The organism is Corynebacterium sp. HMSC055A01, assembly GCF_001809405.1.
Lineage (GTDB): Bacteria > Actinomycetota > Actinomycetes > Mycobacteriales > Mycobacteriaceae > Corynebacterium > Corynebacterium hesseae.
On the sequence record NZ_KV797553.1, the window covers coordinates 83,052 to 139,813 of the forward strand.

A 56,762-nucleotide genomic window follows, 5' to 3' on the forward strand; every position below is an offset into this window, starting at 1 on the left:
TCGCGAGTTCGAGTCTCGTCATCCGCTCCACGTCGAGTGCCCCTCCACTATGGAGGGGCACTTTTCGTTTTTCTTGTTTGCCGGGGTGTATGGCTAGGGGCGGTCCAGGGAACTTTTCCGTCGCGTGCAACGACTACTTGGTAACCTCGCACAATCCGTGCGGGGTAAGGATTGGCTCGAGGATCCCTCCCGGCGATAGGATGAGGGAACCTTCAACCAAAAGTTTCATCAGACCATCAAGGAGTTGTTCTGGACATGCAGCTGCGTCAGGTCACCACAGGGATTGCTGCCGGGGCAGCCTGCCTCGCGGTCGGGCTGTCCGCGCCACTAGCGGCGGCGCATGACTCAGTCATAGGCGGCAACGTTGTGAGTGATGTGCCGCTGGAGGAATTTCCCCGCGAAATCACGCTGGAATTCTCTGGCATCCCAAAGGACAACTTCAACACCTTCGCCGTGAGTGATAAGACAAGCGGCGACGTGCTCTTTGACGCAACCCCGACCATTGACGGCCGAAACCTCACCGTCGAAGTCCCCCAGGACGTCGAGCCTGGTGATGGTGACTACCAAGTAGGTTTCCGCATTACGTCCTCCGATGGGCACTCCACACTCGGTTCCGTGCCATTTAGCGTGGCCTCCGGGGCTGGGGGAGATAAGACTGCAGATGCTTCTGCCGATGGTGCCAAGGAAAGCGACGATGCAGAAGGGTCTCAGGATCCCCTGAGTTCCTTGCCTACCGCGGCCAAATGGATCATTGGTGTAGGAGCAGTTCTCGTCGTTGGCGCAGCCCTTTTCGCCTTCGGAGCAAAGACCCGCCGCTCTGGTGGAGAAGACCCAGAAGGCTAAGCATCACACGGCTTTTGATGATGTGAGAGTCAATCCGCATTTTCCTTAACTACTGTTACTGCAGAAAGGCATGTCACATGCTGAATTCCCGTATTTTCCTCCGCGCTTCCGTGGTTGCCGTTGCTGCTGCCAGCCTTGCACTGGCAAGCTGCTCGACGAGCGAGGAAGATTCCACCGCAGCCCCATCGAGCGCTGCAGCCAGCGCTGAGAATGGCGCTGAGAAGGACAAGGAAGCTGCGACCAGTGACTCGGCTTCTTCCTCCGCTGAGTCCGGTGTGACCTTCGAGGATGCTGTCGTGCGTGCCATGGAGAAGGACTCGGATATGACCGCGATCTTCGGCACACTCCACAACCACACGGACAAGGACATCAACGTGGTTGGCTTTACCTCTTCGGTGAAGGCGGAGCACTACGAGATCCATGAGGTCGTCGATGGCGTCATGCAGGAAAAAGAAGGTGGATTTGATCTGCCCGCTGGCGAATCCGTTGAGCTCGCACCGGGTAGCTTCCACTTCATGCTGATGGGAGTTACAGAGCCCGTTATGGCTGGCGAGACCGCCACACTGACGCTGGAGCTTAGCGACGGCTCAACGGTCGACCTGGGCGACATCCCCGTGCGTTCCATCGGCGCAGGCGACGAGAACTATGGCGATATGGGCGGCATGGATCACGGCGACGATATGGACCATGGCGACATGAAGCATGGTGATCACATGGACCACTCAGAGTCCGCAGACATGTCGGGCATGAAGACGGAAGAGCACGCTCACTAGAAAAGCGTTCTCTGGGCCAAGGTAGGCAAGTTATCGGTTCTCACGAGATAGGGAGACATCAACGATGAGCGGGTTCGAGGAACCTGTCAGCCGGCGTGGATTGCTCGCCGGAAGTGCTGTGGCTGCAAGCGCGGTAGCGCTCGCCGGTTGCGCGAAGGGGGAGGAGTCAGGGCAGTCTTCGGCGGAGTCTGCAGACGCTTCCCAAGCAGCGCAGGCCGGTGATGCCGGAAGCACCGGGCCGGAGCGCCGCGAGGAAACCATGGGTGGCGATATCGTCGCTTTCGATGGCAAGCATCAAGCAGGCATCCAAACCCCGGTCCAGGCGCACGTGGAATTGGTCGGTTTCAACCTGAAGAAGGAGACCACCGCACGCGGCGCGGCCGCACTCATGCGTCTGTGGACGGAGGACGCTCGCCGCCTGTGCACCGGCGAGAACCCGCTGGGTAGCCTCGAGCCTGAATTGTCTACCACCCCGGCAAACCTCACCGTCACGTGCGGTTGGGGAGAAGGATTCTTTGACACGGTGGGCGTCGCCAAGCCCAGCTGGCTGCGAGATATCCAGGACTTTGAACACGATGATTTGCGCCCTGAATGGGGACAGACCGATATCGTCCTACAGATCTGCAGTGATGATGCCTTCACCGCGGCCTATGTACTGCGGCATATGACTCGTGCCGGTAAAGACTACGCCGACGTCGCGTGGATTCAACAGGGGTTTAGCCACGCTTATGGTTCCGCACCGAAGGGAACAACCGCGCGCAACCTTTTTGGGCAAAAAGACGGCACGGTCAACCCGCGAAGCGATGAAGATTTCAATGAGCAAGTGTGGATCGAGGACGGCCCCTTTGCCGGCGGCAGCGCCATGGTGGTTCGCCGCATCCACATGAACCTCGATACGTGGGAGCAACTTGATCGTGCTGCACGTGAAAACGCTACAGGTCGAGCGCTCGATACCGGCGCACCTCTAGGTGGCAAGGACGAGTTCGACGAGGTTGACCTGGACGCGCGAAACGAGTTTGGCCTCAAGGCTATTGATGAAAACTCGCATGTCGCCCGGGCACATCCTCCGGTCGACTCACCTCATCAGAAGCTGCTGCGCCGTCCGTATAACTACAACCTTCCGCCTTCCCCGGAGACCACCAAGCGCGGTGAACTCAGCAACGCTGGATTGATCTTCATTTGCTACCAGAAGGATCCTACGGCCCAGTTCGAGCCCATCCAGGCGCGCCTCGACAAAGCGGATCGCCTCAACGAGTGGATTACCCACATCGGCTCGGCCGTGTACTACATGCCTGCCGGAACTGAGGGCGAAACCTTTTGGGGCGAATCGCTCATCCGCAGTTAAGAGGGGTAGACTAAGCCGCTGTAACTTTCTCGTTGAGCGCTGCTCGGCCAGGTATGTCGAGCGGCGCGTGAGCGCAAAGGAGCGCAACAAGTCATGGCGGAAATGATTCCAGCAGTCCCGGTGAACTACGAGCCGATCACGGTCCCGGCCGGTACTGCCGTGGGAGCAGCGATGCGCGAGCATGAGCTGCCCAACAAGGGCCCCGAAGCAGTAGTCGTCGTCCGCGGCGCCGACGGTACTCTCTACGACCTTTCCCACACGCCGGACACTGACGCCGAGTTCACTCCGGTTGCTGCCTGCGAGGAAGACGGCCGCGCCGTTATTCGCCACTCCTGTGGGCACGTCATGGCCCAGGCCGTGCAGGCGGAGTTCCCCGGCACCAAGCTGGGCATTGGCCCGGCCATCGAGAACGGCTTCTACTTCGACTTCCAGACCGCAGAGCCCTTCACTCCGGAGGACCTCAAGGCCATTGAGAAGCGCATGAAGAAGATCATCAAGGGTGGCCAGCGCTTCGAGCGCCACGTCTACCCCTCCCCGGAGGAAGCGGAGCAGGCGCTTGCTGCCGAGCCGTTTAAGCTCGAGCTGGTCCAGGACAAGGGCAACGTGGACCCTGATTCCGATGAGGCTGCCGAGGTTGGTGCCGGCGATCTGACCCACTATGACAACGTCAACCCGCGCACCGGCGAGGTGGAGTGGTTTGATCTGTGCCGTGGCCCGCACGTTCCGACCACCAAGTACATTCCAGCTTTTGCCCTGACGCGTTCCTCTGCTGCTTACTGGCGCGGTGACCAGTCCAAGGCTGGCCTGCAGCGCATTTATGGCACTGCCTTCGAATCCAAGGAAGCACTTGAGTCCTACAAGACCATGGTGGAAGAGGCAGAAAAGCGCGACCACCGCCGCTTGGGTGCCGAGCTGGACCTGTTCTCCTTCCCGGATGAGATCGGTTCCGGTTTCCCGGTATTCCACCCCAATGGCGCTACCGTGCGCATGGAGATGGAAGAGCACTCCCGCCGCCGCCACATCGCTGATGGCTACTCTTTCGTGTCCACCCCGCACCTGACCAAGGGTGACCTGTTCAAGAAGTCTGGACACTTGGACTTCTACGCGGATGGCATGTTCCCGCCGATGCAGCTCGATGGCGAGTGGGATGAGGACGGCAATTGCACCAAGCAGCCGCAGGACTACTACGCCAAGCCGATGAACTGCCCGATGCACAACCTCATCTTCGCTTCTCGTGGCCGCTCTTACCGCGAGCTGCCGCTGCGCCTCTTCGAGTTCGGTACGGTGTACCGCTATGAAAAGTCCGGCGTTGTTCATGGTCTGACTCGCGCCCGTGGCTTCACCCAGGATGACTCCCACATCTACTGCACCCCTGAGCAGCTCGAAGATGAACTGACCAAGGTTCTGGAGTTCATCATTTCTCTGCTCAAGGACTACGGCTTGGACGACTTCTACCTGGAGCTGTCCACCAAGGATCCGAATAAGTACGTTGGCTCTGATGAGATTTGGGAGCGTTCGACGGCTATTCTGCAGTCCGTGGCGGAGAAGTCCGGTCTTGAGCTGGTTCCGGACCCGGCGGGCGCGGCATTCTACGGCCCGAAGATTTCTGTCCAGGCTCGCGATGCCATTGGCCGTACCTGGCAGATGTCTACCGTGCAGCTGGACTTCAACCTGCCGGAGCGCTTCGAGCTGGAGTACACGGCGTCGGATGGCAGCAAGCAACGCCCGATCATGATTCACCGCGCGCTCTTCGGTTCCATTGAGCGCTTCTTCGGCGTGCTGCTGGAGCACTACGCCGGCGCCTTCCCGGCATGGCTGGCCCCGCACCAGGTGGTGGGCATCCCGGTGGCGGATACCTTCGCCCCGCACCTCGAGAAGGTATGCGCCGAGCTGCGCTCCCGCGGCCTGCGCGCTGACGTCGATACTTCCGACGACCGCATGCAGAAGAAGATCCGCAACCACACCACCGGCAAGGTCCCGTTCATGTTGTTGGCGGGCGAGCGCGACGTTGAGGCAGACGCCGTGTCCTTCCGTTTCCTTGACGGCACGCAAGTTAACGGCGTGCCCGTGGAAGCTGCAGTCAACGTCATCGAGGCTTGGGTGCGTGAGCGCAACAACGATCAACCGACCAAGGAAACCATCGCCGAGCGTGTCTAGAGGCATGTGCGTCTAGACAGAGCTGAGAAAGGGAGCACACACAGAGTGGGAGAGTACGTCGATACCGGCCTGGGAACCCCCGACCGCTTAGAGCGCCTCTGGGCGCCGTACCGTATGAGCTACATCAAACGTGAGGGCGGCGCCGGCGACGTGCCGAAGGAAGCCCGTAACCCGTTCGTGGAGATCCCACAGATGTCGGACGAGGACGGGCTCATCGTTGCCCGCGGTGAGCTGGTCTATTGCGTGCTCAACCTTTATCCCTATAACGCCGGCCACATGATGGTGATCCCATACCGCCAGGAATCTGAGCTGGAAAACCTCACCGAGGAGGAGTCCCACGAGCTCTTCCAGTTCGCGCAGGCCGCTATCCGGGTCCTGAAGAAGGTGTCCGGCCCCGATGCCGTCAACGCTGGATTCAATCTGGGGCGGGCCTCGGGCGGATCGGTGGGGCAGCACCTGCACATGCACATCGTTCCGCGGTGGAGCGGAGATTCAAACTTCATGACTATTGTGGATGGCGTTAAAGTGCTGCCGCAGCTCCTCAAAGACACCCGTTCCCTTCTTGCTCAGGGATGGGCGGAGCTCGCCGCCGAAGGAATCATCTCAGGAGAAGCGCATGCTTAGTGTTCACGGGCGCAAACCCGCCGCCGTGGTTGTGGTCCCGGTGGCCAAGCTCTTCCTCAAGATGGGCCTGACCCCGAATATCGTCACCATTGTGGGAACGATCGTCACCATTGCCATATCAGTCATCCTCATCCCACTTGATCACCTCTTTGCCGCCGCGCTGTTGTCGGGTCTCTTCGCGGCCTTCGACATGCTCGACGGCACGATGGCGCGCCTGACCACGGGTGGATCCAACTTCGGTGCTACTCTCGACGCCTCCTGCGACCGCATTACCGACGGTGCCTTGTTCGCGGCGATCGCTTACTGGATGGTGTACGTCGATAACGCTCACCCCATCAACTTCGCCGCCTGCATGGTGGTGCTGGTTAGTTCCCAGGTCATCTCTTATGTCAAGGCGCGCGGCGAGGCTTCTGGTTTCAAGATGGTTGGCGGACTCGTCGAGCGCCCAGAGCGCCTCATCCTAGGACTCGGCGGCGTGGGGTTGGAAGGTTTGGGCGTGCCTTATGCGCTGGAAGTCGCCCTGTGGCTGCTGGCGGTGGGGTCTATCTTCACCATTTACCAACGCATGCGCCAAGCGGGGCGTCAGGACACCAAGGCGCGTTTCAAGAAGGAACTGAAGCACCTATAGCTCAACACCCGCTCCCACCGGAAGGTACCGTGCCCCCGGCCCGCACAGAAAGGCTCCTGAACCGTGGCTCTACTGGATCGTGACCGGCTGACCGCCGCCGCCTACATCGCGTGCTGGAAGGTCGTGCGCTTCCTCCCGCAGCCGCTCGCTGCTTGGCTCTTCGAGCGGGGCGCGGACTGGGCTAGCGACAACGGCAAGGGCATGGAGCAGCTGCGCCAGAACTTGAGCCGGGTTGTTGGGCCCGAAAACGTCACGCGGGAGCTGGTGCGGAACTCGATGCGCTCCTACATGCGCTACTGGCTCGAGGCCTTCCGCTTGCCGGCCATCCACTCGGACCCTGAACTGCAGAAGCGGTTGCTGGCTGGCCTGCGTGGCAAGGAGTACTCGGATGAGTCGGTGGCATCTGGGCGCGGCGTGATTTTTGCGCTGCCGCACTCAGGCAACTGGGACATGGCGGGCGTCTTCTGTGTGGGCCACTATGGCGGCTTTACTACGGTGGCTGAGCGCTTAAAGCCGGAGGCGCTTTTCGATGCCTTCGTGGACTACCGCGAGAGCCTCGGATTCACTGTTCTGCCGCTGACAGGAGGCAGCTCTTCGCCTTATCCGCGCCTCAAGGATGCCTTGGAACGGGGCGGGGTTGTGTGTTTGCTGTCCGAGCGTGATCTCACGCGCACCGGCGTGCCCGTAGACTTCATGGGCGAAGAAGCCAACGTTGCCGCCGGCCCCGCCCAACTCGCCATTGAAACAGGGGCGGCTCTCCACGTCGTGCACTCGTGGTTCGACGGCAAGGGCTGGGGGCTTTCCGTCAGCCCCGAGGTTGAGGTCACGACTCTTCAGGAGACGTGCCAGCGCCTCGCGGACGGCTTCGAAGAAAACATCCGGGCGCACCCCGAAGATTGGCACATGTTGCAACCGCACTGGAATGCGGACGTCGAGCGCCGGCGCGCTGCTCGCCACAAGAAGTAGAAAGGCAGAACACACTCCATGCGCATAGGTATTATCTGCCCCTATTCCTTCGACGAACCCGGCGGAGTTCAGGCCCACATCCTTGACCTAGCCACTGTCTTCATTGAGCAGGGGCACCACGTGGAGGTGCTGGGGCCGGCGTCGACAAGCACGCAGGTGCCCCGCTTTGTGCGCAAGGGTGGCTGGGCCGTGCCAATTACCTATAACGGCTCGGTGGCTCGCCTGTCTATCGGACCGCACGTGCGCCGCAACATCAAGCGCTTCATTCGCGAAGGGAACTTCGACATCCTACACATCCACGAGCCGAATTCCCCGAGCTATTCCATGGCTGCGCTGGCAGCGGCACGTGGCCCTATCGTGGCTACGTACCATGCTTCGGCATCAAGCTCCGTGGCGTTGACTCTGGCCAAACCTTTCCTGCGCCCCTACCTGGAAAAGATCCGGGGAGGCATTGCGGTTTCAGAGATGGCTCGCCGCTGGCAGGTAGAGCAGTTGGGTGGTGACCCCGTGCTCATTCCCAATGGGGTAGATACCTCTGTATATGCGCGCGAGCGTGCTCGTGCCGAGCATAAAGAGAATGATTCAGAGATTGAGATCGTGTTCTTGGGGCGTCTCGATGAGCCGCGAAAGGGCCTGGACATTCTTCTTGAGGCCCTCACCCTGCTCCCAGAGAAGGTGCGGGTGACAGTCATGGGCGGCGGTCATCCGCGGAGCGTTCCGGGAGTCGACTTTGTGGGGCGCGTCAGCGATGCCGAGAAGGCAGCCATTTTGGGGCGCGCCGATATCTACGTGGCTCCCAACACCGGCGGCGAGAGCTTCGGCATCGTCCTGGTTGAGGCAATGGCAGCTGGCTGTGCAGTGGTGGCTTCGGATTTGGAGGCCTTCGCTGCAGTGTGCAATGCCGACTCGGAAGAACCTGCAGGTGCCTTGTTCAGAACCGGCGACGCCACGGACTTGGCGCGCGTGCTGCAGGATGTAGTGAACGATACGAACAAGCGACAGGCCTTGATCAAGGCAGGAGTGGAGCGCGCCCGCGAATACGATTGGGATCATGTGGCCGCTGCCGTCATGCGCGTGTACGAGACTGTGGCGGATGGCACGAAAGTGCGGGTGTCTTAAATGCCGATTGAAGTTGTCATTGCTCTTGCCGTCCTCCTCATCCTGGGGATGTGGGCGCTCTATACGGCGCAGCGACTGAACTCCCTCCATATCCGCACCGACGCAGCCCTGGCTCAGCTTGAGGCCACGCTGGATCGCCGCGCGGCGGTGGTTAGCGCCCTAGCTCCCGAGCTCGAGGGCATTGCGGCGCGCGCAGAGGCGACGGAGCTTGCACAGGGGAGTTTCGATGAACGGGCCACCCGGGAGCGTGAGCTGTCGGCGGCCATCGCGCAGCGCTTTGAAGCGCGCCCAGCCGTGCTTGCCGACGCCGAAGGGCGCATCCACTTAGCTCACCGCTTCTACAACGAGGCGGTCAGCGATACCCGCGCGCTGCGCCTGCGCCCGGCCGTCAAGCTGCTGCGCTTGGGAGGCACGGCGAAGCTGCCGGAGTATTTCGAGCTGAGTCAAATTGAGGTGTGATCCACCTGGGACTGTTGAGCCCGCGCCACGCGGGACTCGAGGGAGTACCAGTACAGAGCAAAAGCGGTCATCGCCAAGATAAGGAGGTTGCGCAACACGAGTGCGTACACCGGGTTGAGGTTTTCGCCCACAAAGAACCAGATGTAGTCATAGCCATAGGGATAGATGACGGTTCCCAGGGCAGCTGTTCCCACGGCGAGTACCGCCATGATGGCGCGCACCCCAGCGATATTAGCGGCCTTGTTTCGGTAGGAAGCAGACTCCACGGGGACGGGGGAGCGGAGAGCCACCGCAAGAATCGGCCCAAGCCACACGATATATTGCGGAGAAAAGACCTTATTCGTCGCCATAAGCAGCAGGATTGCCGCGATGAAGAAAACAAGTGTGGAGCGTGGGCTCCAGCCGCCGCGCAGAAAGTGAGCGAGCGCTACTGCAATGATCCAGAGGAGCGCGGCACCCATCGCGATGGTGCTCACAGTAATCGCCGTATCGACACCAGGCCCGGAGATCTCAAAGCTTTTCGATGTTGCGTATTCCATCGTCCACACCCCAGGCTGGTGATGGGCTTGGTAGACGAACCAGGTGGCGGCTAGAGATTCAATCTGGAGGCCGCGTTGACCTTGATACGTCAGAGGAGAGAGCAACCTATCCACACCGGCTATCGCAGCTACACTGAGGCAGAGGGCGGCGAGGCTTCCGAAAAAAGCGGACAGCCGCTGCCAAGTACCACGAGAGGTTGCGCGTCCGACGAGCCCGGCAGCGAGGACTCCGGGCCACAGCTTGGCTGCGGTGGCCCAGGCCAACAAAGCCGAGGCAAGACGGGGGCGGGTGGCCAGAAGTGCGCCCGCACCGGCGACGAGCAAGGCGGGATAGAGGTCTAGCCGCCACGCGAAAACGTGGCCTGCCGCGGTGCCGAAAAACACCCAAAACCATCCGGCGCTATACGCTGCGGGGTTGTCGCGGTGATGGCGCAGGAGGAGGGCGAGGAAGGTGGCGTCGGCAAGCAGCACCATGGCTGTAAAACCGATGGCATAGCGCTCAAAGTCGTATCCAGTAAGCCACGCGAGCAGGACGCTGGGCCAGGTTCCGACCTGCGGATACTCCGTCATGTCTTGAGGATTATCGCCAAAGACGCCCTCGAGGTAATACCGAACGTCTCCGAGCGGGTCCGTGTCGTTGACGAGCATGTAAACGAGGAGAAGGCGCGCCAGGACCCAGCCTGCCCAAATGCTTGGAGTTTTAGCGATTATTTTCAATGGCGGACTCTACGTCAACGGGTGGTCCCAACATGAGCAGGATGCTAAACACAACGGCGACGACGAGTAGCGCGATGAGCGCGCTGCGCACCGGGTGGCGGATGACCTGTGCCAAAACCGAATCGAAGAAGCCGTGTGGCTGTGCGTCGTCGGCAAAGCGCCACGGCCCATCAACGAGTCCGCGCCGAGATACCCAGACCGCAAAGGGCAGCGCCGCGAAGGGGATGACGGTCACTACCAGGCCCAGGATTCCAACCCCCACCGGCCAGCGGTTGTTGATCCACACCAGGGCCGTCATGAGCAGGAAGCAGAGGAAGCCGAAGCCGTGGATGCCACCTGCAATCGGTGTGAGCGCCTCGGTGGTGCCGGAGTACTTGAGGATCATGGAGAGGATCAGCAGACCCCACGTGATCATTTCTAGGTAGGCGGCCACGCGGTGCACGCTGTGCGGGGTGGTTGAACTCATGCGGAACATAGTACGCAACTCCCAGGAGCAGATCAGCTCGTGAGTAGGATGGTCGGAGTGAGTGTGGCGGGCGCCATAACGGCGATGGAAATGGAGTAAAGATGGCATCGGTGGCTCAAGCAGTCGACATCGAGCGGATTGGCGATGACGAATTTCGCGCCCCCGCGGTTCCCTCGCTCATCGCTCGCACCTTTGGGGGACAAACCATGGCGCAAGCGCTTCGGGCGGCGCAGCTCACCGTTGATGACAAGTTGGCGCACTCCATGCACTGCTACTTCGTGGGGCCTGGTGACTCCAGTGCGCCCACAACCATCCGCGTGGAGCGGATACGGGATGGCCGCTCTTTTGCGCATCGCCATGTGCGCGTCTACCAAAAGGACCGCATGATCTTCATGCTCAGCGCTGGTTTCCACGCGTCAGGCGATGTTGGCCCGGAACATCAGGCAGGCATGCCGCAGGTGCCGCCGCCGGAGAGCATTACAGAATCCCCGTACTCCACCCGGATCATCTTGAAGGAGTGGGAAGACTGGGACGTGAGGCTGGTCCCCGACGCATCCCGCGATGCCGTCGCCGCGGAAACCACAGGCGCTGGGTTTCGAAATATCTGGTTCCGTAACACGGGTGCCTTGCTTGCCGACGCCCCCGATCCGTCCCTCCATCAAGCGGCGCTGCTCTACATGTCCGACATGACATTGATTCGCTCAGCGCTGCTCCCGCACCAAGGGGAGAGGATCCAACTAGCCAGCTTGGATCATTCATTGTGGTTCTTGCGTCCGGTCCGGGTCGATGAATGGATGTTGTACTCACAGTCGAGTCCCTCAGCACAGACCGGGACTGGTCTTGCACAGGGCAAGATATACAACCAACGCGGGGAGCTACTGGCGGTGGCCATGCAGGAGGGGCTGACGCGGACCATGCATCCTGAAAGTGAAGGCACCAGCGCCAACGGCAATTGGCAAAATGTGTGATGCTACAGCGAACCGACAGTTAGGAATGAGGCTTCCACGCGTACCCCTGTGCGGAGGTACGTGGCGTGAGGCCGTATAATTGCACCAGTTTCTAGCAATTTATTGCACAGCCATATCGAAAGGGATGACATGTCAGGCCACTCCAAATGGGCAACGACTAAGCACAAGAAGGCTGCCAACGATGCCAAGCGCGGCAAGGAATTTGCCAAGCTGATTAAGAATATCGAGGTGGCGGCCCGCACAGGCGGCGGCGACCCGGCGGCGAATCCCACCCTCGATGACATGATTAAGAAGGCCAAGAAGGCCTCCGTTCCGAACGACAACATTGAGCGTGCCCGCAAGCGCGGTTCCGGCGAAGAGGCCGGCGGCGCAGATTGGGAGACCATCATGTACGAGGGCTACGGCCCCAACGGTGTGGCCATGCTCATCGAGTGCCTGACGGATAACCGCAACCGCGCAGCCACCGACGTTCGTACCGCGATGTCCAAGAACGGCGGCAACCTCGGCGAGTCCGGTTCCGTCGCGTACATGTTCTCCCGCACCGGCTTGGTCATGGTGGAGAAGGGTGAGCTTAGCGAAGATGACATCCTGCTCGCTGTGCTGGAAGCTGGCGCCGAGGAGGTCAACGACAACGGCGAGAAGTTCGAGATCACCTGTGCACCGGGTGATGTTCCGGCCGTGCGCGAGGCCCTTGTTGCTGCTGACATCGAAGTTGATGACACCGACACCGATTTCCGCGCGTCCGTTGAGGTTCCGCTGCAGGCAAATGATGCCCGCAAGATCTTCCGCCTCATCGATGCGCTTGAGGATTCGGACGATGTCCAGAACGTCTACACCAACATGGACCTCAGCGATGAGGTTCTCGCCGAGCTCGACGAGGACTAAGGGCTTCTAGCTGAGCTTAAGGCCTTCCAGGCCATGTACCGTCACCGTCTCTGATAACGGCGCGCGCCCCGGGGCAGTCTTGAACACAGGGCTGGATTCATCGGCCACGCCGAAGGTGAGGGCGGTGACGAGCTTGTACTCCTCGTCCACCCCGAGGAATTCACGGACCGTGGGCGCGAGGAGTGAAATCATGCCCTGTGGGACACCGTGGTAGCCGTGTGCCTGCAGCGAGAGCAAAAAGTTCTCAGCATAGGTGCCTTGATCGAAGGCAGCGCGAATGCGATCACCCAGCGGTGGAATGAAAAGCAGCGCCGCGTGCGGGGCTCCGAAGAAGCGAAGGTTTTCGCGGATGAACTCCGTGCGCGCCTCTTTATCCTCGCGCGCAATGCTGAGCAGCCCGTACATCTTGGCGGCGAGCTGCTGCGAGCGTTGCGGGTGGACTCCCTGACCATAGTCAATCGTGAAGTCTGGATTAATTCCGTTCTTATCGAACTCCGCGATCAGCGCGGCGCTTAATTCTTTCAAAGCAGCGCCGCCCACGAGGTGTACGTTCCACGGTTGAGTGTTGGAATTGGAAGGCGCGGATTGGGCGTCGATAAGCACCTGCTCGATGACATCAGTGGGGATGGGATCCGGCAGGAACGCCCGCGGGGAATGACGGGATCGGATAAAGCCTGAATAGTCATTTGGTTGTTGAGACATGCGCGCCACTCTACCCGCGGTGATGAAGAGGAAACAGATGGGATGGGCCTGACTGATTTGGCAGGCATCGTTCGCAGGGCGCTGATTGCGCTAGAACACATGTGTGTACACTATGCCCCAGGCAAGTGAGTTCATCAGTAGGGCGAGGAGGCGGCCGTGAATTTGGAAGGGCTGCGCGTCATGGGTATTGATCCTGGATTGACGCGCTGCGGCCTGTCCGTTGTCCAAGCAGGACGTGGGCGCGCGGTTATTCCCATCGCAGTAGGTGTCGTGCGCACCCCCAGTGACAAAGAGTTGGGGGAACGCCTGAAGCGGCTATCTGTGGCGGTGAGGGAATGGATGGATGACTACCAGCCGCATGTCGTGGCGCTCGAGCGCGTATTCGAACGCGGCCAAGTGTCAACCGTCATGCAGACCGCTCATGCCGTCGGAGTCTTGGTGCTCGCGGCAGCAGAGCGCGATATTCCTGTGCACATGTACACGCCCTCCGAGGTGAAGAAGGCGATTTCAGGAAATGGGCGCGCTGACAAGAAACAGATGACAGCCATGATTACCCGTATCTTGGGGCTGAGTGAGGCCCCCAAGCCGGCTGATGCGGCGGATGCTTTGGCCCTTGCGGTCTGTCACTGCTGGCGTGCTCCAGCGCTGGCATGGATGAGTGGCGGTGACACGAGCGCCGGCATAGGGGCGGGCGCACGAACAAGCGGGGTACGGGGTTCTTCACCGCGTACCGCGTCTGTCTCTCGCGCGGCAAAGTCAACCTCTTAAGCTAACTGGCATAACCCTTCGAACCAAGGAATTTTTATTTAATGATTGCATCTCTGCGCGGAACAATCCTCGACATCCAGCTTGATCACGCCGTGCTCGAATGTGCCGGCGTGGGCTATAAGGTCCTTGCCACCCCGGCCACGTTGGGGACGCTCCAGCGCGGTGAAGAGGCCAGGGTTATGACTACGCTCGTGGTGAAGGAAGACTCGATGACGCTGTATGGCTTCACGAGCCACGAGGACCGCGACATGTTCCACGTGCTCCAGACGGTCTCTGGGTTGGGGCCAAAACTGGCCTTGGCCGCCCTGTCGGTGATGAGCGCCGGCGATTTAGCTCAGGCGATTGCGGGGGAGGAGACAGCACGCCTGCAAAAGATTCCGGGTGTGGGCAAACGAGTTGCACAACGATTGATTCTTGAGCTCAAGGACAAGGTTCAAGCTTTTGCTTCTGTGGATGGCGGCGATTCTTCGGTTGCTGCGCAGACCGCGTCCGGACCGGTTGTTGAGGATGTTGTTGAGGCGCTCGTCGGGTTGGGCTTTACGGACAAAATGGCCCGCCCCGTGGTGGAATCAGTTGTGGCTGAAAAACCTGAGGCGGCGACACCAGTGGTGCTGCGCGCAGCACTCAGCAAGCTGGGGTCCAAGAAATAGGGGAGAGTGGGTGACATGTCAGACGTAGAACGCACAGAATTCTCACTGCCGGACGGGGTGGAGCTTAACTCTCCACTCCAGCGCAACCAGGATATGGATGCCACCGAGCAACAGGGCGAGCACGATATTGAGCGCTCGTTGCGTCCGAAGTCGCTCGGCGAGTTCATTGGCCAGCCTAAGGTGCGCGAGCAGCTATCCCTTGTGCTTAATGGAGCGAAAAATCGCGGCGTAACGCCAGATCACGTGTTGCTATCCGGCCCTCCCGGACTGGGCAAGACGACGATGGCGATGATCATCGCCCAAGAGCTGGGAAGCTCGCTTCGTATGACCTCGGGGCCTGCTCTGGAGCGAGCAGGTGACCTGGCAGCGATGTTGTCGAATTTGATGGAGGGCGATGTGCTCTTCATCGACGAGATTCACCGCATCGCCCGCCCGGCTGAAGAAATGCTCTACATGGCGATGGAGGATTTCCGTATTGACGTCATCGTGGGCAAGGGCCCAGGGGCTACCTCTATCCCGTTGGAAATTCCGCCTTTTACCCTGGTGGGGGCGACTACTCGCGCCGGAATGCTGACCGGGCCGTTGCGTGATCGCTTCGGCTTCACCGCGCAAATGGAGTACTACGATACCGAGGACCTCACCCAGGTCATCACCCGCGCAGCGCGAATCTTGGAGGTTGACATTGACCAAGATGCTGCGGTGGAGATTGGATCTCGGTCGCGCGGAACTCCGCGTATTGCCAACCGCCTCCTGCGCCGCGTCCGTGACTACGCCGAGGTCAATGGGGATGGTCACATCAATGTTGGCGCAGCACAAGCAGCGCTGCGGGTTTTTGATGTGGACGAACGTGGGCTGGACCGCCTTGACCGTGCGGTACTCGAGGCTCTCATTAAAGGGCACGGTGGTGGCCCCGTGGGAGTCAATACTCTGGCCATCGCGGTGGGCGAGGAGCCGTCGACAGTGGAGGAGGTGTGCGAGCCGTACCTCGTGCGCGCGGGGATGATCTCGCGAACGGGCAGAGGCCGTGTCGCGACTGCGGCGGCATGGCACCACCTAGGCCTTGAGGCGCCCGAGGGAACGGTGGGCGGGACCCTCTTCTAATTGGCCCAGAGACGGGGAGGTCTGGCACACTGACCACTTATGAACGGAACCCAGATTCTTCTACTCCTCGTACTCGCAATTCTCGTTATTTTGCCGAGCTTTATGTCAATGCGCGCGCAGCGCAAGCGCCAGGCACAGATGCAGGAATTGCAATCCTCCTTGAAGCCTGGCCAAGAGGTGATTACCGCCGGCGGCCTGCACGGCACCGTGGTAGAAGCCGGTAAGCAGCAGGTTGATTTGCGCGTTAAGGACGGCACCGTGATTACCTTCGACACGATGGCTATCGTGCGAACTGCTGAGCAGGCTGGCACGGTCAACGATGCGCCGGCTGAGGCGGAGGGCGACAACGACGAACGCTTCCCGAAGCTCTAATTCGAGTTGCGCTCGTCACACTGCGGGCGCCTCACCTTAAGCCTGTTAAGGAAAACCGCGGTCCATGACGTACGATGGTGGACTGTGCTCTAGTCATGGTGGCATCATGGCGCTCAATCGCGTCGTGGAGATGGCTACCATGACCTATGATTTTTAGCCCTGTTCCACACAACACAGGAGAACTTTGTGTCCGCTTCGAAACGTGGTGGCGTTAGCAGCCGTCAACGGCAATGGCCTAAGCGCGCGATAGCGCTGTTTGCGCTCATTGTCATCGTGATTTACGCACTGATATTTCTGACCGGTGATAAGTCGCCTACCCCAAAGCTCGGCATTGATCTACAGGGTGGTACTCGCGTAACCCTGGTTCCGCAGGGTGAGGACCCAACCCAGGAGCAGCTGCAGCAGGCGCGCACCATCCTCGAGCAGCGTGTGAACGGCATGGGTGTTTCCGGCTCTGAGGTCGTCATCAGCGGCTCTAGCTTGGTGATTACTGTTCCGGGCGAAGATGCTTCCCAGGCGCAGGCAGTGGGCCAAACTTCTCAGCTGCTGTTCCGCCCGGTGGGCGAGCAGCCCATGCCGGATATGGACAAGCTTGAGAAGTCCATGACTGATACGGCTAACCGCTGGGTCAAGTACGGAGTCGTGACGCCAGAGCAGGCCAATAAGGCGCTGGCCTCCATCCACGATGCGCTCAACCAGAACGCAGATGCAGCCGCCCAAGGCGGGGAGAAGAAGGACGATAAGAAGTCTCCGGCTCCTACTGTGAGCGAGAAGCCGCTTCCGGCCCCGGCGAACTCTCTTGAGGAATCTGAGCGCCGCGATAAGGTTACTGAGGTTCTGCTTAAGGACCGCCAGTCTGAGGATCCCACCCAACAAACGGCAGCACTGGGCTTGATGACGTGTGACGCGGAATCCGACCCATTGGCCGGAACCGATGACCCGGCAAAGCCGTTGGTGGCTTGCGACTACTCTAATAAGCAGCCCTACCTGCTCAAGCCAGCTCCGCTTCTGGACGGTATTGAGGATCCGAACGGAACCCGTCTGACTGGTAACGAGATTGATAGCAACTCTCCGATTCAGGGCGGCCTGAATTCCCAGACCGGCCAGATGGAGATCAGCTTCGCCTTCAAGACCGGCGATGGCCCCAATGGCTCGCAGACGTGGTCCACCTTGACCCAGGAGTACCTGCAAAAGCAGGTGGCCATCACCCTCGACTCCGGCGTGATTTCTGCTCCGGTAATCCAGGGCGCGACCCCGGTTGGTGCCGCTACCTCCATCACTGGTGATTTCTCTCAGGAGGAAGCACAGAACCTGGCAAATAACCTGCGTTATGGTGCACTGCCGCTGTCCTTTACCGGCTCCAATGGCGAGCCGGGCGGAACGGTGGAGACCGTGCCGCCGTCACTGGGCAAGGCCGCCCTTGAGGCAGCACTCATCGCCGGCATCGTCGGCCTGATTCTGGTTTCGCTGTACTCCATCTACTATTTCCGCGCTCTGTCTTCGGTGGCGCTGCTGGTGCTCGTCACCACCTGCGTCATGCTGTACGGTGCCCTGGTCCTGCTGGGTCGGTGGATCGGCTACTCGCTTGATCTTTCTGGCATGGCGGGCTTGATCATTGGTATTGGTGCCACGGCCGACTCCTTCGTTGTCTACTACGAACGCATGAAGGATGAGATCCTGGGCGGGCGCACATTCCGGTCTGCCACCCGCACGGGTTGGGAGCGCTCGCGGGCAACGATTGTCACGGGTAAGGCCGTGACGCTTATCGGCTCCGTCGTGGTGTACTTCCTCTCTATTGGCGCCGTCAAGGGCTTTGCCTTCACCATGGGCTTGACCACCATCTTCGACCTCATCGTTTCCTTCCTGATCATGGCGCCGCTGATGCAGCTCCTTGGCAGCCGCCCAGCTTTTGCCAAACCGTCGATGAACGGCCTCGGCGGCATCTACAACCTCGTGGAGGAGCGCCGCGAACGCGGCTTTTATGCCAAACCGGCCAAGAAACCCGTCGCTACTGCTACGGATGAGGAGAAGTAATCATGGCTGTCGAAACTACTAACCGCAAGATTTCCCGCTTTGACCGTCTCTACGTAGACGGCAGTGGATTTGACTTCGTAGGTCGGGCCAAGACCTGGTACACCATCGCCGGTGTGCTGCTCATCGCCTCCATCTTGGCTATTGCACTTCGTGGCTTCAATCTCTCTCTGGACTTTGAGGGAGGCACGAAGCTCAACATGCCAGCTGGGGATCTGTCCACCGAACAGGTAGAGGAAACCTTTACGGAGGCCACCGGTGTTACCCCAGAGCTGGTGCAGATCGTGGGCGCGGGTTCCTCGGAGACGCTGGAAATCACCTCCGAGCGTCTGAGCCAGGATGAGGTTAATCAGGCCCGCCAAGCCATCTTTGAGAAGTATCAGGTCAAGGATGATAACGGTAAGCCGAGCCCGGATGCGATTGGTTCTTCGACGGTGTCGGAATCGTGGGGCTCGTCGATTACCAAGCGCATGGTCATCGCGATGGCCGTATTCCTCGTGCTGGCCACCATTTACGTGGCGGTCCGCCTGCAGCGGGACATGGCCTTTGCGGCAATTCTTGCCCTCATTTTTGATGGTGTGTTCATTGCCGGTATCTATGCGCTCTTTGGCATCGAGGTGTCCCCGGCAGTCATCATTGGTCTGCTGACGGTGCTGACCTTCTCCCTCTACGACTCCGTCATTGTCTTTGACAAGGTGGACGAGAATACGACGGGATTGGAAGGCCAGCGCAAGAAGACCTATGGGGAGCTCACCAACTTGGCCATTAACCAGACGGTGATGCGTTCGATCTCCACGTCTATTATCTCAGCCCTGCCGATCATCGCTCTGTTCGTTGTCGCTGTATGGCTGATGGGTATCGGCACACTGCGAGATCTTGCTCTTGTGCAGTTCATTGGCGTTATCGAGGGCGTATTCTCCTCAATCTTCCTCGCTACGACGCTTCTGGTGACTTTGTCGAACCAGCGAAAGAGCGTGAAGAAGCACAACGCCGTGGTTGCCGCCTACCGTGCGGAGGGCGAGCCTACGGAGGCAGGCGAAGGCGATGCGGAAACGAAGGCTACGCGCACCGTCGTTTCCCCATCCGCGGCTTCGCATTCTGAGCCCGAGCCACCTACTGACGAGTCCGGTGGGGCGTCCTGGCGCCCCGGGCGTTAAGCCGTGCGTACATCTCCAGTCGCGGCACTGCTGGCCCTAGCCCTCACCGTGACAGCGTGCGGCTCTAATGAGGAGAGTGCGGGGGAGGACTCGTCCGCACCACGTTTCGCGGTGCTGAGCGATTCCCCCCTTGCTACTAGTAACGCAGCCTCCGCGTGGGGCGATGCCGTCGGGGCTGCCCAGCTAGCAAGCCGCGTCTATCCTGCGCTGTACGTACCGGGCCCAGCCGGGCAGATGGTGCCCAACTCAGATCTTGCCCACGCGGAGTATTTTGCTCCCGACGGCGATGAGACCGGGGCACACGTGGACTTCACGCTGACGGAGCAGGCTCGCTTCGCCGACGGCGAGGCAGTGACCTGTGACGATTACCTCTTGGCCTACACCGCTGGCCAGCTGAGTGAGACCTTTGGCTCCCACCTTCCGCTGATGGAAGAGGTCAGCGAAGTGGAATGCGCGCCCCGTAGCAAGAAATTCACCGTGTGGTTTACGCCCGATGCGGGGTCGCGGTGGCGCTACTTGTTTGGCCCCGGCACGGTTCTCCCAGCGCACGTGATGGCTAAGCGGGCGGGGATGAGCGTCGAAGAGCTTAACGCGGCGCTTCATGCTCAGGACATGGCAACCTTGCAACCAGTGGCGGAGGCTTGGCGCGATGGCTTTTCGACGGAACCGGGGCGTTTTGACCCGGACATGCAGGTTTCTTTCGGGCCATATCAGATTGACCGCGTCGAGGATGATGGCTCAATCGTTCTGACGCCGAATGACAACTACTACGGCGACAAGCCTGCCGTGCGTGAAGTAGTCATGTTGCCCAGCAGCGGGGATGCGGCAGCGTTTGTAGCCTCAGACGAGCTTCGCGTTGCAGAGTCACCCACGGCTTCACCCTCGTGGTTGGACCGCAATGCCGAGGGGAAGCCGGTGGACGTCAAGTCCGTAGCGGGTAGCCTGACTGACACTCTGGTCTTCTCGGAGGCTGGGATTTTTGCCCAGCCGTGGGCACGCGCCGCCTTCGCCGCGTGCGTGGATACGCAGCGCTTGGCGCAGGCCTCCTCCAAGGAATCAGGCGTGGATGTTCCTGCCGTCACCGTGCGCACGGTGCGCAACGATGATCCAGTTGCGGCCCAGATGGCCTCGCTAACAACAGTCCCCGTCGACAACGCAGCTGCGTCGGGTCTGTCCGGTTACACCATCGGTGTAGGCTACCTCGCTCCCAACCCTCGCTATAAGGCAATGGTTGAGCAGTTGCGCGCGGCCTGCGAGCCCGCAGGAATCACCGTGGAAGACCGCTCCGGAGACCGTGTTTCCCGCGAACAATTGTCCGCGGATCCCGCGACAGGCCAGCCGGAGATCGACGTCTACCTTGGGGCAGTAGATCCGATGCGTGAGCATTCCGCTCCCGCCTCCAGCGTGAAGAATGCGTCGGCATTGCGCACGTTGGAACAGGATTTGTGGGAGGAATTACCGTCTATTCCCATCTCCGCGCAGCCCCGGACCTTTATCACTGACCGCGCTGTGACAGGCGTGGTGCCCTACACTGGCCCTGCGGGTATCGGGTGGAACCTCGACCGTTGGAGCTATACCCCACAAACAGCAGCCGAAACTAAGGAAGAGTCGTGAGCGAGATTTACGTCGCAGCAGCACAAGCCTTGAAGGATAAGGTCCGCCTTGTCCAAGACTTCCCGGAGGAGGGAATCCTGTTTGAGGACCTGACCCCGGTATTGGCAGATGCGGAGTCCTTCGCCGCCGTGGTCGATGGCTTGGCTGAGGCCTGCAAGGAGCTCGGTGCCGATTTGGTCGGTGGCCTCGATGCGCGCGGGTTCCTTCTTGGTTCCGCCGTGGCGTACAAGTTGGGGGTGGGAATCCTCGCCATCCGCAAGAAGGGCAAGCTTCCGCCACCCGTGTTGACCCAGGAATATGAGCTGGAGTACGGCACGGCAGCGCTGGAGATCCCAAACAGTGGTATTGACATTAAGGGCAAGCGCATCGTGCTTGTCGACGACGTCCTCGCCACCGGCGGTACCCTCCACGGAGCCGCATTGCTGCTGGAATCAGCGGGCGCGGAAGTAGCGGGCAATGTCGTGGTTCTGGAGGTCAATGGGCTCCAAGGACGTGAGCGACTGCAAGGTTCCCCATTGATTGTGCTCAATCAGATGGGAGCAAAGGACTAAGGTTGTATGCCTAAGCTACTTCGCGGAGGCAGACATGACGACTGAAAAGCAGGACAAGACTGCGTGGCGGCCGGGCAGTGTGCGCGGCATGTCCGCCCGCTTGGCGCGCTCGCTGACGGGCGGACGCGTAAAGATCAATCCCGCGCTGGACCCGTTGATGTCTATCCACCGGGAGTTTCACCCGAAGGCAGACGCGGAGCTTCTCAACAAGGCCTATGCGACGGCGGAGCGGCTGCACGAAGGCGTATTTCGCAAGTCCGGCGAGCCTTACATCACGCATCCGCTTGCGGTGGCAACCATCGCGGCGGAGATCGGCATGGACACCACGACCGTTGCGGCGGCCTTGCTGCACGATACAGTGGAAGATACTGACTATTCGCTGGAGGACCTCACCCGTGATTTCGGTCCCGAGGTGGCCCGGTTGGTCGATGGCGTAACGAAGCTCGACAAGGTCGCCCTCGGCGCCGCCGCCGAAGCCGAGACGATTCGGAAGATGATCGTGGCTATGGCTACGGACCCGCGCGTGCTCGTCATTAAGGTGTGCGATCGCCTGCACAACATGCGAACCATGCGCTTCCTCCCGCCGGAGAAGCAGGCGAAGAAGGCACGGCAAACCCTTGACGTCATTGCGCCGCTTGCTCACCGCCTGGGCATGGCAAGCGTTAAGTGGGAACTCGAAGATCTTGCTTTCGCGATTCTGTATCCCAAGAAGTACGACGAGATCGTGCGCATGGTGGCAGATCGCGCTCCCTCACGCGATAAAGCGCTTAAGGAAATCAAGGCCCAAGTAAGCCAAGCCCTCAAGGCAAACGGCATTCAAGCCGAGGTAATGGGGCGCCCGAAACACTACTGGTCGATTTATCAGAAGATGATCGTTCGTGGGCGTGACTTTGCGGAGATCTTTGATCTCGTCGGAATCCGCATCCTCGTCGACGACATCAACTCCTGTTACGCCGCCATCGGCGTGGTGCACTCGTTGTACCAGGCTCTTCCGGGGCGCTTCAAGGATTACATCTCCTCGCCTCGCTTCGGCGTCTACCAGTCGCTGCATACCACCGTTATCGCGGACGGCGGCTCCACACTTGAGGTGCAGGTGCGCACGCACGAGATGCATTACAACGCCGAGTTTGGCGTTGCGGCACACTGGCGCTACAAGGAGACCAAGGGCAGGAATTCCGGCCACCAAGAAGAAGTGGATCAGATGGCGTGGATGCGCCAGCTGTTGGATTGGCAGAAGGAAGCCGCCGATCCCAACGAGTTCCTGGACTCTCTGCGTTATGACCTGACCGCCAAGCAAATCTTTGCGTTTACCCCGAAGGGTGACGTGATCAATTTGCCCGCTGGTTCCACCCCCGTGGATTTCGCCTATGCGGTGCATACGGAGGTAGGCCATAGGTGCATTGGTGCCAAGGTCAACGGCAAGCTCGTGGCATTGGAATCGGAGCTGAAATCCGGCGATAAAGTTGAGATTTTCACCTCCAAGGATCCGAATGCGGGTCCCTCGCGGGATTGGCAGGAGTTCTTGGTCTCGCCACGGGCTAAGACGAAGGTGCGGCAATGGTTTGCCAAGGAACGCCGCGAGGAGCACCTCGAAGCCGGGCGGGATGCCTTGGCCGCCGAGGTTCAGCGTGGCGGTTTGCCCATGCACCGGCTGTTCACCGCTAGCTCGATGAAGCAGGTAGCCGAGCAGCTGCACTACCCGGATGTGGATGCGCTCTATACCGCCATCGGCGCCGGCCATGTCTCAGCTCAGCACGTTGCCAACCAGCTCATGGCGCTCTTCGGAGATAGGGACGATGCAGTCGATGCCTTGGCTTCTCGTACCCCGCTCAGCGAGCTGGAGAATTCCCGCGCTCAGCACACGAAGGATTCCGCATCCGGCACCGGAATTTTGGTGGAGGGCAGCCCGGACGTCATGGCCAAGCTGGCGAAGTGCTGCCAGCCTGTGCCTGGTGACGCCATCTTTGGCTTCGTGACCCGCGGCGGTGGCGTGTCCGTGCACCGAGCTGACTGCACCAATGCTGAAAAGCTCAAGTCCGAACCCGAGCGCATGATGCAGGTGGAGTGGGCTGGCGGGCCGAAGTCTTCCGGTGCCTTCTCCGCGACGCTGCAATTAGAGGCCATTGACCGTCAAGGTCTGCTCTTTGAGCTCACCCGGATCTTTAGCGATCAGAGCCTCAACGTATTGTCGATGACCTCCAATCGCGGCGATGACCACATTGCGACAGTGCGCTTCACCTTCTCGGTCTCTGACACCAAGCAGCTGGGGCAGTTGATGACAACCCTGCGTAATACCGAGGGCGTCTTCGACGTCTATCGCGTCACAGCTTAAGGCATCACCCCTCAACCGGGGGTGTGTGGCTGAACGGGAGGTTGCGCCTGGGTGAAACTAGGGGAGATGTTTGGTGAACGCGCTGGTCGTGGCGTCAGCAAGCGCTGCGCAATCGTGATGGATGCGTTATAAACACGTGGACAAGATTTCTCTCATACCCAGGAGATCCACGTGAACTTCCGTCGCTTTGGCCAGCTTCTGGCCGCCACCACCGTCACCGCCGTTGCCGTCTCCGGCGCGCCTGCCTTCGCCGCTGAGGCCGACCAGGTGACCATTTCCGTCACCAACTTCACCGACTTCCACGGCCACCTTGAGCTGGCCGAAAACTTTGACAAGGAATCCGAGGAACTGGTTGGTTACTCCGAGATGGGCGCTGCTCGCATGGCTGCGCTCATCAAGGCCGTCAACAAGGACCAGGAGTACGCCTTGACCTCCTCCGGTGATAACGTTGGTGGTTCCGCTTTTGTGTCTGCGATTTCTGAGGACAAGTACACCAACGAGGCCCTCAATGCTATGAATCTCGATGTCACGGCCGTGGGCAACCACGAGTTCGACAAGGGCACCGATGACCTGATGGGCCGTATCAAGGACCAGTCCAACTTCCCGATCCTGGGCGCCAACGTCACCAAAGATGGCAAGCCCCTGCTCGATGCTTCCTTCGTCAAGGAGGTAGACGGCGTGAAGGTGGGCTTCGTTGGTACCGTCACCGAGAACACCAAGTACAAGGTGTCCGCTGCGTCCATCCCGGGCGTCGAGTTCTCCGACCCGGTCGAGGCCACCAATAAGGAAGCCAGCCGACTGAAGGAATCCGGCAAGGCTGACGTCGTTGTGGCGCTCATGCACGAGGACGCTCAGCAGTACGCGGAGGGCTTCAGCAAGGATGTGGATATCCTCTTTGGCGGTGATACTCACGTTAAGACCCAGGGCGAGGTTGCTCGTGAGGGGGCAATGCCGCTGTACTGGGCACAGGGCTACGAGTACGGCAAGGTGCTTAACGACGCCGACATCACCTTCGACAAAGCCGAGAAGAAAATCACCAAGATTGATCTCAAGCAGTACGACGTGGCCAACGCAGAGGTCTTCGCCCAGCTGCAGGGCCTCGAAGACGACCCCGAGGTGGCTAAGATCGTCGAGGAAGCAAAGAAGGTAGCGGAGATTGAGGGTGCCAAGACTGCTGGTACCACCGAGAAGGCCATGTACCGCGGTTCTGATGAGGGCAAGGACACCGGTACCAACCGCGGTGTGGAGTCGACCCTCAACAACTTTATTGCCGATGGCCAGCGCTTTGCTCTATCTAAGCAGACGGACAAGGACATCGAAATCGGTGTTATGAACGCAGGCGGTGTGCGCGCCGACCTCAAGCAAGGTGATGTTTCCTACCAGGACATCTTTGCCGTTCAGCCATTCGGTAATTACGTGATCACCGCGGAGGTTAGCGGCGCAGACTTCATTACCGCGTTGGAGAACCAGTGGAAGCCTGGCCAGTCCCGCCCGCGCCTGGCTCTGGGCCTGTCCAACAACGTCACCGTTGTCTACGACCAGAAGGCTGAGCAGGGCAAGCGCGTTAAGTCTGTCACCATTAACGGTGAACCGATTGACCCGGAGAAGAACTACAGCATTGCTCTGTCCTCCTTCCTTGCCTCCAGCGAGACGGAGGCCGGCGGCGATGGCTTCTTTGAGCCCGGTTCCATCAAGAACCGCAATGACGTTGGCTACATGGACACCCAGGCGATGATTGACTACATCGCTTCCGGCGAGTCCAAGGTCCGCACCGGCCAGGGCCAGATTGGTGCCCACGTGTCTGGTGACCTGAAGCCGGGGGAGGAGATCACAGTCGACCTTTCCTCCCTGAACTACTCCAACGCAGAAGAGCCACAGGCTAAGAAGGTCACCGTTGCTCTGGGTGACGCTAAGGCCGAGGCAGACATTGACAACGCAGCACAGCCCGGTGACGAGCAGTTCGGCGAGCGTGGCCGCGCAACCGTCAAGCTCACCATCCCGGAGGGCCTAAAGGGCGAGCAGAAGCTGCTCATTACTACCGATGCTGGCACTGAAGCCGCCCTTCCGATTTCCCTCGACGGTGACGACGACGCGAAGGACCCGAAGGATACTGGTTCCGCCAAGGATGCAGCTTCCTCCATCGGCTTGGGTGTGGGTATCACCGCCGCTATCGCTGCCGCCATTGCCGCTGTGATTGGTGCCATCAACATGCCGGTTGCTGCGCTCCCAGCACCGGTGCAGCAGCTGATTGAGCAGCTGCGCAAGCAGTTCAACATCTAGTCTGTACTGATGCACAAGCCCGCACTATCGTGCGGGCTTTTCTCATGTGGAAGGTATGGTGGAAAGCTGTGGATACACTGAGGCTGTTTGGACGCGAGGCAATGTACCAGCTAGGTATCGAGCCTCACCGAATCCCACTGGTGATGCTCGCGACGCTGGGTATTTATTTGGCCTTTATGGTCTTGGTCAAGCTCTTTGGCAGCCGCGTTTTGACGTCCATCACCGCTTCCGATGCCGTCATCATCATTATGTTCGGCGCGGTTTCAGGCCGCGTGATTGTAGGCAACCCGCCGACCCTCGCCGCCGGAGTCATTGGTCTCTTCACACTTATGCTCCTGGAGGCAGCCTTCGGTACCTTCCGGCAGCTCGTGACATGGTCACGTTTCATCGACCGCAAACCGGTGCTCTTGGTTTATAAGGGGCAGCTGCAGGAAGACAATATGAGCTTTGCGCACATCACCGAAAGGGATATCAATTCCGCTGTGCGCAAGGCGGGCCTTGGTCGGCGCACCGACGTGCAGCTAATGATCTTGGAACCAACTGGTCAGATTTCTGTCATTCGCCGTGGCCAGCTTGTTGATGCCTCCGTATTCAAGGACGTTCTCGGCGCCGAGCGCATCGAGGAAGTAGATGCACAGGACTAGGAACAGTCTTCTAGGTTGCAAGAGTAGCCGGGCTTAGAAGCCGCGTCGTGTTTGGGCGTTGAATCGGCTGTCCAGGAAAACGAAAAATCTCCCCCTGCGCGGATTGCGCAAGGGGAGAGAGCGGCGCTTGTGGCTTACTTGATACCAGCGAGCTTATCGCCGAGACGCATTGCGTCATCCATGGCGCCGATGATGGAGGTGAAGACCTTAATCCACTCGCGGATTTCCTTCGGGCTGACGTTACCCTCATCGTCGGAGGAGAGAGCGAAGAAAGCCTTGGAGGAGCTGTCATCCTCAACCGGAGCTGCGGAAGCAACTGCGGTACCGGAGAAAGCGATGGTTGCAGCGGTAGCAGCGGCAACGATGGACTTACGGGAGAAGAATTTCATAGGATTTCCTAATCTGATTCGAATGTGAACGGAAAGTCTGACTTAAGTGGGTCTGACTTACTTAGCGAAGTTCTTGTTGTAGAAAGCGAAGACGGTGCCCAGAGCGCCGATGATGGCGGTGAAGACAGCGATCCAGTCGCGGATCTCGGACGGCTTCATGTCGGAGATGGAGGAACCCTCGGAGTCGTCGGAGGAGGAAGAAGACTCCTCGTCGGTCTTGCTCGGGGTCGTGGTGGTCTCGGCGGCCGGCTTGGTGGTGGACGGAGCTGCCGGGGTGGTGGTAGCCGTAGCGGTGGCGGTGGCCTCCGGGGTGGTGGTCTCAGCGTTAGCAACGGTCACGCCGGACAGGGAAACGGCAGCGGTGGTAGCGGCAGCGACAAGGGCCTTACGGGAGAAGAGCTTCATTCTCGTTCCTTATACATCTCGGGAATTTCAAAGACCTCACAGATGCTACTGAGGCATTGCGGGTTTTGCAAGGGATCTGACAATCAATTGATGAATCTGTGTGGCGGCTGTCCGCGGCATGTGAGCTGGGGTTTGGTCCGGTGCAGGTTGTGGACGTGGGTAATAGTTTGCCAAATGAACAGCTCAAGGCTAAGAAATTCTTAGTCCAGGTGGGGAGGGGCGGTTGGAATGGGAAAGGCCCCGCTCGCTGAATGCGAGCGGGGCCGGCCACCGTAAAGGGGGTAAAACTTAGCTCTCGACGGTTGCCTTGGTGATGCGAACTTCCTCAGCGGGAGCGCCGTCGGACTGTCCATCCTTGACACCCTTGGCAGCGATGGCGTCGATGGTCTTCTGTCCCTTCTCCGTCAGGGCGCCAAAATAGGTGTAGGAGGGCGGAAGCTGCGAGTCCTTATAGTTAATGAAGAACTGGGAACCATTGGTGTCTTCGCCGGCATTAGCCATGGCGATGGAACCCTTCGGGTACAGAGCAGGCTGTGCCCTAGCGGCGTCGTCAGCCTCATCGGTGGGGTACTCATTGGCAAACTGGAAGCCCGGTCCACCAGAACCCTTGCCGGTCGGATCACCGCACTGCAGGACGGAGAGGGTGCCCTCCGTCATGCGGTGGCACACGGTGTCGTCGTAGTACTTCGCGGAAATCATGTCCGTGATTGCGTTGACGGTACACGGAGCAAGCGAGCGATCGAGAGTCATCTCAATATCGCCTTGCTTGGTGGCGAAATTGACGGTCACTTCACCCTTGGCAGGAATGTTCTTTCCTTGCGGAGTAGGGACATCGCGGGAAGCGTCGCCAGTCTCGTTGTACTCGCAGGTGACGGTCTCACCGAGCGGCTTAGCACGCTTGCCGCTCAATGCTTCGGCGGTAGGGGCTTCAGTGGGCGTATCGGCGGCGGAGGTTTCCGAGGCCTGAATCTCTTCTTCCTCCGGCGAGCGCGTGGCCAAGAACCAGATACCGCCGACGAGGGCAACAATAACGACGGCGGCCATCAAAACGACGCTGAGCGGGCGGCTCTTCTGTTTACGGTCGCGGGATTTCAGCTCGCGATCGAGCTGGTTGAGCGCATCATCCAAGCGCTGGCTGTTAGTAGACACCTATGTTTCCTCCACAGTGGTGGTTTAAAAACTTTGACCCACCTATCCTAACCGCACGCTAGTTCACCGTGGCGCGCCGCCCCGCACGTCAGTACGCTTGGGTGCCATGGCTACTACGAATTTTCAGAATGAACCCGTCGAAACCAATGCTGAGCTGCCGAAGGTTGGTGACGCCCTGCCGGACTTCACCCTCGTCGGCACCGACTTGTCTGAGCTAACCAATGCGGACTTCGCTGGCAAGCGCCTGGTGGTGTCCTGCTTCCCGTCCGTGGATACCGGCGTGTGTGCAGCGCAGCTGCGCAAGTTCAATCAAGAGGCGGCTGGTCTGGAGAACACCGTTGTCTTGTCCGTCTCCCGTGACCTGCCTTTCGCACAGGAGCGTTTCTGCGCTGCTGAAGGTATTGAGAACGTCGTCAGCGCTTCTGATTTCCGCTCCGATTTCGCCGACAAGCTGGGCCTCGTCCTGGAAGGCTCCCCGCTCAAGGGCCTGTGTGCCCGCGCGGTCATCGTCACCGACGAGAACCACAAGGTGACCTACACCGAGCTGGTTCCAGAGGTTACGACTGAACCGGACTACGACGCAGCTTTGGCCGCCCTCAAGTAATGAACACACCCGATATCTACGGTTTCGCCGCAGGGCCTTATAAAACCAACACCTATGTTGTGGCTAACGGCTCGCGGGCGTTCATCGTGGACCCAGGGATGCACACACGCGAGCGCCTTGAGCAGCTCGCGCGTGAGAAGTCCCTGGAATTTGAGGCCGTCGTGCTGACCCACGGTCACATTGACCACACGCGTGATGCCGCTGAGTTTAACCTGCCGGTCTACATCCACCCGGATGACGCGTTCATGTTGGTGGATGGCTCCGGAGTATCTCCCGAATCGCAGATGCTTTTCGCCGCCGCTTCCATGAAGCAGGTAGCGGACCGGCGTGATCTGCTGGGTGGTGAGACGCTGAGCCTCGTCGGCCTGGAGTTTGACTTACTCCATGCGCCGGGGCATTCACCGGGGTGCGTCATGCTCGTGGCCGAGGATTTTGCGCTGACCGGTGACGTGTTATTCAAGGGCTCGATCGGCCGTACAGACCTTCCGCATTCCGATCCCGCGGCGATGCAGCGCTCATTGCGCGGTCCGGTGTGGGGCCTTGATGATTCCCTTGCTATCTTGCCGGGCCACGGCCCAACATCGACGATGCGCCGCGAACGCGCGACTAATCCGTTTCTCCGTGCGGCGGGGGATGTACTCTAAAGGGCGTGAGTGATAAGAAGCAGTTCAAAGCCCTGTCCGCGCCCAAGGGTGTGCCGGACTACGTTCCGCCGCAATCGGCCATCTTTGCCAAGGTTCGTGAGACCTTCGTGCATCAGGCACATCTGTCCGGCTTCCAACACATCGAACTCCCCGTCTTTGAGGACACGTCGCTGTTCGCCCGTGGCGTGGGGGAGTCCACGGACGTCGTGTCGAAGGAGATGTACACCTTCGCCGATCGCGGCGACCGCTCTGTGACTCTGCGCCCCGAAGGTACCGCGGGTGTTACGCGCGCAGTTATTGAGCACAACCTCGACCGCGGTCAGTTGCCGGTCAAGCTCAATTACTTTGGTCCCTTCTTCCGCTACGAACGCCCGCAGGCTGGCCGCTACCGCCAGCTGCAGCAGGTCGGCGTCGAGGCCATTGGTGTCGATGATCCGGCGCTGGACGCGGAAATCATCGCACTGGCGGACCGCTCCTACCGCAGCCTGGGGCTTAGCCAGTTCCGTCTGGAGCTGACCAGCCTGGGGGACCACGACTGCCGCCCGGCCTACCGGGAGAAGCTGCAGGAATTCCTGTTCAAGCTGGACCTCGACGAGGAAACCAGGGCCCGCGCGGAGCTGAACCCGCTGCGCGTGCTCGATGACAAGCGCCCGGAGGTCCAGGAGCAGCTTGTCGACGCCCCCCTCATGCTCGACCACCTCAATGCCGAGTGCCGCGAGCACTTTGAGACGGTCACTGGCTTGCTCGATGACATGGGCGTGCCCTACACCATCAACCCGCGCATGGTCCGCGGTCTTGATTACTACACGAAGACATGTTTCGAATTCGTCCACGATGGACTCGGCGCGCAGTCCGGCATTGGCGGCGGCGGCCGCTACGACGGGCTCATGGCTCAGCTCGGCGGACAGGAATTGTCCGGTATCGGCTACGGCCTCGGAGTGGACCGCACGGTTTTGGCTCTGGAAGCCGAGGGCGTGGAGCTCGACGGCGTCGAAGAGCGCGTGGCCGTTTATGGCGTTGCTTTGGGCGCTGCGGCAAAGAAGAAGATGGTCAGCATCATTAATGACCTGCGCAAGGCAGGTATTTCCGCGGACATGTCCTTCGGCGACCGCGGCCTCAAGGGCGCGATGAAGGGTGCTGATCGCGCCAACGCCCGCTTCGCACTCGTCCTCGGTGACCAAGAGCTAGAGTCTGGCACCGTGGCGCTGAAGGATCTGCGCGCGCACGAGCAGCACGACGTCCCGGTGGGGGACGTCGTCAAGCAGCTTCGCCAGCTCGTTTAGCACTCCACCTGCGAGACGGTGAAGCCCATCGTCTTCGCCAGGCCGCCGAGCGAGGTCTCCTTGTACTTGGAGAGCATGTCGCGTCCGGTTTCGGCCATGGTGCGCACCGCGTTATCGAGGGTAACGTGGTGCGTTCCCTCACCCATGAGAGCAAGGCGCGCGGCGTTGATGGACTTGACTGCGCCGATGGCGTTGCGCTCGATGCAGGGAATCTGCACGAGGCCTCCGACGGGGTCACAGGTCAGGCCGAGGTTGTGCTCAAGGGCAATCTCGGCGGCGTTTTCCACCTGTTCCGGTGTTGCTCCGAGTAGTTCTGCCATGCCAGCAGCTGCCATGGAGGACGCTGAGCCAACCTCGCCCTGGCAGCCCACCTCCGCGCCGGAAATTGAGGCATTGGACTTGATGATGATGCCAATGGCACCTGCGGTCAGCAGGTAGCGGCGGGCATCGGAGCGGGTGAAATCAGCCTGGAAGTCACGCGCGTAGTGCAGCACGGCGGGGATGATGCCACACGCGCCGTTAGTGGGGGCGGTGATGACGCGGCCGCCGGCGGCATTCTGTTCGTTGACGGCAAGCGCGTAGAGGTTGACCCATTCCATCGCGGACAAGCCACAGGACTCGTCGTTTTGCTTGGCCAGAAGTTGTTGGTACATGCGTGGCGCGCGGCGGTTCACGCGCAGGCCACCGGGAAGGATTCCCTTGGAGGAAATGCCCTCGGTCACGCACTCGCGCATGATATCCCAGACCAAGTCAAGGTGCTGGTAGACGTAGTCGAGACCGCCTTCTTCGCGGTGCAACACGGCCTCGTTGGCGGCGACGATTTCCCAGATAGCTTTGTCATTGGCCGCGCACAGGTGAAGCAGGTGTTCGCCGGACTGGAACTCATAAGGAACGGTGTCTTCAGCGGTGGCCGCGGCGACACCGGCTGGCACACCGGTGTCAGTTTGGAGCTGGGCATCGTATTCCTCGCGGGACAGGATAAAGCCGCCGCCGACGGAGAAGTACTCTGCATTCTCGGCGAGTACCCTGCCGTTCTCGTCCCAGGCCGTAAAGATGAGGCAGTTCGGGTGTTCCGGCACCGGTTCGTTGTTGAATTCGATGCTGTATTGCACTTCGCCTGCGGGGCCAGAAATGGTGCCCTCGGTGGGGATAAAGGCATCGGCGCGTGGCTCTGCGTCGAGTGGCACGGACAGCGGATCCCATCCGGCGAGGCCCAGAATCACGGCGCGATCCGTGGCGTGGCCGCGGCCGGTAGCGGATAGGGAACCGCGCAGTACGGTGTGGACCTTGGCCGGGTGTTGATCAAGCGCCTCGAGGAAGGCCTTAGCCGCGCGCATGGGGCCGACTGTATGGGAGGAGGAGGGGCCGATTCCGATGGAGAAGATATCGGTCACGCTAATTGTCATGTGGGGGTGAAACCTCCTTGGGAGCGTTAGATAAGTGTCGCCTTACGATAGTACCGAGAGCCCTCCGCAACCGCTTAGCTCGGCTGCCCGTCGTGGCGGGAAAGCAGCGCGCGGAATCCTGAAGGGTCTGGATCGACGTCCTGTGATAGCTCCCCCTGGGGCGCTTCCTCCGCTTCGCCGAGCCTCCCGGCAAGTCCAGAGACCCGGTCGAGCGGGCGCACCATGAGGTCCGCTAGCTCCTCGGCGGCGCGTTCTATGCGTTTGTCATTGCGCGCGCCTTCTGCAGTGCCAAAGTCTTCCGTGGCCTGGAAGATCCCGGTGGGGACCACTGTGGCATGCAGGTAGTTAAGCAGCGGGCGCAGAGCATAGTCGAGCACAAGCGCGTGCCGGCTCGAGCCCCCGGTGGCAGCGATGAGCGTGGGCAGTCCCTCTAGAGAATGCGGCTCTAAAGTGTCGAAGAACATCTTGAACAAACCCGAATAACTGCCCTGGAATACCGGGCTGACGGCGATGAGACCGTCCGCCTTGGTCACGGCAGTCTGCGCGGCATGGAGGCGGGGTGTGGGTGAAACCCAGTTGGTCATGGCTTCTGCCAACTCGCCGGCAAGCTCGCGCAGCTCCACGACGGTCACGTCGATGCCTTCCCCTCGGGCACTAACGCGGGCGGTGGTGGCGGCGGAGAGGGCGTCGCCAAGCGCACGCGTCGAGGACGGTGATGAAAGTCCAGCCGTAACGAGTACGAGCGAGCGCAACTATTTCTCCTCTTCAGGGTTGACCTGCGCGTGCGGGGCATAAGCGCCGAGCGTGGCATGGGTGGGCGGGGCAGAAGGTACATGATCCGGGCGGCGTTCCTCAAAGCGGCGGCGAAGCTCGGGCACCACCTGGGTACCAAGGATTTCGATCTGCTCGAGCACCACCTCTTGAGGCAGTCCGGCGTGGTCGATGAGGAAGAGCTGGCGCTGGTAATCACCCACCCAATCTGCGAACTGTAGTGTGCGCTCCACCACCTGCTCTACGGTGCCTACGGTGAGCGGAGTCTGTGCCGTGAACTCCTCCAAGGAGGGGCCATGACCGTACACCGGGGCATTGTCGAAGTAGGGGCGGAAGAAGTCCTTTGCCTGCTGCTCCGTGGGCGCGATGAAGACATGCCCGCCGAGGCCCACGATGGCCTGGTCGGCGCGGCCGTGGCCATAGGACTCGTAGCGATTGCGGTACAGGTTCACCATCTTCGCGGTGTGCTCCTTGTTCCAGAAGATGTTGTTGTGGAAGAAGCCATCGCCGTAAAAAGCCGCCTGTTCCGCAATCTGTGGGGAGCGAATGGAGCCGTGCCAGACAAAGGGTGGGATTCCATCGAGAGGTGCGGGTGTGGAAGTAAAACCCTGCAGCGGGGTGCGGAACTTTCCTTGCCAGGACACGACGGGTTCGCGCCAGAGGCGGCGCAGTAGGTGGTAGTTCTCCACTGCGAGGGGAATGCCCTCACGGATGTCCTTGCCAAACCACGGGTAAACCGGGCCGGTGTTGCCGCGGCCTAGCATGAGGTCGACGCGCCCATCTGCCAGGTGCTGGAGGAATGCGTAGTCCTCCGCGAGGCGAACAGGGTCGTTGGTAGTGATCAGCGTGGTGGCAGTGGAGAGCTGAAGGTTCTTCGTCTGTGCCGCAATGTATGCCAGGTGGGTGGTGGGGGCCGAAGGCACAAAGGGCGGGTTGTGGTGCTCGCCGGTGGCGAAGACGTCGAGGCCCACCTCTTCTGCTTTGAGGGCAATCTCCGTGATAGCGCGGATGCGCTCGGCCTCAGTGGGGGTGTGGCCGGTGGTCGGGTCCTGGGTGACATCGCCGATGCTAAAGACTCCAAATTGCATGACATCCTCCTTTCTATGTCATGTCAACAAGGTTAGGGAGGGGAGTTATTCCCATTCGACTGCAGCAACCAATGTCGCGAGGTCGGCAGGCGTAGCAATGGATACAGGAAGTTGGGAAGGGTTGCCGTGCTCGGTGAGGAGGACCGCGCCGGGGTGGGTGCCGTCTGCCGCAGGGTCGGTGAGGGCATCGATGACCTCTTGCGCGCTGGCGGTGCGGGGCAGGAACTCTGCGCGGTCCTTGCGCTCTGCGAATTCCAGCACAGTGCTAATCGACGCCGCGTTAATCACACCGTCATCACCGAGATCTGCCGCAACCCATCGTGCAATGACGTTGGTGGTGAGAAGCGCCTGGTAAGTCCCGGATTCATAGATTGGGATCTGGGAATAGCCGGTCGTGTTAATAAGCTTCAAAGCCTCCATGATCGGGGTGTCAGGGGCAAGGGTGGTCACATCACGGCTAGCGAGCAGAGCCTGCGCCGTGGGCGGATCCGTGAGCAGGCGTTGGAGGTTTTCGAGCTGCGTGATGACGTGAGGGTGTGGGGTAGCGATGGGCTCACCGCTGAAGTAGCGGCCATGGGCGATGGCGTTGCGGAGGTTGCTAAAGTCCTTCAGCTGTTCTGCTTGGCGCTTGCTCAAAAGGTGCTTGTCGTGGGCGCGATCAACAATCCACCAGAAAGAATCAGAGTTCTTAGCCCCGATAGCTTGGCGGAGGAACTGCTCAATGTCATTAAAGGCGGAAAAGAATCTGGCTAGGGAGTTGTCGCTCATGCCGCCTAAGTGTACGGGTTCTTGGATATGTGCTTAAGGCTCAAGCGATAAGAAAAATCTCGCCGTGAGCAACCCCGGTTGTCGGGGAAAACTCACGGCGAGAATGCGGCATGCGCGATGCGCTGACCTTTAGAAGGTGACGCGCAGGATGGACACCGTCGCCGCAGCGATGGCGGCGGCCGCCGGAAGGGTGATGACCCATGCCAAAGCGATGGGCTTCATCAACTTCCAGTTGGCGGCGTGGTTCACAATGCCGACACCAAGGACGGCACCGATGAGGATGTGGGTCGAGGAGACCGGCAGGCCCAAGAGGGAAGCGGCCATGACGACGGCAGCAGCGGCCAGCTCGGCAGCGAAACCGGAGGAGGGGTGCATCTGGGTGAGGCCAGAACCAACGGTCTGGATGACGAAGCGGCCGATGAACCAGAGGCCGGCAACCAAGGCGATACCCATGGCTACCATGACCGGCAGCGGCACGGAAACTTCATCGGAGATCTGGTTGGTCTGCAAGACATCGAAGACTGCGGCGAAGGGGCCGATGGCGTTGGCGATGTCATTGGAACCGTGCGAGAACGCGAAGGCGGAGGCGGTGAAGACCTGCATCCAGGAGAAGAGGAGGAAGGTAGAGCGCTTCAGGGACTTCTTCTTCAGGGAGCGGGCAAAGATGAAGACGGCCATCCAGACGATGGCGCCAACCATGCCCATGACCAGGAAAGTTTCTAGGGCAGTGACATCGATGCCGGTGTGCTTCAGACCCTTGAAGAGCAACATCGCGGAGATAATCACGGCACCCAGAGCCGCGAGCAGCGGAACCCAGTTCTCGAGCGCGCGGTGTGCATTGACATCCTCGAGATCCTTGTTGAGGTTGTGCAGATCGCGGTAGTAGTCGGACTCGAGAGCCTCTGGGTCGTAGTCCTCTTCGGCGGTAAGGGCGGCGTCGCGAGCCATCGCATTTGTATAGGAGATCTGCTGCAGCTCGTTCATGCGCTCAAAGCGGGTCTTGTGCTCCTTGCGCAGCTCGGCGCGGCGAAGTTTGATGTCACGCAGGCGTTCGTCTGCGGCGTCGTTATACACCAAGATGGAAGACTTGATCCACTTGAAAAGGAGGTATGCGGCAATACCGCCGAGAACCGGAGAAAGCACCCAGGAGAAAGCGATGGTGCCGATTCCGCCCCATTGCACCATGTCCATGCCGCCCTTGCCGGTGATGAAGCCGACGGTTAGAGCGGCGCCGACGATGCCGCCGACGATGGAGTGGGTGGTAGAAACCGGCCAACCCATGCGGGTGGCTACCAAAAGCCAGATGGCAGCGCCGAGGAGTGACGCCATCATGATGTAGACAAATTCCATCGGGTCGAGGCCATCGATGGCATCGAGGTCAACGATTCCGGAGCGGACCGTATCAGTCACCTCGCCGCCGGCGAGGATGGCTCCGGATACCTCAAAGACCGCCGCGACAGCGAGGGCCTGCTTCATGGAGAGGGTTCCCGCGCCCACGGAGGTACCGAAGGAGTTGGCGACGTCATTGCCGCCAATGTTGAAGGCCATAAAGACAGCGAAGATAATTGCTGTAACAAGGACTACCTTGTTGGTTCCCTCAGCAACTTCTCCGTTGCCCCAAATGATGAAAAAGATCAGGGTGACAGCCGTGATGGCGCCGAAGAACAGGTGCCAAATCCAGTCCTTGTTCTTACCATTCATCGACTCAAGATCAGGCATCGTCGGCGTGGCGGTGCTCAAAACGTCGTTCCTTTCATGAAGAGAACGCTGCGTGATGAGACAGCGTGAGCAGGCCGCGGGCGGGGTGCATTCGGCGTTGGCGCGGGCAGCGCCATACCTACCGCGGTGCAGGTGATAATGACATCACGCGCAGTTCTTTTATGCTTTTAAAGACAGAGCGGAACCCACCACGAACCGGCGGGAACTTGACTACCTTAAAGCATTAAGGTGTACGACAGGTAAACACTTGGTGTATGTGAATCTAATCTGGGCTAATGGGGCACATTTGGGGGTGGTGCGACCTTGGGGTGGGCGCTTTTTAAGACCCTAAGACTTGTAAACCCCACGGCCTAAGGTGTCACACTGCTCCATTTTGCCGGAATTATAACCGGCGAGGAACGACTGCGCACGGTCTTCGGAAGAGCCGTGCGTCCACGTATCGGGGCGTACTTCGCCCCCTGAGCGGCGCTGGATGTTGTCATCGCCCACGGCGCGTGCAGTGTTGACGGCATCAGTCACCTGCTGCTCGGTAATGGTTTCGAGCAGGGCATCGTCACCCTTGTCGGCGTAGTGCGCCCACAGGCCGGCATAGCAATCGGCTTGCAGCTCAATCTTCACCGCGTTGGAATCCTCGCCGGGCTCGTTGTAGTTCGAGAGGCTGAGTGTTCCTTCCAGCTTTTGGATGTGGTGGCCGAATTCGTGGGCCACGATATACATTTGTGCCAATGGGGCGTTATCGCCGCCAAAGTTGCGGAGCTGATCAAAGAAGGCGGTGTCGAAGTAGGCCGACTCATCCGCCGGGCAGTAGAACGGGCCCGTGGCGCCGGAGGCCTGGCCACAGCCCGACATAGTGGTGTTGTTAAAAATGACGCGGCCAGGTTCGACGTAGTCGATGCCAGCCTGGTCTGGTAGCTGCTGCGCCCACACCTTGTCCACGGACTGGGCCGCAAACATGACGCGGCAATCGTCATACTTGTTGCCGTCTTCAGCGGTTTGGCAGTGCGCAAACGCGTCCTCCCCGCTTTCTTCGGGGCCGACCTGGGTCTGGTCGGCCTGGGGATCGCTTCCGGTGATGGCGCCGGGATCGCCGCCGAGAAGGAGATAGAGGCCGATGAGGAGGAGCGAACCAATGCCGCCGCCGGTAGCGATCATGCCGCCGCGGCCTCCACCGCCGGAGCTTGCTCGCTTACCATCAAAATTGGCGCCAGATTTAAAAGTCATGCTCCAGATTTTGCCACATGCTGGTGGTGGTGTCTGCTCGATAGTGGGTGCACCGCCATGCGCGCGGTGCTCACCCTAGCGCTGAGCAAGTCCGGTGCGGGCGGTAGACTTGGGCCGTTCAAGTACTTGCATCCCTCGGCGCGTGCTGTCTACGCGTGGCGTGAGTGGGTGTGAGCGTCAACGATGAGAAGGGATTGAACGAGAGTGCTGCGTACACATTTGGCAGGCGAACTGCGCAAGGAGTTGGCGGGGGAGACCGTCACCCTGACGGGGTGGGTCGCACGCCGTCGCGACCACGGTGGTGTTATCTTCATTGACCTGCGTGACCGCTCCGGCGTTGCCCAGGTTGTTTTCCGCGAGACCGAGGTAGCTGAGCGCGCCCACGATCTGCGTTCCGAGTACTGCGTCAAGGTCACTGGCGTCGTGGAGCCCCGCCCGGAGGGCTCGGCCAACCCGAACCTGGCCTCCGGCGAGATCGAGGTCAACGTCACGGACCTGGAGGTACTCAACAAGTCCGCAGCGCTGCCGTTCCAGATTGATGATCCATCCTCCTCCGGTGAGGTCGGTGAGGAGACCCGCCTGAAGTACCGCTACCTGGATCTGCGCCGCGAGCGCCAGCACGAGGCGCTGCGCCTGCGCTCGGCCGCGAACCGCGCTGCCCGCCAGGTCCTGGACAGCCACGATTTCACTGAGATCGAAACCCCGACCCTGACTCGCTCCACCCCGGAGGGCGCCCGTGACTTCCTCGTGCCGGCGCGCCTGAAGCCGGGCAGCTGGTACGCACTCCCGCAGTCCCCGCAGCTGTTCAAGCAGCTGCTCATGGTCGCCGGAATGGAGCGCTACTACCAGATCGCTCGCTGCTACCGCGATGAGGACTTCCGTGCTGACCGCCAGCCGGAGTTTACGCAGCTCGACGTCGAAATGTCCTTCGTGGACCAGGATGATGTCATTGCTCTGGCAGAAGAGATCGTCTCCGCGCTGTGGAAGCTCATCGGCTACGAAATCAAGACCCCCATCCCGCGCATGACCTATGCCGATGCCATGAAGTACTACGGTTCCGACAAGCCGGACCTGCGCTTCGACATCAAGATCGTGGAGTGCACGGACTTCTTCAAGGACACCACCTTCCGCGTCTTCCAGAACGAATACGTCGGTGCCGTCGTCATGGAAGGCGGAGCCTCCCAGCCGCGCCGCCAGTTCGATGCATGGCAGGAGTGGGCAAAGCAGCGCGGTGCGAAGGGCTTGGCCTACATCACCGTTGCTGAGGATGGCACATTGGGTGGCCCGGTAGCCAAGAACATCACGGATGCCGAGCGCGAGGGTATTGCCGCCCACGTCGGCGCCAAGCCGGGCGATGCCATCTTCTTCGCTGCCGGCGAGACCAAGGCTTCCCGTGCGCTGCTGGGCGCAGCTCGCGGTGAGATTGCGAAGAAGCTCGATCTCATCAAGGACGGCGACTGGGCCTTCACCTGGGTCGTCGACGCACCGCTCTTCGAGCCCTCCGCCGATGCCACCGCCTCGGGTGACGTGGCTTTGGGCCACTCCAAGTGGACTGCAGTCCACCACGCCTTCACTTCGCCGAAGCCGGAGTACCTGGATAACTTTGACCAGAACCCGGGAGAGGCCTTGGCTTATGCCTACGACATTGTCTGCAATGGCAATGAGATTGGCGGCGGTTCCATCCGTATCCACGACCAGGATGTGCAGAAGCGCGTCTTCGACGTCATGGGCATCGGCGAAGAAGAAGCCCAGGAGAAGTTCGGCTTCCTGCTCGACGCCTTCCAGTTCGGTGCTCCGCCACACGGCGGCATCGCTTTCGGCTGGGATCGCATCGTCTCCCTGCTGGGTGGATTCGAGTCCATCCGCGATGTCATCGCCTTCCCGAAGTCCGGTGGCGGCGTCGACCCGCTGACCGACGCCCCCGGCACCATCCCCGCCGCGCAGCGCAAGGAGACCGGTGTGGACTTCAAGCCGGAGAAGGCTGCGAAGGCTGCCCAGGGTGAAAAGGCTGGGAAGGAGTCCTAAAGGCCCCACACCATGGGTGTACCTCATTGGGCCGACAACAAGTGGAAGCAGGCAAGCAAGTGAATCCGACGGGACACGAGTCCATGAATAATTCTGTGGCTGATGTCGTGGTAGCAGAAGCCTCACAGATGATTTCGCGCCGCTATGGCGGGGAGCCTGAGCTGAGTGACGTTGAGCAACTCACCGGCTCGGGCAATGCCGTGGTACTTCGTGCTCGGACGACTCCCAGCGCCTTCTTCCCGCATCGTTCGGTCGTCATCAAGTACAACCCGGTCACCGGGCACACTATTGATGACGCCGCACTTCTCCGTGAAGTGGTGGCCTATCAGTTCACCACGGCGCTGTCTGAGGAGGTCCGCCCAGGACCTGTGTTGCTCGCGCACGACGTGGACAAGCGCATTCTTGTGCTGTCCGACGCCGGCGAAGGCGACACCCTGGCGGACACCCTTGCGCGCAGCGGTGATGAAGACCGCGGCGAGCTGCTCAGGGCTCTGGGCAGCGCGTTGGGCAAAATGCATGCTGGGACCGCCGGGCGCGAAGAAGACTATGACGCCCTGCTCAAGCGCCAGTTACGTCGGCATCCCGAATACGCTGAGCACCAGGCATTGCGCGATGATTCCTTGCAGAGCTCCATTCTGATTGGTGCGGATATCCTCAGCGAGGCAGGACTGGAACCGCCGGAACACGTCCGCACATTGGCCCGTGCCGCCATGCAGAGTCTGAGTTCTGGCCGCAACCGCGCTTTTACTCCCTTCGACCTGTCCCCAGACAACATCATCGTCGGCTCAACGCTGACCTTCTTGGACTATGAGTGGGCCGGTTTCCGCAACGTCGGCTTTGACGTGGCCTGCGTGGTGGCCGGCTTCCCGCAGTTTCTTTTTTCTCGGCCGATCACTGATGCCGAGGCGGGGCTTTTCATCCATGCCTGGCAGCGCCGCATTGTCGATGTCTGGCCGCAGCTCGCCGATGAGAAGACGCTGCACGAGTTGCTCGTCTCCTGCCTCATCGGTTGGGCTCTGTCGAGCGTGACCACGATGTATGCCGGCGGGATCGAAGGGGTCGTCGCGTTGGCGGAAGGCAACGCTGAGATCTACCGTGACCCGCACCGTTCTCTGCTTCGTCGATCCGACCATGGTCCGTTCAGCGAGGATGAAATACTGATTCGGCGCGATCTTTATGAGACCTTCGAAGCGCTGTCGCGGTTTGCCGCGCAATGTAGCAATGACGGGTGCTCTGCGGTCGCCGAGTTTGGGCGAGCCGTGGCCTCTCGACTCCGGGAGCCCTGATGGGGCAGGAGTCACTCTTCGGCGATGACCAGTCAGCGCCAAGCCTGCCGGGTGGCCCCGATATGTTTGCAACCCACCCCGGTTCGCCGCTGGCCGCGCGCATGCGGCCGCAAAACCTCGATGAAGTAGTGGGGCAGAAGCACCTCCTGGAGCCGGGAACCCCGCTGCGTAGGCTGGTGGAAGGCTCAGGCGAGGCCTCCGTCATCCTGTACGGGCCGCCGGGAACCGGAAAGACGACGCTGGCCTCACTCATCGCATCTTCCTTGGGAGATAACTTCATTGGGCTTTCCGCCTTGGACTCCGGTGTGAAGCAGGTTCGAGAGGTGATCTCCCACGCCCGCCGTGAGCTGATTCAAGGGCGCCGCACCGTGCTGTTCATCGATGAGGTGCACCGCTTCTCCAAGACTCAGCAGGACGCGCTGCTCGCGGCCGTCGAAAACCGCACCGTGCTGCTCGTGGCCGCCACCACCGAAAATCCTTCCTTTTCCGTCGTGGCCCCGCTGCTTTCGCGTTCCTTGTTGCTGCACTTGGAGCCGCTGGACGACGCCTCCCTGCGCACCCTCGCCGAGCGCGCATTGACCAGCGAGCGGGGATTGGCGGGAAGGATCACCGCAACGGACGATGCTCTAGACCAGCTGGTGCTGCTCGCCGGGGGCGATGCTCGGCGCACACTGACCTATCTTGAGGCGGCGGCCGAGGCAGTGCCCGATGGCGGTGAACTCACCGTTGAGGTTCTCAAAGAAAACGTCAATCGCGCGGTGGTGCGCTATGACCGCGACGGCGACCAGCATTATGACGTGGTCTCCGCGTTTATTAAGTCCATCCGCGGTTCCGACGTGGATGCCGCGCTGCATTACCTGGCCCGCATGATTGAGGCAGGCGAAGACCCGCGTTTCATCGCCCGCCGGCTTATCGTGCATGCCTCCGAAGACATCGGAATGGCTGATCCCACCGCGCTGCCCACTGCCGTGGCCGCAGCGGAGGCCGCGGCCCTTATCGGATTACCCGAGGCGCGTATTCCGCTGGCTCAGGCGACAATCCATCTCGCTACGGCACCGAAATCCAATTCCGTTATCAACGCCATCAACGCGGCCCAGGCCGACGTTCGCGCCGGCAAGAGCGGGCATGTGCCCGCGCACCTGCGCGACGGCCATTATGAGGGAGCGAAACGCTTGGGCAATGCAGTGGGCTATCAGTACCCGCATGATGATCCGCGCGGTGTACTGTCCCAGCAGTATTTGCCGGAGACGCTGGCGGATGCCGAGTACTATCACCCCACCGACCATGGCGCGGAGAAGCGTGTGCGCGAGTACCTGGGAAGGCTGCGGGACATCATCCGGGGGCGGCGTCGCTAAGCACAGCACCGGACGGGTAAAGTTGAGCGCTGACTAGAAACCATTCAACAGTGAAGGAATTTTGCTCGTGAAGACTCATGAGATCCGGGAACGCTTTACCCAGCACTTCGTCAAGGCCGGCCACGAGGCCGTCCCCAGCGCGTCGCTGATCCTGGATGACCCGAACCTGCTCTTCGTTAACGCCGGCATGGTTCCCTTCAAGCCCTACTTCCTGGGCCAGCAGAACCCGCCTTTTGCTAACGGCACGGCGACCTCTATCCAGAAGTGCGTGCGCACCTTGGACATCGAGGAAGTGGGCATTACCACCCGTCACAATACCTTCTTCCAGATGGCGGGTAATTTTTCCTTTGGCCAGTACTTTAAGGAAGGCGCAATTACCCACGCCTGGAACCTGCTGACCACCTCCGTCGATGAAGGCGGTTTGGGCCTCGACCCGGAGCGTTTGTGGGTCACGGTCTACCTCGACGATGATGAGGCGGCCGATATTTGGCACAACAAGATCGGCGTGCCCACCGAGCGTATTCAGCGCCTAGGCATGGAAGACAACTACTGGTCCATGGGTATTCCCGGGCCGTGCGGTCCGTGCTCTGAGATCTACTATGACCGCGGGCCGGAATATGGCCAGGATGGCGGCCCGATTGCGGATGATAACCGCTACATGGAGATCTGGAACTTGGTCTTCATGCAGAACGAGCGTGGCGAAGGCATCGGCAAGGGCAACTTCGAGATCGTGGGCGAGCTGCCCAAGAAGAACATTGATACCGGCATGGGCATCGAGCGCGTGGCCTGCATCCTGCAGGGTGTGGACAACGTCTACGAGACGGACCTGCTGCGCCCGGTCATCGACGTAGCCGAGGAACTTACCGGTGCGACGTACGTTCCGGATGCTCCGAAGGAAGACCTCATTCGCTTCCGCGTGGTGGCGGACCACTCGCGTACCGGCATGATGCTCATTTTGGACGGCGTTACCCCCGGTAACGAGGGTCGTGGCTACATTCTGCGTCGCTTGCTGCGCCGCATCATCCGCTCCGCCAAGCTGCTTGGCGCGAAGGGTGAGACCATGGAGCGTTTCATGAACACCATCATGGACACCATGACCCCGTCCTACCCGGAGATCGCCGACAACCGCGAGCGTATCCTGCGCGTTGCCGTGGCGGAGGAGAAGGCCTTCCTGAAGACGCTGGAGTCAGGCACCAAGCTTTTCGACGAAGCCGTGGAGGAACTGAAGAGCACCTCTCGTGCGGCCACCCCGAAGGTCCTCTCCGGCGAGAAGGCTTTTGAGCTGCACGATACCTATGGTTTCCCCATCGACCTGACCTTGGAGATGGCTCAGGAAGCCGGTTTGACCGTAGACATGGAAGGCTTCGACGCCGCCATGGGCGAGCAGCGCCGCCGCGCCAAGGCCGATAATCAGGCTAAGAAGCATGGTCATGCTGACCTGTCGCTCTACCGCGAGTGGGTGGATAACCACCCGACGTTGTTCACGGGCTATGAAACCCTGGAGTCCGAGGCCAAGGTCATCGGCCTTGTGCGCGATGGTCAGAAGGTAACCGAGGTCGAGGCAGGAGATACCGTCGAGGTAATCCTGGACCAGTCGCCGCTTTATGCTGAAGCCGGTGGCCAGACCGCCGACCATGGTCGAATCTTCGCGGGCGAGACCCTCCTTGAGGTCAACGATGTGCAGAAGATTGGCAAGAAGCTGTGGGTGCACAAGGCTACGGTGACCGCCGGTGGGCTTGAGTTGGGCAACGGCGTGACGGCTGCCGTTGATGAACAATGGCGCCACGGCGCCGTGCAGGCGCACTCGGCGACGCACCTTATCCACGCAGCGCTGCGCCAGGTGCTAGGCCCGACTGCAGTCCAGGCTGGTTCCTTGAACCGACCCGGCTACCTGCGCTTTGACTTCAACTACACCGACCAGCTCACCCAGGAGCAGCTCGATGAGATCGCTTTGGTGACGAACCAGGCGGTGGACCAGCACTTCCCGGTCAATACCATCGAGACGTCTTTGGAGAAGGCCAAGGAGATGGGCGCGATGGCCCTCTTTGGTGAGAACTACGGTTCCGAGGTCCGCGTCGTGGAGATGGGTGGCCCGTTCTCCATCGAGCTCTGCGGTGGTACGCACGTGAAGAACACCGCTGAGATTGGCCCGGTGTCTGTCCTTGGCGAATCCTCCGTGGGTTCGGGCGCGCGCCGTATCGAGGCTTATTCGGGTCTGGATGCATTCCGCTTCTACTCCAAGGAGACCGCACTCGTGGAAGGCGTGTCCCGCGAGCTCAAGGTGCAGACTGAGGATCTTCCGGAGCGCATCGCGCAGCTGACGGAGAAGCTCAAGGCCGCTGAGAAGCAGATTGCGGAGCTGCACAAGGCCCAGCTCATGTCGCAGACCGCGGAGATGATTTCTGGTGCGACCACCGTTAATGGCTTCACCCTCGTATCGGTCAAACTTCCTAACGGAGTAAACGGCGGTGATCTGCGCACGTTGGCCTCGGATATCAAGAACCGTCTCGGTGATGTCGCCGGTGTGGTTGTCCTGGCATCGGAGAACGAGGGCGGCAAGCTCCCGTTCATCGTTGGCGCCACTAAGCCTGCCGTCGAGCGCGGCGTCAAGGCTGGTGACTTGGTCAAGGTTATTTCTGGCTATGTTGACGGCAAGGGCGGCGGAAAGCCCGATATGGCTCAAGGTTCCGGCGCCAACGCTGAAGGTCTCCAGCAGGCCTTCGACGCCGTCCGTGATGAGCTCGAAGCCCACTAACGAACGCGCCCTAGTTGGCTGCAGTTGTAGCTGACTCGCAGAATCAGGAGGAGCACGATGGCCGTAGAACCCGACAAACCAGTCGCGGACGATCCCGGCCCGGGGCGCCGTTTGGGCCTCGACGTCGGTACTGTCCGCATCGGCGTGGCCGTCTCTGACCGGGACGCGCGCTTGGCCATGCCGGTCGAAACCGTCCGGCGTGAGACCGGGTTTAAAGACCGCGATCAGGGTGATATCGACCGCCTGCTTGAGCTGATTTACGAGTATGACGTGGTTGAGGTAGCCGTTGGTTTGCCGCGCGATCTCAAGGGCAATGGTTCATCAAGTGTTAAACATGCCAAGGAAATCGCGTTTCGTATCCGCCGCCGCTTGGCAAAAGATGACAGGATGAAAGAACCTCCGCCCGTGCGTATGGTGGATGAACGCCTTACTACCGTGGTCGCCTCCTCCGCATTGCGGGCCTCTGGCGTATCAGAGAAGCGAGGTCGCTCGGTGATTGACCAAGCAGCCGCGGTGGAAATTTTGCAATCCTGGCTGGATGCGCGCCATTTCGCGTTGAACGGCCACAGCCCTTCAAACGTAGGAGACGAAGTACGTGAGCCGTAAACCTTCACGCATCGGACGCTCGATGGAACCCCAATATGTCAAGCGCCGTCAGCGCGGCATGGCCGTGCTCATTGCGAGCTTGGTCCTGATCATCGGTGGACTTGGCTACATTGGTTTCCGCCTGTTGGGAGGGGGCAGCACCTTGGACTATGAGGGGCAGGGCAATGGAGTAACCCAGCTTGTTCAGGTTCCGGAGGGCTCGTCGATGAGCGAGCTGGCACCTGAATTGGCGGAGAAGAACGTGGTGAAGACGCCCGAAGCTTTCTCTTCTGCGGCCAACTCGAATCCGCGCGCGAGCCAAATCAAGCCTGGATTCTACCGCCTTCAGGAGGAGATGAGCGCGAAGTCTGCCGTCGAAGCGCTGCTTGATGAAGGCAACATGGTTGACCTCCTCGACGTGCAGGGCGGAGCTACGCTTCTCGACGTCAACGTGGTCGGCGGTGATGTCCGCTACGGTATTTACTCGCTGATTTCTCAGGTCTCCTGCAAGGAGGGCGAATGCGTATCCGCCGAGGAGCTGGAGAAGATCGCGGCCACGGTGGATCCTGCTGAGCTGGGTGCGCCGGAGTGGGCATTGGAGGAAATTCGTGCCCGCGGTGAGGACCCCAAGCGTATTGAGGGCCTTATCGCTCCGGGCCAGTACGTCCTCGATCCGAACATGGACGCTAAGGAGATTCTGACGGATCTCATCACACGTTCGACGAAGAAGTACAACGACACCAATATCGTTGACCGCGCCCAGGCAATTGGCCTCAAGCCCTACGAGCTTCTTACTGCGGCTTCGCTGGTGGAGCGCGAGTCCCCGGCCGGTGAGTTCGACAAGGTCGCCCGTGTAATCCTCAACCGCCTTGATGAGCCGATGCGCCTCGAGCTGGACTCCACGGTCAACTATGGCCTCGAGGATGTTGAGCTGGCCACCACCGATGAGGATCGCCACCGCGAGACTCCTTGGAATACCTACGCGAAGGATGGTCTCCCAGATTCACCGATTGCCTCTCCTTCGGAGGAAGCTATCGGGGCCATGGAGAACCCCGCGGAGGGCAACTGGCTCTTCTTCGTCACCGTCGACGACAAGGGCACCACGGTGTTTACCGATAATTACGACGAGCACCTCGCCAACGTCGATGACGCTGTTCGCTCCGGCATCCTTGACAGCCAGCGCGAAGGCGCTGGCGAGCCGCCGGCCGGCGAGCCACCGGCTGAGGAGCAGTAACCTGATGCCCCGCGCCGCAGTTCTGGGCAGCCCTGTCGCTCATTCCTTGTCCCCGGTCCTCCATAACGCAGGCTATGAAGCTGTGAATTTGGAGGATTGGGACTACACCAAGATTGAGGTGACGGACCTAGCTGCCTTCCTCGCCGATGCGGGGGAGGAGTACCGCGGCTTTTCGGTCACCATGCCGCTCAAGTTCGACGCACTCGCCTGCGCGAACATCGTCAGCGAACGCGCCGAGCTCATCGGCTCCGCGAATACCCTGGTGCGCACCGAAGACGGGTGGCGTGCGGATAACACGGATACTGAGGGAGTTCTGGGCGCGCTCGACGAGCTGCTTGGAACGTCCCAACCGTCGACGGCACTGCTCATCGGAGCAGGTGGAACCGCACGGCCTGTCCTGTGGGGCCTAGCCCAGCGCGGTGTGCAGGACGTTACGGTGCTCAATCGCTCCGACCGCCTCGCCGAGCTGCGCCCGCTGGCTGATGACCTTGGCCTCACCCTCCACGCGGCAACGTTCAGCGATGATCTCGCGGGGCTTGCGCGTTCGGTAGATCTCGTGGTCTCCACCGTTCCCTCCGCCGCCGTGGAAGAGCACCTAACGCAGCTGGCCAAAGCTCCGGTATTTGACGTTATCTATGATCCGTGGCCAACTCCGTTGACCGTTTATGCCGCTGCCGACGGCTACCCGACAGTCGGCGGGCACGTCATGTTGGCCAACCAGGCCTATTCGCAATTCGAGCAGTTTACAGGGCACACCGCTCCACGGGCAGAGATGCTGGCTGCATTAAACAAGGCGCTCAAGCTATCCTGATCGGTTCCCCAAACCACCGCGTGCGCCTTGTCTTTCCGCGCGGTAGGCTGCGGGCTATGGGGGACGTGCTTTTCTTGGCGTGGGGGTGCGCCTTAATTGTTTATGACCTGCGTTTTAAGCGCTTGCCTAATTATCTGACGCTGCCAGCCGCGGCTTTATCGTTGTGCTGGTTCAGTTTGGCGGGCCTGCTCTGGATAGGGCTCTACGTGCTCGTGGCCTGGTTTAGCCGTGCCGGAAGCGTGGGCGGGGGCGACCTCAAGCTAGCTCTGCCTCTGGGAATGGTGACCGCCCACGCAGCGGGCCTACCAGGGGTTGCGTTGGCGATGATGGGGGCGGCGCTCAGCACCGTGTTGTGGGGAATCATCACGCGGGATAGGGCGCCTGCGCATGGTCCCGGGATGCTGTTTGCTGCGGCTCTCGTCGTGTTCTTTAGCCCCAACACGGTGTGATAGTTGGCCTAGTGACCACGAAAGAAGCCCTGGCATGCGATAATAGTCCGCATGCTTCGTTGGACTACCGCAGGTGAATCTCACGGTCAAGCGCTCATTGCACTCATTGAGCACATGCCCGCCGGGGTTCCCGTTTCCCAAGACGACATCGCTCTCCAGCTCTCTCGCCGCCGCCTTGGCTATGGACGTGGCGCGCGCATGAAGTTTGAGGCTGATGACCTCACCCTGCTCAGCGGCATCCGCCACGGCTTGACCCTGGGCAGTCCTATCGCCATCATGATCGGCAACACTGAGTGGCCAAAGTGGACCACCATCATGTCGCCCGATGCCTTGGATCCGGAGGATCCGGAGTCCGCTAAAGCTATGGCTTCCGGTCGCGGCGCCCCGCTGACCCGCCCGCGCCCCGGCCACGCTGATTTTGCTGGCATGGTGAAGTTTGATCACTCGGAGGCGCGCCCCATCTTGGAGCGCTCTTCCGCGCGTGAGACCGCCGCCCGCGTGGCCGCAGCCACCGTCGCACGCAATTTCCTCCGTGAAACATTGGGCGTCGAAGTGCTCTCCCACGTGATCTCGATTGGCGCCTCCGATCCCTACGAAGGCCCGTCGCCCAGCTTTGCAGAAATCGAAGCTATCGATGCTTCTCCAGTTCGGGCCTGCGATAAGGCCGCAGAGGAATCTATGATCTCAGAAATTGAAACCGCTAAGAAGCAAGGCGATACCCTTGGCGGCATCGTTGAGGTCATCGTGGAGGGCTTGCCAATTGGCTTGGGCTCGCACACGTCAGGGGAGGACCGTCTCGACGCACAGCTCGCCGCTGCCTTGATGGGCATTCAGGCCATCAAGGGCGTTGAAGTCGGTGATGGTTTTGCTGAGGCCCGCCGTCGTGGAAGCGAGGCTCATGATGAGATGGTCCGAACCGATCGCGGCGTGGATCGAGAAACTAACCGGGCGGGCGGTCTAGAAGGTGGAATGACTAACGGCCAGACGCTGCGCTTGCGCGCGGCGATGAAGCCGATTTCCACCGTTCCGCGCGCCTTGAAGACGGTGGATATGGCCACAGGTGGAGCGGCGACCGCCATCCATCAGCGCTCCGATGTGTGTGCGGTTCCGGCTGCTGGTGTTGTCGCAGAAGCAATGGTGGCGTTGGTCCTTGCGCGCGCCGTGTTGGAAAAGTTTGGTGGAGATAGCCTCGCTGAGACTAAGCGGAATATCGCCTCCTACCAGGACTATGTGGCAAGCCGCCTGGATTGGGGTGAAGCATGAGCTCCCCACACGTCGTCTTAGTTGGGCCTCCCGGCTCTGGAAAGACCACGATTGGTCGCCGCTTGTCACGGGCGCTGAACTGTGACGTTGTTGATTCTGATGATCTGATCGAGGCCCGCTACGGCAAGGCCTGCGGTGAGGTGTTTTCTGAACTGGGTGAGCCGGCATTCCGTGAGGTAGAAGCAGAAGCTGTGCGCGAGGCACTGTCCACCACTGGGGTCGTGAGCCTCGGCGGCGGAGCAGTGCTGACCGAATCCACACGTGCCTTGCTTGATAACCTGACCGTCGTATTCCTCGATGTCACGCCGGAAGAAGGCGTAAGCCGCACGTTGGGTGATGCGAACCGCCCCGTGTTGGAATCTGCAGATCCATTGGCGCACTATACCCAGCTTTTGGAGGCGCGCCGCCCCCTTTACTCGGAGGTAGCTGATTTGAAGGTGCGCACTGGTGTGCGCTCCCCGCAACAGGTAGTGGGCGATATTCTGAGTTTCCTTGAAACCCTCTAAATCGCCGGCTGATTTGCTTTAACCTCATGATGAAGCCGCACAATCACCGCTAGCCCAGCCAAAGGAGCACTACTCATGCACACTATTCCGGTTAAAGGACCTTCACCTTATGAAGTCACAATTGGCACTGGTCTGAGCACAGAAGTCATTGGGCGCGTGGCGGACATTGGAGCGGCTAAGGTGGCGGTCATTCACCAGCCGCCGCTCGCGCAGGCTGCCGGTGACCTCGCCGAGCAAGCCCGTGCACAGGGAATAGAGGCAACTCTGGTCGAAGTGCCCGATGCAGAGGCAGCTAAGCAGCTCGATGTACTTGCCCGGCTTTGGGATACCTTCGGGGAGGCTGGTTTCAGCCGCCGGGACGCCGTTATTGGTCTCGGCGGCGGTGCCGTGACCGACTTGGCAGGCTTTGCCGCAGCGACGTGGATGCGCGGCATCCCAGTAATCCAGGCACCGACCACACTGCTCGCGATGGTGGACGCGGCCGTCGGCGGAAAGACAGGTATTAACACTGCCGCAGGCAAGAACCTTGTTGGGGCTTTCCACGAGCCGGACTCAGTCTTTGTCGATCTGGACCACCTGCGCACCCTACCTGCCGACGAAATCGTCGCCGGTTCTGCGGAGATCATCAAAACTGGCTTCATCCATGATCCGCGCATCATCGAGCATTACCTTGCGGATCCTGCCGCTTGCCTGGAGCCCGACGGCCTGCTGCCCGAGCTCATCCAGCGTTCCATCGCGGTCAAGGCGCACGTGGTGGGCCAGGACTTAAAGGAATCGGGGCTGCGCGAAACCCTCAATTACGGCCACACCTTCGGCCACGCCGTAGAGCGCCGCGAAAACTACACCTGGCGCCACGGCCGCGCGGTAGCAGTGGGCATGATGTTCATCGCCTACTTGTCCCACGCACGCGGGCTTATCGACGCCAACCTTGTAGCCACCCACCGCGACATTCTCACCCGAATTGGGTTGCCCACAACCTATGAGCAGGGCCATTTCGAACAGCTGCTGGATGGCATGCGCCATGACAAGAAGAACCGCGGTGGCCACATCCGTTTTGTGGCCCTCACGGGAATCGGGGAAACCACGCGCTTGGAAGATGCTACCGTCGACGAGCTACGAGCAGCCTATGCGCAGCTCGCCTCATAAAAGCTTAAGGAGTTTGCCATGACCATTCTCGTTCTCAACGGCCCGAACCTCAACCGTCTGGGCAAGCGTCAACCAGAAATCTATGGCAGCGAAACCCTAGAGGACATCGAGCGTCGCGTCCGCGCAGCGGCGGGGGAGGAAGAGATCGTCTTCTTCCAGTCCAACCACGAGGGCGAGCTCATCGAGCAGGTGCATCGTGCCGCCGACGAAGGCTGGCCCGTCATCATCAATCCGGGTGGGTTTACGCATACGTCGGTGGCACTGCGCGATGCCCTAGCGGAAGTAGCCGATGGTGCAGGTTTCGTTGAGGTACACCTATCTAATGTGCACGCGCGGGAAGCATTCCGTCAGCACTCCTACCTGAGCCCGATAGCACGCGGTGTCATCGCTGGGCTTGGCTCTTATGGATATGTCGCGGCACTGGGGTACTTCCTCGCAAATTAGCTATCATGGAGTATCGCTTGAAATGAATGGAGTGGTTCTCATATGGCATTAGCCGATACTCGTTATAGCAACCGCCGCCGCAAGCTCATGACCGAGCTCTCTGGTCAGCGCGTCGACGCGATCATCGTCACCCATTTGACGCACGTGCGCTACCTTACCGGCTTCTCCGGTTCGAATGGTGGTCTATTGTTGCGCAAGGACCTCTCCGCGCTCATGGCTACGGACGGCCGCTACACCACACAAATTGCTGAAGAGGTCCCGGATATCGAAGCCAGCCTCGGTCGCGATGTGGGCCCGCACCTGCTGGGGCAGGTTTCTGAGGACCTTCGCGTTGGCTATGAAGCCGACTATGTCACCGTTTCACAACTTGAGCGGCTGGAGAAAGCAAAACCGGAGGGCGTTACTCTGGTGCCTGTCACCGGCGTAGTAGAGAAGATTCGCCTCGTCAAGGACAATGTCGAGCTTCAAAAACTCGAAGAAATCGCAGCTTTGGCAAACCAGGCGCTGACCGAACTCGTCGAGGCCGGGGAAGTAGCCGCTGGACGCACGGAGCGCCAGGTGGCCGCCGACCTTGAATACCGGATGCGCATGCTTGGCTCGGAACGCGTGAGCTTCGACACCATCGTGGCCTCCGGCGAGAACTCTGCAAAGCCCCACCATGGTGCGGATGACCGCGAACTGCGCAAGGGCGATTTGGTAACGATTGACTTCGGCGCTCACCTCCGCGGCTTTAACTCAGACTGCACCCGTACCTTCGTCATCGGTGAGGTTTCTGATTTCGCCCGCGAAATCTATGACATTGTCCTGCGCGCCCAGGAAGCGGGTGTCAAGGCAGCGGTGCCAGGTGCCAAGCTTCTCGACGTCGACGCGGCCTGCCGCGACATTATTGCCGATGCTGGCTATGGTGACTACTTCGTTCACTCCACCGGCCACGGCATTGGTCTCGACGTGCATGAAGGGCCTTATGCGGCCACAACCGGAAAGGGTACGTTGGCTGAGGGCATGACCCTGACCATTGAGCCCGGCATCTACGTCCCAGGCAAGGGAGGAGTGCGCATCGAGGACAGCCTCATTATCACTTCAGGGGCCCCGAAGATCATCACGGCTTACCCGAAGGACCTTCAGGTGCTGTAGCTAGCACCCCTTGGCGCCGTACTTGATGCGCGTACGGTATGCTTAGACACTGTTTTCATAGTTTCGACTACAAGTTATTTGGGAGAGTCATTTCATGGCAGATACCACTGATTTCAAGAACGGCCTCGTTCTGAAGATCGACAACAAGCTGCAGCAGATTGTTGAGTTCCAGCACGTCAAGCCCGGCAAGGGCCCGGCATTCGTGCGCACCAAGCTCAAGGACGTGGTCTCTGGCAAGGTGACCGACAAGACCTTTAACGCTGGTGTGAAGGTGGAGACCGCCAACGTCGACCGCCGCGACATGACCTACCTGTACAACGATGGCCAGAACTACGTGGTCATGGATGATAAGACTTTTGAGCAGTTCGAGCTTCCGTTTGATAAGTTCGGCGACGCTGGCAAGTTCCTGCTGGAGAACATGCGCGTTCAGGTGTCCTTCCATGACGGTGAGGCTTTGTTCGGCGAGCTGCCGATCTCCGTTGACCTGAAGGTGGAGCACACCGAACCGGGCCTGCAGGGTGACCGCTCCAATGGTGGCACCAAGCCGGCAACGCTCGAGACCGGTGCCGAGATTCAGGTTCCGCTGTTCATTGAGATCGGAAACGTTCTCAAGATTGATACCCGTACCGGCGAGTACCTCTCTCGCGTCAACAACTAAGATGACCCAACCAGAGCCAAACTATAAGCGCCACACGGCGCGCTACCGAGCACGTCGCCGCGCCGCGGATATTCTTTTCGAAGCTGAATCTCGCGACGTCGATCCGGTAGCCATCGTTGAGGACCGCGTAGAGCTGGCCCGCGACCCTGAAAACGGCGTGGCGCCGGTCGCGGACTATACCCGTGAAATCGTCAGCGGAGCTGCCGAAGAACTGGATGACATCGATGACGCGATCGCCCGCTACCTCTCCAGCGAGTGGTCGCTCGAGCGCATCCCGGCTGTCGATCGTGCGATCATGCGCGTAGCGGTATGGGAAATCCTCTTTAACGCGGACGTTCCTAACGCTACCGCGCTCGTCGAAGGCGTGGAGCTTGCCTCGGAATACTCCAATGACAAGGCAGCACCTTATATCCACGCTGTGTTGGATGACGTCATCCAGGCCCAGTCTGCGGATAGCCCAATGGAATCGGCTTCTGCCGAGGAATCTGAAGAGCCCACAGTGACTGGTGAAGCGGAAGGGGACGCCGAGTAGCGTCTGTGCCTTTCGTGGAAGCCCTAAACTCCGGCCACTAATCCTTTGCGGATTGGCCGGAGTTTTGTCGTGGATGAGTTGATAGGGCAGTTGGTTCCTTGGCTAGGTGCGCTAGAGCAGCGAAGAGAGGAAATCCTTGGTGCGCTGGTGCTGCGGATTGTCCAAGACTTGCTCGGGGGTGCCCGTTTCAATGACGCTGCCGCCGTCCATGAAGACGATGTTGTCGGCGACTTCACGTGCAAAGCCCATCTCGTGAGTAACGACGAGCATGGTCATGCCATCGGCGGCAAGCTCCTTCATAACGCGGAGGACTTCGCCGACCAGCTCGGGGTCGAGGGCGGAGGTGGGTTCGTCGAAAAGCATCAGCTTTGGATCCATGGCCACAGAGCGGGCAATGGCGACGCGCTGCTGCTGACCACCGGAAAGCTGCACCGGGTACGCATCTGCCTTGTGCGCGAGGCCCACCTTTTCCAGCAGTTCCATCGCTTTCTTCTTTGCCTGTTCTGGATTCTGCTTTTTCACCTGGACGGGGGCCTCGATGATGTTCTCCAGGACTGTGCGGTGGCTGAACAGATTGAACTGTTGGAACACCATGCCGATGTCTTGGCGTTGAGCGGCGGCTTCCTTTTCGGAGATTTCATAGAGCACGCCGTTGCGTTCACGGAATCCGATGAGTTCGCCGTCGACGTAGAGGCGGCCGGCCGTGACCTTCTCTAGGTGATTGCAGCAGCGAAGGAAGGTTGATTTTCCGGAACCGGAGGGGCCCAGTAGGCAGGTGACCTCGCCGGGCATGACGGTGAGATCGATGCCCTTGAGAACCTCGAGCTGACCGAAGGATTTATACACATTCTGTGCAGAGATCATTGGGGTGGTCATTAGTTCTTTACCTCCGGGATGACAGACACGTTGCGGGGAATGGTTCCTTCAGCATCCGCCAGCGCAGCCAGCTGGCGGCCGGTGAGCTCGCGGGTGGCGCCACGTTCGAAGCGGCGCTCCAAGAAGTACTGGCCCACCATAAGAAGCGAGGTGATGGCCAGATACCACGTCGCCGCCACCATGAGTAGCGGGATGGGCTCGAAAAGTGCGGCGGAAATATCCGTGGCGCGGCCGAAAATCTCTGCGGTGTAGGGAATTGCCACCACAAGGGAAGACGTCTTCAGCAAGGAAATGAACTCATTACCGGTCGGCGGGATGATGATGCGCATGGCCTGCGGGAGAACCGTGCGGCGCATGGTCATCCACCAGCCCATGCCCAGGGCCTTGCTGGCTTCTTTCTGGCCCTCGGGAACCGAGGAGATTCCGGAGCGGACGATTTCCGCCATGTAGGCGGCTTCGTTCAGGCCCAAACCGAGCACGGAGAGCAGGAATGCATTGGTGAGTACCTCCGTGAGAGAAATCTCCGTAAACCCGAGGTTGATGGATTGGTAGAGAGCGGATAGCAGGCCCCAGAAGACGAGCTGCACGTAGATCGGGGTTCCTCGGAATAGCCACAGGAAGATCCAGGACACACCGCCGAGCACGGGGTTGGGGGACATACGCATCACGGCGAGAGCGGCGCCGCCCACGACGCCGATGATCATCGCCAGAATCGTAATCGCGATGGTATGCAGCGCGGCGGTGGCGATGCGTGTGTCGAAGAGGTACTGGAAGTAGGTGCCCCATCCGAAGGCCTCGTTGCGTGCCGAAGAGATGACGAACCACACAGCAAGGAGCACGAGGAGGGCGGCGAAGACCCATCGCCACGGGTGGCGAAGTGGCCGGGCTTCGATCTTTGGTGGGGTAGCCGAAGCCGCAGAATCCGATGCTGCTGGGAGAGAGGAATTAGTCATTGATCGGCCTTTCATTAATCATTGCGTGTTCGACGAGTCCCTCGGTAACGCCCCATTTTTCGAGGATTTCTGCGTAGGTCCCGGTGTCAATAAGGTGCTGGAGCGCGGCCGCCACGGCAGGTCCGAGCTCGGAGTCCTTAGGTACGGCAAACCCATAGGGAGCGGCGTCAAACATTTCGCCGACCATGGACATACGCCCGCCCGAGCGGTTGACCGCCCACGCAGAGACTGGTGAGTCCGCCGAAAGCGCGTCCGCGCGGCCCATGAGTACCGCAAGGGCGGCGTTGTCACTCGTGTCATAGGGAAGGATGGTCAGGTCCCCATCGCAGGCTTCTTGCTTCGGACGTAAGTCGTCCGTCTCGGACACGGTGGTGCGTTGCACCGCGACGGTGAGGCCACAGGGATTCGATGGATCAACCTTGTTGGGGCCGTCGGTGAGCTCCGCCCACTGAATGCCGGCGTAGAGGATATCGACGAAATCGAAGTTCTCACGGCGCTCATCGGTATCGGTAACCCCAGACCCGCCGAGATCAATCTGCCCGGACTGGACTGCCGGCAAAATCATGGAAAAGTCCTGCTCCACCGGCTGGAATTTGAGGCCCATCACTTGAG

Annotated in this window: 55 protein-coding genes (1 of these 55 only partly in view); 40 read left to right on the forward strand and 15 right to left on the reverse strand. The window is 60.4% G+C overall.

Annotated features, from left to right (window positions below):
- Positions 1-255: 255 nt before the first annotated feature.
- From HMPREF2604_RS03410 to HMPREF2604_RS03450, 9 genes are all read left to right on the forward strand, one after another.
- The gene (locus tag HMPREF2604_RS03410; RefSeq protein ID WP_070563226.1) at positions 256-843 is read left to right on the forward strand and encodes a copper resistance CopC family protein; all 588 of its coding nucleotides are present in this window, start codon (positions 256-258) and stop codon (positions 841-843) included.
- Between the two features lie 77 nt (positions 844-920).
- On the forward strand, positions 921-1,616 hold the full coding sequence (locus HMPREF2604_RS03415) for a copper chaperone PCu(A)C (RefSeq protein WP_070522073.1): 696 nt from the start codon (positions 921-923) through the stop codon (positions 1,614-1,616).
- A gap of 64 nt (positions 1,617-1,680) precedes the next feature.
- A complete protein-coding gene (locus HMPREF2604_RS03420) occupies positions 1,681-2,961 on the forward strand; it encodes a Dyp-type peroxidase (RefSeq protein ID WP_070529961.1) in 1,281 nt (426 codons plus the stop codon).
- A gap of 93 nt (positions 2,962-3,054) precedes the next feature.
- The gene (gene thrS, locus HMPREF2604_RS03425) at positions 3,055-5,118 is read left to right on the forward strand and encodes a threonine--tRNA ligase (RefSeq protein WP_070563228.1); all 2,064 of its coding nucleotides are present in this window, start codon (positions 3,055-3,057) and stop codon (positions 5,116-5,118) included.
- Positions 5,119-5,163: 45 nt separating this feature from the next.
- A complete protein-coding gene (locus HMPREF2604_RS03430; RefSeq protein ID WP_070563231.1) occupies positions 5,164-5,742 on the forward strand; it encodes an ATP adenylyltransferase in 579 nt (192 codons plus the stop codon).
- On the forward strand, positions 5,735-6,370 hold the full coding sequence (gene pgsA, locus HMPREF2604_RS03435; protein WP_070529965.1) for a phosphatidylinositol phosphate synthase: 636 nt from the start codon (positions 5,735-5,737) through the stop codon (positions 6,368-6,370). The genes HMPREF2604_RS03430 and pgsA overlap by 8 nt, the downstream gene beginning before the upstream one ends.
- Before the next feature lie 63 nt (positions 6,371-6,433).
- A complete protein-coding gene (locus HMPREF2604_RS03440; protein ID WP_070563234.1) occupies positions 6,434-7,336 on the forward strand; it encodes a phosphatidylinositol mannoside acyltransferase in 903 nt (300 codons plus the stop codon).
- A gap of 18 nt (positions 7,337-7,354) precedes the next feature.
- Positions 7,355-8,455 (forward strand): glycosyltransferase family 4 protein, encoded by a 1,101-nt coding sequence (locus HMPREF2604_RS03445; protein ID WP_070563237.1) that lies wholly within the window; start codon positions 7,355-7,357, stop codon positions 8,453-8,455.
- Positions 8,456-8,914: a LemA family protein gene (locus HMPREF2604_RS03450; protein ID WP_070563239.1), complete on the forward strand. Its 459-nt coding sequence runs from the start codon at positions 8,456-8,458 to the stop codon at positions 8,912-8,914.
- Here the strand turns inward: HMPREF2604_RS03450 and HMPREF2604_RS03455 are convergent.
- Both HMPREF2604_RS03455 and HMPREF2604_RS03460 read right to left on the reverse strand, forming a co-directional pair.
- Positions 8,899-10,101 (reverse strand): diguanylate cyclase family protein, encoded by a 1,203-nt coding sequence (locus HMPREF2604_RS03455; protein ID WP_083299159.1) that lies wholly within the window; start codon positions 10,099-10,101, stop codon positions 8,899-8,901. The genes HMPREF2604_RS03450 and HMPREF2604_RS03455 overlap by 16 nt on opposite strands.
- Before the next feature lie 52 nt (positions 10,102-10,153).
- Positions 10,154-10,636 carry a DUF3817 domain-containing protein gene (locus HMPREF2604_RS03460; RefSeq protein ID WP_070563344.1) on the reverse strand — a complete coding sequence of 161 codons (483 nt, stop codon included), beginning with the start codon at positions 10,634-10,636 and terminating at the stop codon, positions 10,154-10,156.
- 101 nt (positions 10,637-10,737) lie between these two features.
- Between HMPREF2604_RS03460 and HMPREF2604_RS03465 the strand changes: the two genes are divergently transcribed.
- Both HMPREF2604_RS03465 and HMPREF2604_RS03470 read left to right on the forward strand, forming a co-directional pair.
- The gene (locus HMPREF2604_RS03465) at positions 10,738-11,604 is read left to right on the forward strand and encodes an acyl-CoA thioesterase (RefSeq protein WP_070563248.1); all 867 of its coding nucleotides are present in this window, start codon (positions 10,738-10,740) and stop codon (positions 11,602-11,604) included.
- 129 nt (positions 11,605-11,733) lie between these two features.
- Positions 11,734-12,489, forward strand: coding sequence for a YebC/PmpR family DNA-binding transcriptional regulator (locus tag HMPREF2604_RS03470; RefSeq protein WP_070529978.1), 756 nt, complete (start codon positions 11,734-11,736; stop codon positions 12,487-12,489).
- Between the two features lie 6 nt (positions 12,490-12,495).
- Here HMPREF2604_RS03470 and HMPREF2604_RS03475 read toward each other — a convergent pair whose 3' ends face one another.
- On the reverse strand, positions 12,496-13,191 hold the full coding sequence (locus HMPREF2604_RS03475; RefSeq protein WP_083299160.1) for a nitroreductase: 696 nt from the start codon (positions 13,189-13,191) through the stop codon (positions 12,496-12,498).
- 156 nt (positions 13,192-13,347) lie between these two features.
- Here HMPREF2604_RS03475 and ruvC point away from each other — a divergent pair, with 156 nt between their 5' ends.
- The 11 genes from ruvC (at position 13,348) to HMPREF2604_RS03530 (ending at position 26,691) form a co-directional block, all read left to right on the forward strand.
- Positions 13,348-13,959, forward strand: coding sequence for a crossover junction endodeoxyribonuclease RuvC (gene ruvC / locus HMPREF2604_RS03480; RefSeq protein WP_070562988.1), 612 nt, complete (start codon positions 13,348-13,350; stop codon positions 13,957-13,959).
- Between the two features lie 41 nt (positions 13,960-14,000).
- Positions 14,001-14,609, forward strand: coding sequence for a Holliday junction branch migration protein RuvA (gene ruvA, locus HMPREF2604_RS03485; RefSeq protein WP_070563251.1), 609 nt, complete (start codon positions 14,001-14,003; stop codon positions 14,607-14,609).
- 15 nt (positions 14,610-14,624) lie between these two features.
- Positions 14,625-15,710, forward strand: a complete 1,086-nt coding sequence (gene ruvB, locus HMPREF2604_RS03490) for a Holliday junction branch migration DNA helicase RuvB (protein ID WP_070522109.1) — start codon at positions 14,625-14,627, stop codon at positions 15,708-15,710.
- A gap of 39 nt (positions 15,711-15,749) precedes the next feature.
- Complete coding sequence (gene yajC, locus HMPREF2604_RS03495) at positions 15,750-16,082, forward strand: preprotein translocase subunit YajC (RefSeq protein ID WP_070562995.1); 333 nt, start codon at positions 15,750-15,752, stop codon at positions 16,080-16,082.
- A gap of 186 nt (positions 16,083-16,268) precedes the next feature.
- Positions 16,269-18,116 (forward strand): protein translocase subunit SecD, encoded by a 1,848-nt coding sequence (secD, locus tag HMPREF2604_RS03500; RefSeq protein WP_070563254.1) that lies wholly within the window; start codon positions 16,269-16,271, stop codon positions 18,114-18,116.
- A 2-nt stretch (positions 18,117-18,118) separates the two neighbouring features.
- A complete protein-coding gene (gene secF, locus HMPREF2604_RS03505) occupies positions 18,119-19,270 on the forward strand; it encodes a protein translocase subunit SecF (protein ID WP_070563000.1) in 1,152 nt (383 codons plus the stop codon).
- Between the two features lie 3 nt (positions 19,271-19,273).
- Positions 19,274-20,884, forward strand: a complete 1,611-nt coding sequence (locus HMPREF2604_RS03510) for an ABC transporter substrate-binding protein (RefSeq protein WP_083299161.1) — start codon at positions 19,274-19,276, stop codon at positions 20,882-20,884.
- Positions 20,881-21,435 carry an adenine phosphoribosyltransferase gene (locus HMPREF2604_RS03515; protein WP_070522126.1) on the forward strand — a complete coding sequence of 185 codons (555 nt, stop codon included), beginning with the start codon at positions 20,881-20,883 and terminating at the stop codon, positions 21,433-21,435. Before HMPREF2604_RS03510 ends, HMPREF2604_RS03515 begins: the two co-directional genes overlap by 4 nt.
- Before the next feature lie 34 nt (positions 21,436-21,469).
- Entirely contained in the window at positions 21,470-23,767 is a 2,298-nt protein-coding gene (locus HMPREF2604_RS03520) for a RelA/SpoT family protein (protein WP_070563258.1), read from the forward strand.
- A gap of 171 nt (positions 23,768-23,938) precedes the next feature.
- On the forward strand, positions 23,939-26,047 hold the full coding sequence (locus HMPREF2604_RS03525) for a bifunctional metallophosphatase/5'-nucleotidase (RefSeq protein ID WP_070563261.1): 2,109 nt from the start codon (positions 23,939-23,941) through the stop codon (positions 26,045-26,047).
- A 101-nt stretch (positions 26,048-26,148) separates the two neighbouring features.
- Positions 26,149-26,691 (forward strand): DUF421 domain-containing protein, encoded by a 543-nt coding sequence (locus tag HMPREF2604_RS03530; RefSeq protein ID WP_180952042.1) that lies wholly within the window; start codon positions 26,149-26,151, stop codon positions 26,689-26,691.
- 134 nt (positions 26,692-26,825) lie between these two features.
- Here the strand turns inward: HMPREF2604_RS03530 and HMPREF2604_RS03535 are convergent, their stop codons facing one another.
- From HMPREF2604_RS03535 to HMPREF2604_RS03545, 3 genes are all read right to left on the reverse strand, one after another.
- Positions 26,826-27,080, reverse strand: coding sequence for a hypothetical protein (locus HMPREF2604_RS03535; protein ID WP_070522137.1), 255 nt, complete (start codon positions 27,078-27,080; stop codon positions 26,826-26,828).
- A gap of 57 nt (positions 27,081-27,137) precedes the next feature.
- Entirely contained in the window at positions 27,138-27,485 is a 348-nt protein-coding gene (locus HMPREF2604_RS03540) for a hypothetical protein (protein WP_070529837.1), read from the reverse strand.
- Positions 27,486-27,773: 288 nt separating this feature from the next.
- Entirely contained in the window at positions 27,774-28,634 is an 861-nt protein-coding gene (locus HMPREF2604_RS03545) for a peptidylprolyl isomerase (protein WP_070563264.1), read from the reverse strand.
- A 106-nt stretch (positions 28,635-28,740) separates the two neighbouring features.
- Between HMPREF2604_RS03545 and tpx the strand changes: the two genes are divergently transcribed.
- Genes tpx through hisS form a run of 3 tightly spaced genes read left to right on the forward strand, consistent with a single transcriptional unit; the run spans position 28,741 to position 31,165 of the window.
- Complete coding sequence (gene tpx / locus HMPREF2604_RS03550) at positions 28,741-29,238, forward strand: thiol peroxidase (protein ID WP_070563267.1); 498 nt, start codon at positions 28,741-28,743, stop codon at positions 29,236-29,238.
- Positions 29,238-29,882, forward strand: coding sequence for an MBL fold metallo-hydrolase (locus tag HMPREF2604_RS03555; RefSeq protein ID WP_070563270.1), 645 nt, complete (start codon positions 29,238-29,240; stop codon positions 29,880-29,882). Before tpx ends, HMPREF2604_RS03555 begins: the two co-directional genes overlap by 1 nt.
- A 5-nt stretch (positions 29,883-29,887) precedes the next feature.
- Positions 29,888-31,165 carry a histidine--tRNA ligase gene (gene hisS, locus HMPREF2604_RS03560; RefSeq protein ID WP_070563273.1) on the forward strand — a complete coding sequence of 426 codons (1,278 nt, stop codon included), beginning with the start codon at positions 29,888-29,890 and terminating at the stop codon, positions 31,163-31,165.
- Here hisS and HMPREF2604_RS03565 read toward each other — a convergent pair.
- From HMPREF2604_RS03565 to HMPREF2604_RS03590, 6 genes are all read right to left on the reverse strand, one after another.
- Positions 31,162-32,571 (reverse strand): L-serine ammonia-lyase, encoded by a 1,410-nt coding sequence (locus tag HMPREF2604_RS03565; RefSeq protein WP_070563276.1) that lies wholly within the window; start codon positions 32,569-32,571, stop codon positions 31,162-31,164. The two genes, hisS and HMPREF2604_RS03565, sit on opposite strands and share 4 nt — an antisense overlap.
- Before the next feature lie 74 nt (positions 32,572-32,645).
- Complete coding sequence (locus HMPREF2604_RS03570) at positions 32,646-33,323, reverse strand: FMN reductase (protein ID WP_070522158.1); 678 nt, start codon at positions 33,321-33,323, stop codon at positions 32,646-32,648.
- On the reverse strand, positions 33,324-34,430 hold the full coding sequence (locus HMPREF2604_RS03575) for an LLM class flavin-dependent oxidoreductase (protein ID WP_070563279.1): 1,107 nt from the start codon (positions 34,428-34,430) through the stop codon (positions 33,324-33,326).
- Between the two features lie 45 nt (positions 34,431-34,475).
- Positions 34,476-35,198 (reverse strand): CBS domain-containing protein, encoded by a 723-nt coding sequence (locus HMPREF2604_RS03580; protein ID WP_070563282.1) that lies wholly within the window; start codon positions 35,196-35,198, stop codon positions 34,476-34,478.
- A 129-nt stretch (positions 35,199-35,327) separates the two neighbouring features.
- Positions 35,328-36,917: an inorganic phosphate transporter gene (locus HMPREF2604_RS03585; RefSeq protein ID WP_210384660.1), complete on the reverse strand. Its 1,590-nt coding sequence runs from the start codon at positions 36,915-36,917 to the stop codon at positions 35,328-35,330.
- A 327-nt stretch (positions 36,918-37,244) separates the two neighbouring features.
- A complete protein-coding gene (locus tag HMPREF2604_RS03590; protein ID WP_070563032.1) occupies positions 37,245-38,138 on the reverse strand; it encodes a KPN_02809 family neutral zinc metallopeptidase in 894 nt (297 codons plus the stop codon).
- A gap of 204 nt (positions 38,139-38,342) precedes the next feature.
- Here HMPREF2604_RS03590 and aspS point away from each other — a divergent pair, with 204 nt between their 5' ends.
- The 15 genes from aspS (at position 38,343) to nusB (ending at position 54,321) form a co-directional block, all read left to right on the forward strand.
- Positions 38,343-40,163 (forward strand): aspartate--tRNA ligase, encoded by a 1,821-nt coding sequence (gene aspS / locus HMPREF2604_RS03595; RefSeq protein WP_070563035.1) that lies wholly within the window; start codon positions 38,343-38,345, stop codon positions 40,161-40,163.
- A gap of 83 nt (positions 40,164-40,246) precedes the next feature.
- The gene (locus HMPREF2604_RS03600; protein WP_070563177.1) at positions 40,247-41,449 is read left to right on the forward strand and encodes a phosphotransferase family protein; all 1,203 of its coding nucleotides are present in this window, start codon (positions 40,247-40,249) and stop codon (positions 41,447-41,449) included.
- Positions 41,449-42,804, forward strand: coding sequence for a replication-associated recombination protein A (locus tag HMPREF2604_RS03605; protein ID WP_070563038.1), 1,356 nt, complete (start codon positions 41,449-41,451; stop codon positions 42,802-42,804). The genes HMPREF2604_RS03600 and HMPREF2604_RS03605 overlap by 1 nt, the downstream gene beginning before the upstream one ends.
- 67 nt (positions 42,805-42,871) lie before the next feature.
- Positions 42,872-45,559, forward strand: a complete 2,688-nt coding sequence (gene alaS, locus HMPREF2604_RS03610) for an alanine--tRNA ligase (protein ID WP_070563289.1) — start codon at positions 42,872-42,874, stop codon at positions 45,557-45,559.
- Positions 45,560-45,616: 57 nt separating this feature from the next.
- A complete protein-coding gene (ruvX, locus tag HMPREF2604_RS03615; RefSeq protein ID WP_070563044.1) occupies positions 45,617-46,165 on the forward strand; it encodes a Holliday junction resolvase RuvX in 549 nt (182 codons plus the stop codon).
- Between the two features lie 22 nt (positions 46,166-46,187).
- Positions 46,188-47,378, forward strand: a complete 1,191-nt coding sequence (mltG, locus tag HMPREF2604_RS03620) for an endolytic transglycosylase MltG (RefSeq protein WP_070563047.1) — start codon at positions 46,188-46,190, stop codon at positions 47,376-47,378.
- Positions 47,379-47,382: 4 nt separating this feature from the next.
- Positions 47,383-48,189, forward strand: a complete 807-nt coding sequence (locus HMPREF2604_RS03625) for a shikimate dehydrogenase (RefSeq protein WP_070563050.1) — start codon at positions 47,383-47,385, stop codon at positions 48,187-48,189.
- Between the two features lie 56 nt (positions 48,190-48,245).
- Positions 48,246-48,638, forward strand: coding sequence for a prepilin peptidase (locus HMPREF2604_RS03630; RefSeq protein ID WP_070563053.1), 393 nt, complete (start codon positions 48,246-48,248; stop codon positions 48,636-48,638).
- Between the two features lie 51 nt (positions 48,639-48,689).
- The gene (gene aroC, locus HMPREF2604_RS03635) at positions 48,690-49,901 is read left to right on the forward strand and encodes a chorismate synthase (protein WP_070563056.1); all 1,212 of its coding nucleotides are present in this window, start codon (positions 48,690-48,692) and stop codon (positions 49,899-49,901) included.
- On the forward strand, positions 49,898-50,407 hold the full coding sequence (locus HMPREF2604_RS03640) for a shikimate kinase (protein ID WP_070563294.1): 510 nt from the start codon (positions 49,898-49,900) through the stop codon (positions 50,405-50,407). Before aroC ends, HMPREF2604_RS03640 begins: the two co-directional genes overlap by 4 nt.
- Positions 50,408-50,482: 75 nt before the next feature.
- Positions 50,483-51,553: a 3-dehydroquinate synthase gene (gene aroB, locus HMPREF2604_RS03645; protein WP_070563297.1), complete on the forward strand. Its 1,071-nt coding sequence runs from the start codon at positions 50,483-50,485 to the stop codon at positions 51,551-51,553.
- An 18-nt stretch (positions 51,554-51,571) separates the two neighbouring features.
- Positions 51,572-51,997, forward strand: coding sequence for a type II 3-dehydroquinate dehydratase (aroQ, locus tag HMPREF2604_RS03650; protein ID WP_070529866.1), 426 nt, complete (start codon positions 51,572-51,574; stop codon positions 51,995-51,997).
- A gap of 42 nt (positions 51,998-52,039) precedes the next feature.
- Entirely contained in the window at positions 52,040-53,131 is a 1,092-nt protein-coding gene (locus HMPREF2604_RS03655) for a M24 family metallopeptidase (protein ID WP_070563300.1), read from the forward strand.
- Positions 53,132-53,225: 94 nt separating this feature from the next.
- Positions 53,226-53,789 carry an elongation factor P gene (efp, locus tag HMPREF2604_RS03660; protein ID WP_070522210.1) on the forward strand — a complete coding sequence of 188 codons (564 nt, stop codon included), beginning with the start codon at positions 53,226-53,228 and terminating at the stop codon, positions 53,787-53,789.
- 1 nt (position 53,790) lies between these two features.
- Positions 53,791-54,321, forward strand: a complete 531-nt coding sequence (gene nusB / locus HMPREF2604_RS03665; RefSeq protein ID WP_070522213.1) for a transcription antitermination factor NusB — start codon at positions 53,791-53,793, stop codon at positions 54,319-54,321.
- A 111-nt stretch (positions 54,322-54,432) separates the two neighbouring features.
- Here the strand turns inward: nusB and HMPREF2604_RS03670 are convergent, their stop codons facing one another.
- The 3 genes in view from HMPREF2604_RS03670 to HMPREF2604_RS03680 are tightly spaced (each overlapping or abutting the next) and all read right to left on the reverse strand, a layout consistent with a single transcriptional unit that may run on beyond the window.
- Positions 54,433-55,197, reverse strand: coding sequence for an amino acid ABC transporter ATP-binding protein (locus HMPREF2604_RS03670; protein ID WP_070522216.1), 765 nt, complete (start codon positions 55,195-55,197; stop codon positions 54,433-54,435).
- A complete protein-coding gene (locus HMPREF2604_RS03675; RefSeq protein WP_070563303.1) occupies positions 55,197-56,150 on the reverse strand; it encodes an amino acid ABC transporter permease in 954 nt (317 codons plus the stop codon). The genes HMPREF2604_RS03670 and HMPREF2604_RS03675 overlap by 1 nt, the downstream gene beginning before the upstream one ends.
- Positions 56,143-56,762 carry the 3' portion of an ABC transporter substrate-binding protein gene (locus HMPREF2604_RS03680; protein WP_070563306.1) on the reverse strand. It continues 262 nt past the right edge of the window, so the window shows 620 of its 882 coding nt (coding positions 263-882); its start codon lies off the right edge, out of view; the stop codon is at positions 56,143-56,145. Before HMPREF2604_RS03680 ends, HMPREF2604_RS03675 begins: the two co-directional genes overlap by 8 nt.

Bases quoted from the DNA above. Each gene is read 5' to 3' on its own strand.
- HMPREF2604_RS03675 (WP_070563303.1), bottom strand. From the start codon at position 56,150: ATGACTAATTCCTCTCTCCCAGCAGCATCGGATTCTGCGGCTTCGGCT.
- HMPREF2604_RS03450 (WP_070563239.1), top strand. From the start codon at position 8,456: ATGCCGATTGAAGTTGTCATTGCTCTTGCCGTCCTCCTCATCCTGGGG.
- tpx (WP_070563267.1), top strand. From the start codon at position 28,741: ATGGCTACTACGAATTTTCAGAATGAACCCGTCGAAACCAATGCTGAG.
- HMPREF2604_RS03575 (WP_070563279.1), bottom strand. From the start codon at position 34,430: ATGCAATTTGGAGTCTTTAGCATCGGCGATGTCACCCAGGACCCGACC.
- HMPREF2604_RS03670 (WP_070522216.1), bottom strand. From the start codon at position 55,197: ATGACCACCCCAATGATCTCTGCACAGAATGTGTATAAATCCTTCGGT.
- yajC (WP_070562995.1), top strand. From the start codon at position 15,750: ATGAACGGAACCCAGATTCTTCTACTCCTCGTACTCGCAATTCTCGTT.
- secF (WP_070563000.1), top strand. From the start codon at position 18,119: ATGGCTGTCGAAACTACTAACCGCAAGATTTCCCGCTTTGACCGTCTC.
- ruvB (WP_070522109.1), top strand. From the start codon at position 14,625: ATGTCAGACGTAGAACGCACAGAATTCTCACTGCCGGACGGGGTGGAG.
- HMPREF2604_RS03535 (WP_070522137.1), bottom strand. From the start codon at position 27,080: ATGAAATTCTTCTCCCGTAAGTCCATCGTTGCCGCTGCTACCGCTGCA.
- HMPREF2604_RS03640 (WP_070563294.1), top strand. From the start codon at position 49,898: ATGAGCTCCCCACACGTCGTCTTAGTTGGGCCTCCCGGCTCTGGAAAG.
- HMPREF2604_RS03460 (WP_070563344.1), bottom strand. From the start codon at position 10,636: ATGAGTTCAACCACCCCGCACAGCGTGCACCGCGTGGCCGCCTACCTA.
- HMPREF2604_RS03530 (WP_180952042.1), top strand. From the start codon at position 26,149: ATGTACCAGCTAGGTATCGAGCCTCACCGAATCCCACTGGTGATGCTC.
- HMPREF2604_RS03585 (WP_210384660.1), bottom strand. From the start codon at position 36,917: ATGCCTGATCTTGAGTCGATGAATGGTAAGAACAAGGACTGGATTTGG.
- HMPREF2604_RS03410 (WP_070563226.1), top strand. From the start codon at position 256: ATGCAGCTGCGTCAGGTCACCACAGGGATTGCTGCCGGGGCAGCCTGC.
- pgsA (WP_070529965.1), top strand. From the start codon at position 5,735: ATGCTTAGTGTTCACGGGCGCAAACCCGCCGCCGTGGTTGTGGTCCCG.
- HMPREF2604_RS03630 (WP_070563053.1), top strand. From the start codon at position 48,246: ATGGGGGACGTGCTTTTCTTGGCGTGGGGGTGCGCCTTAATTGTTTAT.
- HMPREF2604_RS03590 (WP_070563032.1), bottom strand. From the start codon at position 38,138: ATGACTTTTAAATCTGGCGCCAATTTTGATGGTAAGCGAGCAAGCTCC.
- nusB (WP_070522213.1), top strand. From the start codon at position 53,791: ATGACCCAACCAGAGCCAAACTATAAGCGCCACACGGCGCGCTACCGA.
- ruvX (WP_070563044.1), top strand. From the start codon at position 45,617: ATGGCCGTAGAACCCGACAAACCAGTCGCGGACGATCCCGGCCCGGGG.
- efp (WP_070522210.1), top strand. From the start codon at position 53,226: ATGGCAGATACCACTGATTTCAAGAACGGCCTCGTTCTGAAGATCGAC.
- HMPREF2604_RS03555 (WP_070563270.1), top strand. From the start codon at position 29,238: ATGAACACACCCGATATCTACGGTTTCGCCGCAGGGCCTTATAAAACC.
- HMPREF2604_RS03655 (WP_070563300.1), top strand. From the start codon at position 52,040: ATGGCATTAGCCGATACTCGTTATAGCAACCGCCGCCGCAAGCTCATG.
- HMPREF2604_RS03600 (WP_070563177.1), top strand. From the start codon at position 40,247: ATGAATAATTCTGTGGCTGATGTCGTGGTAGCAGAAGCCTCACAGATG.
- aroQ (WP_070529866.1), top strand. From the start codon at position 51,572: ATGACCATTCTCGTTCTCAACGGCCCGAACCTCAACCGTCTGGGCAAG.
- HMPREF2604_RS03465 (WP_070563248.1), top strand. From the start codon at position 10,738: ATGGCATCGGTGGCTCAAGCAGTCGACATCGAGCGGATTGGCGATGAC.
- HMPREF2604_RS03475 (WP_083299160.1), bottom strand. From the start codon at position 13,191: ATGTCTCAACAACCAAATGACTATTCAGGCTTTATCCGATCCCGTCAT.
- HMPREF2604_RS03520 (WP_070563258.1), top strand. From the start codon at position 21,470: ATGACGACTGAAAAGCAGGACAAGACTGCGTGGCGGCCGGGCAGTGTG.
- HMPREF2604_RS03540 (WP_070529837.1), bottom strand. From the start codon at position 27,485: ATGAAGCTCTTCTCCCGTAAGGCCCTTGTCGCTGCCGCTACCACCGCT.
- ruvA (WP_070563251.1), top strand. From the start codon at position 14,001: ATGATTGCATCTCTGCGCGGAACAATCCTCGACATCCAGCTTGATCAC.
- HMPREF2604_RS03455 (WP_083299159.1), bottom strand. From the start codon at position 10,101: ATGCTCGTCAACGACACGGACCCGCTCGGAGACGTTCGGTATTACCTC.
- mltG (WP_070563047.1), top strand. From the start codon at position 46,188: ATGGAACCCCAATATGTCAAGCGCCGTCAGCGCGGCATGGCCGTGCTC.
- thrS (WP_070563228.1), top strand. From the start codon at position 3,055: ATGGCGGAAATGATTCCAGCAGTCCCGGTGAACTACGAGCCGATCACG.
- aroC (WP_070563056.1), top strand. From the start codon at position 48,690: ATGCTTCGTTGGACTACCGCAGGTGAATCTCACGGTCAAGCGCTCATT.
- HMPREF2604_RS03565 (WP_070563276.1), bottom strand. From the start codon at position 32,571: ATGACAATTAGCGTGACCGATATCTTCTCCATCGGAATCGGCCCCTCC.
- aroB (WP_070563297.1), top strand. From the start codon at position 50,483: ATGCACACTATTCCGGTTAAAGGACCTTCACCTTATGAAGTCACAATT.
- HMPREF2604_RS03605 (WP_070563038.1), top strand. From the start codon at position 41,449: ATGGGGCAGGAGTCACTCTTCGGCGATGACCAGTCAGCGCCAAGCCTG.
- HMPREF2604_RS03420 (WP_070529961.1), top strand. From the start codon at position 1,681: ATGAGCGGGTTCGAGGAACCTGTCAGCCGGCGTGGATTGCTCGCCGGA.
- HMPREF2604_RS03625 (WP_070563050.1), top strand. From the start codon at position 47,383: ATGCCCCGCGCCGCAGTTCTGGGCAGCCCTGTCGCTCATTCCTTGTCC.
- HMPREF2604_RS03470 (WP_070529978.1), top strand. From the start codon at position 11,734: ATGTCAGGCCACTCCAAATGGGCAACGACTAAGCACAAGAAGGCTGCC.
- HMPREF2604_RS03445 (WP_070563237.1), top strand. From the start codon at position 7,355: ATGCGCATAGGTATTATCTGCCCCTATTCCTTCGACGAACCCGGCGGA.
- HMPREF2604_RS03415 (WP_070522073.1), top strand. From the start codon at position 921: ATGCTGAATTCCCGTATTTTCCTCCGCGCTTCCGTGGTTGCCGTTGCT.
- HMPREF2604_RS03580 (WP_070563282.1), bottom strand. From the start codon at position 35,198: ATGAGCGACAACTCCCTAGCCAGATTCTTTTCCGCCTTTAATGACATT.